At 38.2% G+C, this 57671-nt stretch carries 47 protein-coding genes and 1 tRNA gene (2 of these 48 cut by a window edge); 12 read left to right on the forward strand and 36 right to left on the reverse strand.

Annotation, left to right across the window (positions count from 1 at the left end):
* Both FA047_RS19005 and FA047_RS19010 read right to left on the reverse strand, forming a co-directional pair.
* Positions 1 to 1180, reverse strand: partial view of an alpha/beta fold hydrolase gene (locus FA047_RS19005; RefSeq protein WP_136837679.1) — the 5' portion only. Its footprint begins 137 nt before the window's first position; only the first 1180 of its 1317 coding nucleotides appear in the window; the start codon lies at positions 1178 to 1180; the stop codon falls past the left edge of the window.
* Positions 1181 to 1255: 75 nt separating this feature from the next.
* Positions 1256 to 1924 (reverse strand): GDSL-type esterase/lipase family protein, encoded by a 669-nt coding sequence (locus FA047_RS19010; RefSeq protein ID WP_136837680.1) that lies wholly within the window; start codon positions 1922 to 1924, stop codon positions 1256 to 1258.
* 77 nt (positions 1925 to 2001) lie between these two features.
* Between FA047_RS19010 and FA047_RS19015 the strand changes: the two genes are divergently transcribed.
* The 6 genes from FA047_RS19015 to FA047_RS21030 all read left to right on the forward strand — a co-directional run bounded on the left by FA047_RS19015 (position 2002) and on the right by FA047_RS21030 (position 11267).
* Positions 2002 to 3186: a FecR family protein gene (locus tag FA047_RS19015; protein WP_136837681.1), complete on the forward strand. Its 1185-nt coding sequence runs from the start codon at positions 2002 to 2004 to the stop codon at positions 3184 to 3186.
* Positions 3187 to 3274: 88 nt separating this feature from the next.
* Complete coding sequence (locus tag FA047_RS19020) at positions 3275 to 3841, forward strand: RNA polymerase sigma factor (protein ID WP_136837682.1); 567 nt, start codon at positions 3275 to 3277, stop codon at positions 3839 to 3841.
* Between the two features lie 344 nt (positions 3842 to 4185).
* A complete protein-coding gene (locus FA047_RS19025; protein WP_169304460.1) occupies positions 4186 to 7578 on the forward strand; it encodes a SusC/RagA family TonB-linked outer membrane protein in 3393 nt (1130 codons plus the stop codon).
* 6 nt (positions 7579 to 7584) lie between these two features.
* Positions 7585 to 9063 carry a RagB/SusD family nutrient uptake outer membrane protein gene (locus FA047_RS19030; RefSeq protein WP_136837684.1) on the forward strand — a complete coding sequence of 493 codons (1479 nt, stop codon included), beginning with the start codon at positions 7585 to 7587 and terminating at the stop codon, positions 9061 to 9063.
* 9 nt (positions 9064 to 9072) lie between these two features.
* A complete protein-coding gene (locus FA047_RS19035) occupies positions 9073 to 10041 on the forward strand; it encodes a DUF4465 domain-containing protein (RefSeq protein ID WP_136837685.1) in 969 nt (322 codons plus the stop codon).
* 23 nt (positions 10042 to 10064) lie between these two features.
* Positions 10065 to 11267, forward strand: coding sequence for a TlpA disulfide reductase family protein (locus FA047_RS21030; protein ID WP_136837686.1), 1203 nt, complete (start codon positions 10065 to 10067; stop codon positions 11265 to 11267).
* 54 nt (positions 11268 to 11321) lie between these two features.
* Here the strand turns inward: FA047_RS21030 and FA047_RS19045 are convergent, their stop codons facing one another.
* Entirely contained in the window at positions 11322 to 12242 is a 921-nt protein-coding gene (locus tag FA047_RS19045; protein ID WP_136837687.1) for a DUF6263 family protein, read from the reverse strand.
* A gap of 214 nt (positions 12243 to 12456) precedes the next feature.
* Here FA047_RS19045 and FA047_RS19050 point away from each other — a divergent pair, with 214 nt between their 5' ends.
* From FA047_RS19050 to FA047_RS19060, 4 genes are all read left to right on the forward strand, one after another.
* Positions 12457 to 12927 (forward strand): hypothetical protein, encoded by a 471-nt coding sequence (locus FA047_RS19050; protein ID WP_136837688.1) that lies wholly within the window; start codon positions 12457 to 12459, stop codon positions 12925 to 12927.
* A gap of 12 nt (positions 12928 to 12939) precedes the next feature.
* Entirely contained in the window at positions 12940 to 13140 is a 201-nt protein-coding gene (locus tag FA047_RS19055; protein WP_136837689.1) for a helix-turn-helix transcriptional regulator, read from the forward strand.
* A gap of 400 nt (positions 13141 to 13540) precedes the next feature.
* Positions 13541 to 13672 carry a hypothetical protein gene (locus FA047_RS21035; protein WP_262710001.1) on the forward strand — a complete coding sequence of 44 codons (132 nt, stop codon included), beginning with the start codon at positions 13541 to 13543 and terminating at the stop codon, positions 13670 to 13672.
* A 160-nt stretch (positions 13673 to 13832) separates the two neighbouring features.
* Complete coding sequence (locus FA047_RS19060; protein WP_136837690.1) at positions 13833 to 15434, forward strand: M60 family metallopeptidase; 1602 nt, start codon at positions 13833 to 13835, stop codon at positions 15432 to 15434.
* A gap of 131 nt (positions 15435 to 15565) precedes the next feature.
* Here FA047_RS19060 and FA047_RS19065 read toward each other — a convergent pair whose 3' ends face one another.
* The 5 genes from FA047_RS19065 to FA047_RS19085 form a co-directional block, all read right to left on the reverse strand.
* Positions 15566 to 15817 (reverse strand): LacI family DNA-binding transcriptional regulator, encoded by a 252-nt coding sequence (locus tag FA047_RS19065; protein WP_136837691.1) that lies wholly within the window; start codon positions 15815 to 15817, stop codon positions 15566 to 15568.
* Between the two features lie 48 nt (positions 15818 to 15865).
* Positions 15866 to 17932 carry a glycoside hydrolase family protein gene (locus FA047_RS19070; RefSeq protein ID WP_136837692.1) on the reverse strand — a complete coding sequence of 689 codons (2067 nt, stop codon included), beginning with the start codon at positions 17930 to 17932 and terminating at the stop codon, positions 15866 to 15868.
* 41 nt (positions 17933 to 17973) lie between these two features.
* Complete coding sequence (locus tag FA047_RS19075) at positions 17974 to 19101, reverse strand: GntR family transcriptional regulator (RefSeq protein WP_205943356.1); 1128 nt, start codon at positions 19099 to 19101, stop codon at positions 17974 to 17976.
* 443 nt (positions 19102 to 19544) lie between these two features.
* Complete coding sequence (locus tag FA047_RS21145; RefSeq protein WP_136837790.1) at positions 19545 to 19829, reverse strand: ISAs1 family transposase; 285 nt, start codon at positions 19827 to 19829, stop codon at positions 19545 to 19547.
* A gap of 104 nt (positions 19830 to 19933) precedes the next feature.
* A tRNA-Ala gene (locus FA047_RS19085) sits at positions 19934 to 20007 on the reverse strand.
* Between the two features lie 655 nt (positions 20008 to 20662).
* Here FA047_RS19085 and FA047_RS19090 point away from each other — a divergent pair.
* Positions 20663 to 21094: a hypothetical protein gene (locus tag FA047_RS19090; RefSeq protein WP_136837693.1), complete on the forward strand. Its 432-nt coding sequence runs from the start codon at positions 20663 to 20665 to the stop codon at positions 21092 to 21094.
* Positions 21095 to 21149: 55 nt separating this feature from the next.
* Here the strand turns inward: FA047_RS19090 and FA047_RS19095 are convergent, their stop codons facing one another.
* The 11 genes from FA047_RS19095 to surE form a co-directional block, all read right to left on the reverse strand.
* Positions 21150 to 22136 carry a DUF5007 domain-containing protein gene (locus FA047_RS19095; protein ID WP_136837694.1) on the reverse strand — a complete coding sequence of 329 codons (987 nt, stop codon included), beginning with the start codon at positions 22134 to 22136 and terminating at the stop codon, positions 21150 to 21152.
* 41 nt (positions 22137 to 22177) lie between these two features.
* Positions 22178 to 22867: a fasciclin domain-containing protein gene (locus FA047_RS19100; RefSeq protein WP_136837695.1), complete on the reverse strand. Its 690-nt coding sequence runs from the start codon at positions 22865 to 22867 to the stop codon at positions 22178 to 22180.
* Positions 22868 to 22894: 27 nt separating this feature from the next.
* Complete coding sequence (locus FA047_RS19105; protein WP_136837696.1) at positions 22895 to 24415, reverse strand: RagB/SusD family nutrient uptake outer membrane protein; 1521 nt, start codon at positions 24413 to 24415, stop codon at positions 22895 to 22897.
* Between the two features lie 24 nt (positions 24416 to 24439).
* Positions 24440 to 27901, reverse strand: a complete 3462-nt coding sequence (locus FA047_RS19110; RefSeq protein ID WP_169304461.1) for a SusC/RagA family TonB-linked outer membrane protein — start codon at positions 27899 to 27901, stop codon at positions 24440 to 24442.
* A gap of 212 nt (positions 27902 to 28113) precedes the next feature.
* Positions 28114 to 29259 (reverse strand): FecR family protein, encoded by a 1146-nt coding sequence (locus FA047_RS19115; RefSeq protein ID WP_136837698.1) that lies wholly within the window; start codon positions 29257 to 29259, stop codon positions 28114 to 28116.
* A 94-nt stretch (positions 29260 to 29353) separates the two neighbouring features.
* Entirely contained in the window at positions 29354 to 29932 is a 579-nt protein-coding gene (locus tag FA047_RS19120) for an RNA polymerase sigma factor (protein WP_136837699.1), read from the reverse strand.
* Positions 29933 to 30079: 147 nt separating this feature from the next.
* Entirely contained in the window at positions 30080 to 31495 is a 1416-nt protein-coding gene (locus FA047_RS19125) for a glycoside hydrolase family 125 protein (protein WP_136837700.1), read from the reverse strand.
* Positions 31496 to 31499: 4 nt separating this feature from the next.
* The gene (locus FA047_RS19130) at positions 31500 to 33764 is read right to left on the reverse strand and encodes a GH92 family glycosyl hydrolase (RefSeq protein WP_136837701.1); all 2265 of its coding nucleotides are present in this window, start codon (positions 33762 to 33764) and stop codon (positions 31500 to 31502) included.
* 178 nt (positions 33765 to 33942) lie between these two features.
* Positions 33943 to 35058, reverse strand: coding sequence for a lipid-A-disaccharide synthase (lpxB, locus tag FA047_RS19135; RefSeq protein WP_136837702.1), 1116 nt, complete (start codon positions 35056 to 35058; stop codon positions 33943 to 33945).
* The gene (locus FA047_RS19140) at positions 35055 to 35312 is read right to left on the reverse strand and encodes a stationary phase survival protein SurE (RefSeq protein WP_136837703.1); all 258 of its coding nucleotides are present in this window, start codon (positions 35310 to 35312) and stop codon (positions 35055 to 35057) included. Before FA047_RS19140 ends, lpxB begins: the two co-directional genes overlap by 4 nt.
* A gap of 17 nt (positions 35313 to 35329) precedes the next feature.
* Positions 35330 to 36178 (reverse strand): 5'/3'-nucleotidase SurE, encoded by an 849-nt coding sequence (gene surE, locus FA047_RS19145; protein WP_136837704.1) that lies wholly within the window; start codon positions 36176 to 36178, stop codon positions 35330 to 35332.
* Positions 36179 to 36420: 242 nt separating this feature from the next.
* Between surE and FA047_RS19150 the strand changes: the two genes are divergently transcribed.
* Positions 36421 to 39354, forward strand: a complete 2934-nt coding sequence (locus FA047_RS19150) for a M16 family metallopeptidase (RefSeq protein ID WP_136837705.1) — start codon at positions 36421 to 36423, stop codon at positions 39352 to 39354.
* 54 nt (positions 39355 to 39408) lie between these two features.
* On the opposite strand, the gene FA047_RS19155 is transcribed toward FA047_RS19150, so the two are convergent.
* The 17 genes from FA047_RS19155 to FA047_RS19235 form a co-directional block, all read right to left on the reverse strand.
* Positions 39409 to 39804 carry a hypothetical protein gene (locus FA047_RS19155; RefSeq protein ID WP_136837706.1) on the reverse strand — a complete coding sequence of 132 codons (396 nt, stop codon included), beginning with the start codon at positions 39802 to 39804 and terminating at the stop codon, positions 39409 to 39411.
* 195 nt (positions 39805 to 39999) lie between these two features.
* The gene (locus tag FA047_RS19160) at positions 40000 to 41100 is read right to left on the reverse strand and encodes a helix-turn-helix domain-containing protein (protein WP_136837707.1); all 1101 of its coding nucleotides are present in this window, start codon (positions 41098 to 41100) and stop codon (positions 40000 to 40002) included.
* 145 nt (positions 41101 to 41245) lie between these two features.
* On the reverse strand, positions 41246 to 43150 hold the full coding sequence (locus FA047_RS19165; protein ID WP_136837708.1) for a polysaccharide biosynthesis protein: 1905 nt from the start codon (positions 43148 to 43150) through the stop codon (positions 41246 to 41248).
* Between the two features lie 26 nt (positions 43151 to 43176).
* On the reverse strand, positions 43177 to 44220 hold the full coding sequence (locus tag FA047_RS19170; protein WP_136837709.1) for a GNAT family N-acetyltransferase: 1044 nt from the start codon (positions 44218 to 44220) through the stop codon (positions 43177 to 43179).
* A complete protein-coding gene (locus FA047_RS19175; RefSeq protein ID WP_136837710.1) occupies positions 44217 to 44726 on the reverse strand; it encodes a GNAT family N-acetyltransferase in 510 nt (169 codons plus the stop codon). The genes FA047_RS19170 and FA047_RS19175 overlap by 4 nt, the downstream gene beginning before the upstream one ends.
* Positions 44723 to 45673 carry a hypothetical protein gene (locus tag FA047_RS19180; protein WP_225872797.1) on the reverse strand — a complete coding sequence of 317 codons (951 nt, stop codon included), beginning with the start codon at positions 45671 to 45673 and terminating at the stop codon, positions 44723 to 44725. The genes FA047_RS19175 and FA047_RS19180 overlap by 4 nt, the downstream gene beginning before the upstream one ends.
* A gap of 29 nt (positions 45674 to 45702) precedes the next feature.
* Positions 45703 to 46506 (reverse strand): phytanoyl-CoA dioxygenase family protein, encoded by an 804-nt coding sequence (locus FA047_RS19185; RefSeq protein ID WP_136837712.1) that lies wholly within the window; start codon positions 46504 to 46506, stop codon positions 45703 to 45705.
* A gap of 42 nt (positions 46507 to 46548) precedes the next feature.
* The gene (locus FA047_RS19190) at positions 46549 to 47604 is read right to left on the reverse strand and encodes a GNAT family N-acetyltransferase (protein WP_136837713.1); all 1056 of its coding nucleotides are present in this window, start codon (positions 47602 to 47604) and stop codon (positions 46549 to 46551) included.
* 25 nt (positions 47605 to 47629) lie between these two features.
* Positions 47630 to 48781 (reverse strand): glycosyltransferase family 4 protein, encoded by a 1152-nt coding sequence (locus FA047_RS19195; RefSeq protein WP_136837714.1) that lies wholly within the window; start codon positions 48779 to 48781, stop codon positions 47630 to 47632.
* A 116-nt stretch (positions 48782 to 48897) separates the two neighbouring features.
* Positions 48898 to 50205 (reverse strand): pectate lyase family protein, encoded by a 1308-nt coding sequence (locus FA047_RS19200; RefSeq protein WP_225872798.1) that lies wholly within the window; start codon positions 50203 to 50205, stop codon positions 48898 to 48900.
* 547 nt (positions 50206 to 50752) lie between these two features.
* Complete coding sequence (locus FA047_RS19205; RefSeq protein ID WP_136837716.1) at positions 50753 to 51847, reverse strand: NAD-dependent epimerase; 1095 nt, start codon at positions 51845 to 51847, stop codon at positions 50753 to 50755.
* A gap of 43 nt (positions 51848 to 51890) precedes the next feature.
* Positions 51891 to 53726: an asparagine synthase (glutamine-hydrolyzing) gene (asnB, locus tag FA047_RS19210; RefSeq protein WP_136837717.1), complete on the reverse strand. Its 1836-nt coding sequence runs from the start codon at positions 53724 to 53726 to the stop codon at positions 51891 to 51893.
* A 12-nt stretch (positions 53727 to 53738) separates the two neighbouring features.
* Entirely contained in the window at positions 53739 to 54809 is a 1071-nt protein-coding gene (locus FA047_RS19215) for a glycosyltransferase (protein WP_136837718.1), read from the reverse strand.
* A gap of 2 nt (positions 54810 to 54811) precedes the next feature.
* The gene (locus tag FA047_RS19220; RefSeq protein WP_136837719.1) at positions 54812 to 55870 is read right to left on the reverse strand and encodes an ATP-grasp domain-containing protein; all 1059 of its coding nucleotides are present in this window, start codon (positions 55868 to 55870) and stop codon (positions 54812 to 54814) included.
* Positions 55845 to 56411 carry a hypothetical protein gene (locus tag FA047_RS19225; protein ID WP_136837720.1) on the reverse strand — a complete coding sequence of 189 codons (567 nt, stop codon included), beginning with the start codon at positions 56409 to 56411 and terminating at the stop codon, positions 55845 to 55847. The genes FA047_RS19220 and FA047_RS19225 overlap by 26 nt, the downstream gene beginning before the upstream one ends.
* A complete protein-coding gene (locus FA047_RS19230; RefSeq protein WP_136837721.1) occupies positions 56395 to 57600 on the reverse strand; it encodes a pyridoxal phosphate-dependent aminotransferase in 1206 nt (401 codons plus the stop codon). Before FA047_RS19230 ends, FA047_RS19225 begins: the two co-directional genes overlap by 17 nt.
* Positions 57584 to 57671: the 3' portion of a glycosyltransferase family 4 protein gene (locus FA047_RS19235; RefSeq protein WP_169304462.1), read on the reverse strand. The gene runs 1100 nt beyond the window's last position; 88 of the gene's 1188 nt are visible here — the last part of the coding sequence; its start codon lies off the right edge, out of view; the stop codon is at positions 57584 to 57586. Before FA047_RS19235 ends, FA047_RS19230 begins: the two co-directional genes overlap by 17 nt.

A 57671-nucleotide genomic window follows, 5' to 3' on the forward strand; every position in this document is an offset into this window, starting at 1 on the left:
TAACATTCTTTTTGGTACCCAATGCGGCTTTCCAAATGTTGTAATCAGTCGCGGTTACCTGGTAGTCGTTTTCGCCATGAGCAATAAAAACTTTTTGCTTACTGATTTTTTTCGCCGCTTCAACCTGGTTGTTGACATTTAAATCAATCCAATAAGCAGCAGGTAATCCCGCTACGATAGAATCAGGCTTCATAGTGCCCAGTTTGGTCAGCTTGCCTTTTTCATACTCAGCAACTATGGTATCCAGCTGCTTTTTACCAGCTGCTGTTGTATCATTCATTAATGAAAAAAGAAACTTGTTCTGTTCAACAATCATATCTGACAATTTCCTGGCAGGAGCAGCAACCATGATGATGCCTTTTAAATCCGGCGCAAGCAATGGCATTCTTGGCGCAAGCATTCCACCAAGGCTATGTCCCAGTACGTAAATTTGCTTTTTATCTGCTCCGGGAATCGTACGAGCAAGAGCTATCGCCGCCAATGCATCATCCATCACCTCTTCTTTAACGGTAAAAGCCCCAATAAACTCTCCTGGATAAATCATCGTCCTTTTTACATAACGGATACTCGCTATGCCTTTTGCTGCCAGGCCTAATGCTAAATCTTTCAGTGGTTTATTTGGGCCATACGTAGCATCCATATCGCTTGGACCGGAACCATGCACCAACACTACTATAGGATAGTTTGCAGCCTTTTTAGGAGTGGTTAGTAAACCTACAAGGTTATGACCAGGTGCTTTCACGTATACCTCTTCTTCTTTATATAAAGTGGTATCTGCATAAGCCGGCAGTACATAACCCTCAACGGGCGATTTGGGCTGGAGGAAAAAACCCACCATTTTTTCTGCTTTGTTGAATGCCAGTAAAAAAGGCTGGGAATCATTTGTAAATTTGACATCAATCACCACCGCAAATAACTCACCCTCAGTTTTACTGCTGGATACAGAACCTGATTCATATTTACCCAGCTTTTCACCCAGTTTCTCCCAGATTTCCTTAATCTTAGCTTCAGGAACTTTGGCCTGAAAAGTACTGTCGAAAAATCCATATGCCTCGGTATATTTCTCTTCAGACAAAAGCTTAAAGAAGTCCTGTGACTTACCCAATAAGTTCAGGACACTTTGCGAAAATGCAGAAGTTGTAATTAATAGTGCAAAAAATAAAAGGCATACTCTTTTCATGAATATTGTGTTAGCTTATGGTGGATTATTTGAGTTGATTATTAAGGTTTAAGAAACCAAAGTTAGTATAAAAATTTACTTGGGAAAGTTATTGTTAATCAGATACGGAGTCAAGAACTTTTGCCAGATTTTATAACCTTCGGCTTTCATATGCAGATTATCCTGCAGAAAAATATCCTTGTATACCATACCATCTTTATCCAGCATAGGATTCCACATGTCTACAAATTGCGTCTTCCTTGATTTCTTGCTATAGGCCTTTAATGCTTTATTAAACTCCTCATATTTATTTTTCAGGTGCCATCTCGCCACGCTTGGCTTGGCCCCGATAAACACCACCGGGACTCCTGGCAAAGCTGCCCTGATCTTTTCTCTCAACTGTTTCGCCTGCTCAAGGATCACATCAGTCGCAATACCTGCGGCGATGTCATTGTCTCCCCCATAAATAAATATCTTAGCAGGTTTGTAAGGAGTAATTGCACGATCTGTATAATACAGCAGGTCTTCAAATTTAGAACCGCCAAACCCCCTGTTGATCACATATGCCTTAGGAAAATAGCTTTGCATATCCGGCCACATCCTCAGCGTGGAACTTCCCACAAACAGATTACTGCCGGACTTTGCACCTTCAAGAGCATCCTTTTGATCAAAGCTGCCTATCTCCTTTTCAAATGTCTTGGGGTTATACTCCTGAGCAAACACCGACGTGGCCAAAAAAAACAGCAAGCAAAAATATTTCATCATATTCTTTTATTTTTCTACTACCTGGACATCACTAAACCGACTTAATTATAAACCACGAATTACATGGTTTAAAGATTATGACCAAATATAGTGCAAAACAATTATTAGAACGATATATAGAAGGTACCTGTTCGGCCGAGGAAAAGGCTATAGTGGAAAGCTGGCACCTTAAAGAATTGGAGCGTAAAAATTTTGAACCCGACCCCAACCAGCTCGAACAGGCCCATGAAAATATATGGAGATCCATCAATTCAAGGTCTAAAGATAATTTTCCCAGGCCTATATTGAAGCGTCTGCCATATCGCTACGCGGCAGCTGTGATAGTGACCATTGCGCTATCTGCAGCCTTATTTTTCTTCATTCAAAAGAATACAGGTTATGCCACTGTTAAAGAGTTGTTGGTAAAAAGCGGAAAAGATTTTATTCCAGGAGGAAACAAAGCTATACTTACTTTGGCAGATGGCTCCAAAATTTCACTTACCGATGCTGCAACAGGAAAGCTGATCAACCAGTCGGGCATTTCTATTACAAAAACTAAAGACGGACAGGTAATTTATAAAATAGATTCAAAGGAAGCAGCAGACGTAAAATTAAAGCAGCCAATATACAATACCATAACAACCCCTAAGGGCGGACAATTTCAGATTGACCTGCCGGACGGCTCTAAAATCTGGCTCAATGCTGAATCTTCTTTGAAATATCCGATGGTCTTTAAAGGTGACATACGGAAAGTTGAATTGACGGGAGAAGCCTATTTTGAAGTAGCGAAAGCCGGACAACCTTTTATTGTAGCAAGCAATGGCCAGGAAGTAGAAGTATTGGGTACACATTTTAATATCAACAGCTATGCTGATGAAGGGAATACGAAGACGACGTTATTAGAGGGATCTGTTAGCGTAGCGGGCCTCGGCTCCCCACAAATCGTAAATCGTAATTCTAACATCGTAATTCTTCAGCCTAACCAGCAGGCAATTCTGAATACAAACAACATTATCAAAGTGCAGGAAGCTGATATTGAAAATGCAATGGCCTGGAAAAATAATCTCTTCATTTTTAAAGGAGAAAGCATTGAAAGCATTACCAGAAAGTTATCCAGATGGTATGATGTTGAATTCAGCTTTGAAGGCAATGCTTCCAACCTTTCCTATGTAGGTATTGTGTCGCGTTCAAAAAACATATCAAGCGTACTCAGCATTATGGAGGGAGCAGGAAATGTTCATTTTAAAATTGATGGAAGGAGGATTACCATCATCACTAAATAAGCTTGTTCATCACAAGTTATGATCAGGGCCGACCTACGTTTCGTTATTCGTTGTGAATTAATTGTTATATTCGCATAGGATAATAGTAATGTCGGTTTATAGCACACTTCCGGACAATGAATTACTTCAATTGACCAGATCTGAGGATCGGAGGGCATTTAGTGAAATCTATAATCGTTACGGCACCTTGCTCTATGTTTATGCACTTAAGCTCACCAATGACAAAGACGATGCAGATGACATTGTGCAGGAAGTTTTTTTATCACTCCTGACCAGGAATGATCTGGAAGTAAAAAAAACGCTATCTTCTTATTTATATTCAGCTGTACGGTATAAGATATTTGATCTTTTTGCACATAAGAAAGTCAGGACCAGCTATGCAGATTCTTTACAGCATTTCATTGACGATGGAGAATACATCACAGATAATTATGTGAGAGAAAGGGAACTTGCCAGGTTAATAGAAAAAGAGATCTGTCTGCTCCCCAAAAAAATGCGTGAGGTATTTGAATCCAGCAGAAAAGCCAATCTTTCACAAAAACAAATCGCTGAAAAATTCAACATTTCAGAAAAAACAGTGAAGAAACAAATCAACAATTCAATTAAAATATTGAGACTCAAACTGGGTAAACTGATTATTTTCACTTTTATTTAAAATAGTTCATTTTTTCCTACTACCTGGATATTTCTGAGCCGACATATTATAAAGCCACTTACTTTTTGTGCTTTATGAACCACCATGATTTACAACCTATATTCAACTATAACTAAACATATGAAAGGAGAACCAAAATTATGACCTAAGGGCTACTCGTAATTGTAACTCCAAAAAAAACCAGATACCGTTTAGAGCCGATATCTGGAAAAGGCTGGGGTACATCAAATATTATTGCGGAAACAACAAAATCAACAACCCAAAACCCAAACAAATGTATGAAATTTTACCATTTATTTAGGTCTGAGCTACTTGCATACAGACCTGACCAAATACTGCGTATTATGAAATTAACTGCCATCATAATAACCACTTTTCTTTTACAGGTTAGCGCAGCTGGTTTTGCTCAAAAGATTACATTAAAAGAAAGTAATGCTTCTCTTGAAAAGATCGTAGTTCAAATCAGAAAACAAAGCGGATATGATTTTATAGTAGATGCTAAATCACTGAGAGCTGCAAAACCGGTTAGTATTAACGTAAAAAATGTAAGCCTTGAAGAGGCATTGAACATCTGCTTTTCCAATCAACCGCTTTCCTATAGCTTAGAAGAAATGACAGTTGTTATTAAGGACAAACCGAAGTCGATAATTCAACGCATTTCAGAGTACATCAATGCTGTAGATTTAAGAGGAAGAGTCGTAGATGAAAAAGGAGCTCCGATAGCCGGAGTTAATGTCACCGAAAAAGGAACCAGCAACAAGGCCTCAACAGCGACTAACGGAGAATTTATTCTTAGAAACGTAAAAGAAAATGCCATTTTAGTCTACTCATATATCGGCTACAAGTCTAAAGAGGTACGAAGTGGAGGAAATGCATTCATTACGATCGTTCTGGAACAGGAAGTAACCAGCCTGGAGGAAATGGTGGTCGTAGCCTATGGTACAGCCAAGGCCAAAGATGTTACCGGATCGGTAGCTCGTCTTGGAGAAAAAGAGGTTAAAAACGCGCCTATGGGTGCTACTATACAAAGTTTAATTCAGGGACGTGCCTCAGGTGTCAACGTAGTTGTTCAATCGGCCTCTCCTACCTCACCAATTAGCGTTGTGATCCGTGGTGCTTCTTCGCTCTCCGGGAATAACCAACCGCTATGGGTAATTGACGGTGTGCCTGATTATTCAACATCTACCTCCGGAGACATCCAAAATTCACTGTATAACCTGAACCTGAATGACGTGGAAAGCATAGACATCCTTAAAGATGCTTCTGCGACTGCACTTTATGGTTCACGTGCAGCTAACGGAGTGGTATTGGTTACCACAAAAAAAGGGATTGCCGGACAAAAACCAACGATAGAACTATCGAGCCGCTTAGGCTACATGCAACAGGACTTTAATGGCTATAAGTACATGGAAGCTCCTGAATATATACGTTTTGCTGATGCCGCAGCACGTGAAGAAGCATACAGAAGAGGGGCTTTTGATTATTTCACCCGTCTATACCTGGATGAGCAGGCTTTCTTCAACTTAAATACCAGTGAATTCGACAGGTCCTCATTTAAAATACTTCCGGGTGCTTACTATGAAGGAAATACGAACTGGCTCAAGGAAATGACACAAAATCCGCTGACGCAACAGTACGACCTCTCTCTGAGGGGCGGAACGGATAACATCTCTTATTATGTTTCACTAAACAATACCAATAACGAAGGTATCGTAAAGACCGGAAACAGTGAGGTTTTTGGGGGCAGAATAAACCTGGAAGCAAGAATCAGAACAGGTCTTAAATTTGGATTGAACCTGAGCGGATCATCCAGAAAAACGAACGATAAAGATTACATGCTCACAGTATTGAAACAGATTCGTCCTGATATCCCGCCTTACAATGCCGATGGCTCGCTTTTTACCAGAGATGCCTATACTGAGAATCCCTACACTACCCTGTTAAATACTGTAACTGCGAATGGCCAGATCTTTAATGGCACCGGATTTCTTGAATATTCGATCATTAATGGTCTGGTTTTAAAAACCGCCTATACTACAAATTACAACAATTCGCAGGACCTGGAATACAGGAGAAAAGGAAGCACATTCAATACCACCGGAAGCAGGACCTGGAGCAACCCAAAGATCACGACCAACGTGTGGGAAAACACACTTACTTATGCCAAAACATTCGGCAAACACGATGTGACGGGACTTGCCGGATATTCTATGGAGAAAAACAGCGCACTCGCTTACAGCATGAACGCGACTAACTTTCCTGACGATGATATACTGAATGACTTTACCTCAGGAGCAACCCGGGGCGCCATGACAGAAACATTTTCTGAAAATGCCCTGATCTCACAGTTCGCAAGAGCGTATTATAAGTACAACAACCGTTACATCATCTCAGGTACCATCAGAAGAGACGGATCTTCCCGGTTTGGACCAGATAAAAGATGGGGTACTTTCCCTTCTGGTGCTGTGGCCTGGCTGATCACAGAAGAGAATTTCATGAAAGGCGCAGGAATCAGTAAAATTGTCAACTACCTGAAACTGCGTGCTTCAATCGGAAAAGCCGGATCTCAAAATTTGGGCAACTACGACTGGATCACTCGTGTAGGATCAGCAAGGTATAATGAGAATCCTGCCATTGCGCCAAGTTCTATAGGAAACGATGGCTTGCAGTGGGAACAAACTACGATGAAAGATTTCGGACTTGATTTCGGCATGTGGGGAGACCGCATCAGAGGTACTTTTGGTTTATACGAAAAGAAAACCGATCAGATCATCTATAATTTACCATTGCCTCCAAGTTCATCTTTGTCGACCATCAATTCAAACGTAGCTTCGATGAAGAACAATGGTGTGGAGTTCGACATCAAAGTAGATGTGGTAAAAAGACAGGACTTTACTGTAACCGCAGATCTAAACATGTCCAATAACATCAACAGGGTGATGAAGATCAATGGAATTACCAAACAACTCAACTTCCCAAGTACTCAAACAGTATACATGACTGTAAAGGAAGGTGAAAGAACTGGTCACTGGTATGGCTTCCAAACTGCCAACAGGCTGTTTGCCACTCCTGAGGAGATCATTGCGCTACAAGGCACAACAGCAGCCGGTGCCAAAAGATTCTACCGTACTTCAACTGAAAACGTAGGTGACCTTTATTTCATAGATCAGAATGGCGACGGACAGATCACCAATGACGATAAGGTTAACCTGGGTAGTTCTGACCCTAAACTTTACGGAGGTTTTGGTTTAACTGTTTATTACAAAAACTTCATGGTGAACGGTACGTTTACTTATTCTTACGGAAACCAACGCTTATGGAAACAACCAATGGACGATGTGGGTTATGTGGGTAATTACAACCATAGCAATTTAATTGCAGGCAGAAGCGCTACCCTGCTTAGTCCCTATGAAGCAGATATTCCGAGGATGACCCATTATGGTGACGGAGCAAATTCTACGTTCTCAGATTTCTTTTTGTATGATGCGTCGTACATTAGGTTAAACGCTCTAAACATCAATTACAGGCTGCCAGAGCACATTTTCAAAAACAAACTGATCCAGGGCGTAAACTTCACTTTCCAGGCAACCAACCTGTTTACCATTACAAAATATCCTGGGTTTGATCCACAGGGAAACTGGTCGAGCAGCGCCATAGGAACTGGAATGGGTGTAGATAACAGTTACTATCCATCGGCCAAAATCTACAATCTGGGAGTTAGGTTTACTTTTAAATAGAAAATCATGAAAAAGATATTTTATACATTACTCATATTCGCAGGTATAACCTCCTTTTCCTGCAAAAACTATCTGGACATACAGCCCATCCATTCGCTTACTGATGCAAATGCGATCAAAGATCTGGCTACGGCCAAAGCATCACTTGGCGGGGTATATGCCTCTTTTCAAAATGATGACTGGGCAGGTGCATTGTATTGCGGACTCGCTTCTAAAGCCGGGTTTGTACGGTTCAATGTGGTAGATTACGACATGTCGTACAACCAGTTAACGGCAAGCAGCAGCTGGACCACCTTTTACAAAAGCTTAAACGCCGCAAATTTTGCGATTGCAGGAATTGGGAAACTATCTGATGCTGCGGTAAGTCAGGCCGATAGGACTGTCCTTATTGCAGAAGGAAGATGTTTAAGGGCATGGATCAATGCCAATCTGCTTTGGAATTACACACATTGGTGGGCAGATGATGCCGATGTCTATGGTCTGCTTTATCGCGATGAGGTCGTAAGCCTTTCTAACATGCGAAAAGCGCGCATTACAGTTGGTGAAAGCTACCAGAAAATCTATGACGATCTGGATTTCGCTATCGCAAACCTGGGTGATCTGACGACTCCGCGCTATGTATCTAAACAGTTTGCCAAAGCGTTAAAAGCCAAATTGCTATTGTACAGAGGTGGCTATCGCAATACCCGTACTGATCTGGATGCTGCACTGGTTTTGGTAAATGATGTACTGACGAATCATCCGGCGACTTTCAGCATGGAGGCCAACCTTGCCGACGTGTATGCCAACTCATGGGATTCTAAAGAGAATCTGTTTGTGAAATACCTGGAAAATGACGGAACGAGAACTACTAAAGGTGGCTATTATTATACTTATTACCTTTCTCAGATCGGCGGCAATACGCTTCCACTACCTGTTGGCGGTACGCTGACTGCGGGTTTGGTCTATGGCTTAGACTGGTTTAGCAATGATCCGCGCTGGCCGGTAGTGACCGGACCGGTGAGAGCAGCAGAGACCTGGGACAATGTGAATCGCTTTACCTTCAAAAAAGTAGCCCGACTGGGCAGTTATGCAGGTAAGCTGGCCAATCCAATTGATGAAAAATACGCGGCCTATTATTTCAGATATCCTGAGTTGTACCTGATGAAAGCAGAGCTGCTAGCCAGGACAGGTGCCACTCCGGCACAGGCCATCGCCCCTATCAATGAAATGCGCAGTAAAAGGGTTACTCCTGTATTGCCTGCATTGAATCCGGCAAGCCAAACTGAAGTGATGGATATGATCTTCAAAGAAATATTCACAGAAACATTCCTTGAAAACGGAAGCGAATTCTATGCTGCCGTACGCTTTATGAAAGATGGTAAACCATGGATCGTAACCATCAAAAATGGAACTGCATTGCAAGAAAACAAAATGTGCAGACCCATTCCTGATGCAGAGATCGTGAACAACACATTAATGGAACAAAATCCTGAGTTAAAATAGATTATAGCTATGAAACATAAACTGATCATCATGCTGGCTGTTATCTGCAGCATTGCGCTCTTCTCTTGCGAAAAAGAGAATAAAATACTGATACCGTACCCGGAAGACATTACTTTTGAAGACCAGACTTTAGGAACTTTTACGTTCAATATTCCCAATGCCCCATTTAAATCAGGGACTGAGAAAACAGGTATTGTAACCATGAATGCAAAAAACAACGGAGATGGTACCTTTTCAGGGTTTGCTATTTCCAATAAGAACTGGAGATCATTTCCATGGAGCCTGAGCCCCGACTTCCCCCCAGCTGGCGGGCTCACTCCTGCGAAAATCAAGTCTGCAATAGATTCATGTATTTTTAGTGTATATACGACTACCACCAATCAAACCAATAATTTTCTGGTGGCTTCTGTAAAAGATGAAGATGCTTCGTTTACCATAGATAAGCCTACTGTGGTAGAACACATATTGGTAGCCAACACTACCTACAATTATCTTTTAGAAACTTACGGATCTATCTATTCCGGTACTTTAGATGCCAATACCCAGGCCTATACCATTGGCGGGACTAAGGTTAAAAACATCAACATTGCCAATCCTTCTACACTGATGTACGGAAGGTTTACATTACCAGGTCCGGGCGGACAAAATGTAATCAGTTTAGCCGGAGATGAGGTGTTGGCGAGAAGAGCTTCAGGCAATGCGACACTTGCAAAAGGATTCGTTAAGCTTACTGTAAAAGGTTACAACGGAACGGCCGCAACAGGAAGTGTAGATTACTGGCTGGCTATACGTCCAAATGTAGACCCTGCAAACCCGACATTTAATTATGTCGCCGTAAACTGGTCTAAGGTAGACCTCACAGCACTGGGTGTAGTAAACAAGGTGGTGTTCAGTCTTTCATCATCTTATAAAGATGGCGCAGGGAACATGCTGGTTCCGCCTTACTTTTGTTTAGACGGCATAAGACTTAGAAAATAAAGATTTCATTAAATTATATACAGATGAAAAAGATTGCATTATTTTATTCATTGATCATCATGATCACCTATCAGGCGCAGAGCCAGACCAAAGGGAATTATACCCTGAATGTTACTGTCCCAAAATCTGCCGATGGCAGAAAGGTATACCTGAAGTCGGAAGAAACTCCTGGGAAAGCTCTGGACAGCACAACAGTAAAAAACGGTGCTTTTAGTTTTACAGGTTCTGTACCTTATCCGCAGTTTTTTACTTTGGTGTTTAACAAGCTGGAAAAGCAAAGATTTGCATCTACCATCCCGGTGTTTGTAGAGAACAAAAAAATCAATGTATCGGCGGGTCTAGACAGCAATGCTACTGAACTTGAAGCTTTGTATACGGGAGGTTTTCCTTATGAAAAAATCAACGTAACTGGCTCCCCTGCTCATGACCTGTTCATGAAATATTCAGCTGGATACGAGCCTTTAAAAGCGCTCAACAGCAAAGCATTTGATGCCTACATCGCTTACCTGAATCCGGGAAAAGATAAAGAGAAAGGGCCTATATCAGAAGGAATTAAACTGGTAGAAAACATTGATGTTGCCAAAGCAAACCTGCTGACTTATGTGAAAAGCTTTATCAAGAACAACAACACAAGTCCGGTTGCACTTTATGTTGCTAAAAAGAACATTGGTTCGCTTAGTGCAAAAGAAATCGATGAGGCTTTGGCCTCTCTTTCTCCGGCGTTAAAATCTTCAGTTGGGGGCCAGAGCCTATTGGAGAAAGCAGCTGTAATTAAAAAAACAGCAGTAGGATCTAAGTTTGTGGATTTTGCTTTCAATGATAAGGATGGCAAGCCGGTTAAACTTTCCGATCACGTAGGAAAAGGAAAATATACACTGCTTGAGTTCTGGGCTTCCTGGTGCGGCCCTTGCAGAGCAGACATCCCACACTTAAAAGAGGCCTATGCACTTTATCACCCGGCAGGATTTGAAGTAATCAGCATTTCTATGGACGATGATAAGGATAAATGGCTTAAGGCAATCAATGAAGAAAACATGACCTGGTTACAGGTATCAGACCTGAAAGCCTTTAAAGGTGACTTTTCTAAAATTTATAACTTCAATGGAATCCCTACCTGCGTATTGGTTGGCCCTGATGGCGAAATCATTACCCGGAATATGAGGGGTCTGTGGATGGATAAAAAGCTGATTGACCTTTATGGCAATAAGTTTGGCGCCAAGTTCTAGCGCTTAAAAAACAAACAGGCTGTCCGAAAAAGTACGTTTCGGACAGTCTGTTTTTTAATTACCAGTTATGGTAGTAGTAGATTTGATCTCCATTGGAATGTTAAGACCATCCGGCAACTGCTCACTTTTTTTGACCTGAGCGCTACCTTTAATTTGCTGATTGAATGAGGCACTGGCCACCCAACCCGTTGCTTTATCCACATTAATTGTTGAAGTGTATGTCCCATTCATATCCATCATCATTGGAAATCCATTTTGAATAACTTCCTTGTCTTTAGCGGTAGAGCTCATTTTTGCATCTCCGCTGATCACATATTGAGTAGCAGTTACATCATTCAACTTATAAATTGAATTCACAAGAAACGGCATGCCCGCCTCTAATTGCGTAGAGATATTCCAGGTTTCTCCTTTTGCCACTGCTTTATCGGGAAAAATAGCCGACAACATTTCCATATTGCCCTTAAATGCTTTATCTCCGTAAGACTGATTGATCTGCGATTTGATCTGTTCTTTTTGCTCTTGACTGATGTTGGGAAATCCGTTTAAGATATTATCAAACAATGTTCCGACGTTTTTCACTTCAAGGATCTTCCCCGTCCTTGTCATCTTTACCTGGAAAGGCTTATTCTTCATTTTGGAAAGTATGGTCGACATGATATCGGTCGTATCTTTCTTTTCAGAATCGAAGCTCATCCCGCCTCCTGGCATCTCCATTTTCATAGAAAGGCCTGTATAACTTACATCCATGTTGTAAACATCATTTTCAATGGATACCACATTATATTTTACTTTGCCATTGACTGTCATGTTGATATTCATTGCCTGTCCACTTACCGTCTGATTGATTGACATCACGGCGCTGGTAGTTTGTAAATAGTCCTTTCCCTTTACAAGATTAAAAGCAAGTTTATGGGTTTGTGCATCCGATGAATAGCACAAAACAAATGCGAAAAGAAAACCTAGTAAGTTTTTCATAAAGCGTTAATTGATTTTTTAAATAGATTGGTTGTTAAAATTGGTTCAAACTTACAGGAAACGTCCATCATATCAAAATATATCCACCGGGCATTTTTGGAGGCCATATTTCTCTTATCAAAAAACTAAATGTAAAATAAACATTACATTTAGTAGATTTTACTTGACATTAATGTCGGAAATACTTTACATTTGATCAAACAAAATTGACAATATGAAAAATAATCTTCTTCTTCCAAGCCGTTATAAGATAATTGGCTGGATTACCTTCCTGGTTTTTGCCATACTTGGCTACTTTACACTATACAATGATTTCGAGATCCCGGGTTTTGCTATACACGCTTCAATTCAAACTGATAGTGGATTCGGGCAGCTATTTTCAGGGGGGCCTTTTAATAACAATTTCACCAATGAGCTTGCCATCCTTGGGACTGTGTCCGGTTTGTTAATGGTCTGCCTTGCCCGTCACAAAAATGAGGATGAGTACATTGCTCAACTTAGGTTAAAAGCATGGCAATGGTCGGTACTGATCAGCTATATATTGTTCATCATCATTAATTTTGCTTTCTATGGTATGGCGTACTACATGATAGTATTTTATAACTCTTATACGATATTAATTATTTTTATCGCTAAGTTCCATTACAGCATGTACAAATTAAATAAGCAAACTGAAACTAATTAAAACCTCAGAGACATGAAAAATACAATTAGGATCCAGCGCGCTATAAAAAACATTACCCAGGCAGAACTGGCAGAACTTATCGGTGTATCGAGGCAGACTATCAATACCATCGAATCCAGTAAATACGTTCCATCTACAGTACTTGCTTTAAAAATGGCAAGGGTATTCGGGATATCTGTTGATCAGATATTCGAATTAGAGGAAGGGGATTAAATTTTATAAAAGAAGCTGTCCGAAAAGATAATTTATTTTTGCCGCCATCTTTTCGAACAGCTTCTCATAAACACTAGTTATTTAGCTGCTTTAATTTCTTCCAGCAGCACCATGAGTTCCCTCACTTTATCTTTCGAATAACCGGTTTCAATCCCAATAAGCTTACTAAAAGGATATTTTCACTCTGCTTTCATTCTGTGTTTGATATCCTTTTGTCTCTACAAAAGCGCTGCACAACCCTTGCATAGGGGCTGATCAAGGGTTGCAAGGGCGATACCCCTTTCAATGATTACGCAGGGGCTTAGTTTCTGTTTCGTTTATATTGCAGTGTTACGACCAGACACCGAAAACATCACAAAGGCAGCCCGATTACTTCTATAAGTTATCTCAAACTGAATTTATGCCATTGGTAGCACGCATCATCTCGTTTTCTGCCAATAAGGAAGAAAACGGAAAATGGATAAAAGAACATGAACAACAGTTGAAAGACTTTTCAAAATGGATGTCAACTGAGTCCATCCAGCGCTCTTAGTTTCAAAAGAATCTGCCACCAGTCTACTGTCTGCCTGCTACCATGCGTACAGTAGACTGGTGCTACCCTGCAAATCATTTAGTCTCCAGAATATTACACAGAGGCCATTTAGATCACGTTTTATTACCTTATTTTTAGGCTGATAACACAAAAAGAAATTATGAAAAAAAACTTTTACTTACTACTCTTATTTACCGCATGGTTAGGACATGCAAATGCACAGACTGCCAGCGAATTAAAACAAGCATATCAAGAGCTGAATGTATTTGAAGACCCTCTGGCTACTCAATTGAAAAAAGGCTTAAAGAAAGCTGATCTTAAAAAGATAAATGATGAGAAAATCAGGACTGCTGCAGAACAAATGTATGCCGGTCAATACGATAAAAACTACAGGTTAGCCACTTATAAGGCAATCCTATCCCCTACTGCTTTGGGCGAACAACTGTCTATCGGTGACGGCTATAGTAAATATGAAAACATTACCGGCATCTATCTGCCTATTGGAAAGCATGTTGTTTTAGTAGACGGTATACAACCTGGAAAAGACATAAAACTAATGGTACCCAACTGGGACAGAAGAGCTCCTGAAGGTACAGACCCCACAAAAGATCCTAAGGGATGGGGCATTATAAAACAGGATTTTGAGCTTAGAAATGGAGTTAATATCATTGACGTAAAAGAATTTGGCGGATTGGCATATATCGGTTACTATTCGGATAAGCCTGCAGAGGAAAATCCGATCAAAGTTCACTTTTTAGGTTCAGCTGTAAACGGATATTTTGACATCGCTAAAAATAATGACAAAGACTGGAACAACTTAGTAGACCATGCGGTATATCCTGTCGTGGATGCTATCGGAAAACATATTCAGATCGCTTATCCGGTGGAGGCCATTAAAAAGTACGCTTATGGAAAGGGTGTAGAACTGATTAGCAACTACGATTCTCTAGTGTATCGTCAGCACCGTATTTTAGGTCTGATCAAATACAACAAGGTACCTAAGAACCGAGTACTCGCAAGGGTAAATTATAACTATTACATGTTTAGAGATGGAGATGGTGTGGCTTATATGGGTGCGAAACAGGGCTATGCGATGGGCATGGTTGTAGATCCGGCGAGTGTAATTAAAGATGACCCATGCTGGGGCTTTAGTCATGAGGTGGGTCACGTACACCAAACGAGACCTTACCTGAGCTGGGGTGGCTTAGGAGAAGTAAGTAATAACATTTTCTCTTTATATGTGACCACATCTTTTGGCAACCGAAGCAGGCTTTCTGAACAGAAGGGTTATGCTAAGGCACGTGAGAGTATTTATGGAAAAGGCAAAAGCTATCTGCAGGATCCTGATGTATTCAGCAGATTGGTTCCGTTCTGGCAATTGCAATTGTATTTCACTGGCAAAGGCAACAATCCCGGATTTTACCCTGATCTTTTTGAAGCTTTCCGCAAGCAGGCTGCAGCGGCAAATGTAAACAGAGGCGGAGCTAGAAGAGGTCCTCGTCGTGGAGATTTTGGGTTGAATGCACAAAACCCGGCCGTACATCAGCTTAATTTTGTAAAAACGGTATGTGAAATTGGAAAAGTTGACCTTACTTCGTTCTTTGAAAACTATGGTTTCTTTTACGTAGGAGAATTTAAATATGATGACTACGGGAACTACACTTATACCATGACACAGGATATGGTAAATGAATGTAAAGCGGCGATCAGCAAAATGAGTCTTCCTAAACCTGTAGTAGATCTTTCTACTTTAGAGGATTAAGGCAAAAGAATATTTTTGTAAAAAGCCCTTCATTTCTGAAGGGCTTTTTATTTTAGATTCAAGTTTAAGTGGCCACTTTGCTAGCTCAAAATGCTACGCTGCAAATTGCAGATTTTTAAAGGGAGAAAATATTAGGAGGTTCCGGTACTGAACCTAAAATTTATATCGGCAACAACAAGACCAATCGCATGCGTCTTTTGAGTCTTTAAACTTCTGGCAATTTGATTTGTCTGGTAGTTAAATTTTTGTGCAGCTTTTATGATGCGTTCAGCTGTAGATTTATTGGCCTGCTTTTCCACTGCCTGACCATTGAGTACATAAGATACCAATGCCGTCGAAACGCCAACATATTCTGCAATGTCTTTAAGGTTTATCTTTTTCATCTATTTGGTTAGTATAAAAAGCAAGTCAATATATGTATTTAGATTTTCTTAATTTTTAAGTGCCGCTATTTTGACATTTTTGATTCCGGTTTGATCCGCTCTGAACAGGAGTTTTTCAACCTTTAAGTCCGGGCGGAAAGCAATCATAGTACGCTGACCTGCAATTTCAGTGTCGATCTGTGAGCCGCCAAACTTATCTTCATATTTGACAATCATCCGAACAGTAAACGGTTTATCTGTATCGGCCAAATTTTCAATAGCGTAATTACTCGCACCGGTTGGAGAACCTCCTTCACGTAATGATTTCTCCGCAGCTGAGAAATGCTGAAGTTGTCCTTTTCCATATTGTGCTTTTTTCGCTTTTGGGCTAATCTGGACTTCACAAGCATGGTTTTCACCGTCTGCACCCAGAAAAAGTGCGCCTAGTTTTCCAGTCAAATATGTACCCGGCTCTACATCAAATGTGAGCAGGAAAGAAGAAGATCCTGTGGCAAAGGAAGAAGTCTCTTTAATTTCTTTCGCCAATGATTTTTCTTTTTGGATCGCAGGAATTATTTCCTCCATCCATTTTGTTCCAATTCTACCGTCAGGGGATTGTACCATTTCATGAATAGTCAATGATCCGCCCCATCCAGCCATAGGAATCCAGCCCGCCAACAAGAAACGACCATCGTTTATTTCTGTCACAGCTGGCACGTTCATTCCATTGTAAAAGTCTAACCCGGCTTTAACACCATCTACAAATTTATCTTCGGATGCCTTTGCCGGCTTTGACCAAAAGCCGGTAAAGCCACCGATAACATAATCAAAATTTCCCCAACGGAAAAAGAATGTGCAATCGCCTCCCGGAGGAAAATCAGGATTGATAGAGCGCCAACCTCCTTTGATGGAATCTGATCCCCAGGTTCCCTTCGCTCCATAGTTCGCTAACATGCGTAAGCGTCCTTCGGGGTCGGTATAAACACTTGGGTTTTCACAAGGATGAAACAATATTTTTGTTTTCTTGAAATTACTGATCCCATCTTCACTGATGGAATAAGTAGATCCGGCTGGATAGCCAGGAATAGTATCATAGCGAAAGGAGCCCGTAACGCCGTGTTTATTGTAGTAATCCCACTGTAAGGGCAATGTGGTTTGTTCCTTAGGATAGATTCTTGTAGTGTGCAAGCCGTAACTAATACTGAGTTTATTGTCAAAGATAAAAGGGGTGCCGGTTCCGAATGTTTCCCACTGTTCCTCTATCGGGGTCGCAGCATCATGTTCAGTCCAGGTTTTGAAGTCAGTTGTGGAGAGGTGTTCAAAGTAATGTGCTCCTTTTCCAAATTTGCTGGCATGCCCCCTGCGATCAAATAAATAAAATACATGATAACGTCCTTTATGATAGAAAGTAGCGACATCACCCACCCAGGTGTTATGCCCCGACGGCGTCCAATACTGAATCTCAGCCGAAGTGCGTGGTGTCTGCAATGCTACTTTTTGTGGCTCAATTCCCGGGAAGAAGATTTCTGCCTTAGATACAATTGAAGGATCTATTTCCCAGGTGCTTTGTTTTCCCCATTTTGGATAGCCTAAGGCGAAGTCGTTGTCAAGAAGCTCATTGTCTACATACAAAGTCCACCTAACCCCTGAAAAATGAAGCACCACTTCATGTTCTCCCTGTGGGTTTTTCAACATCGCCAGAGGAATACCTATAAGCATATCCCGCGGACCTTTAGCTTCCGTAGGGGAATGAAGTCGAAGGGCCGCTTCCAGTACAGGAATAGACCCATCAGGCATTGGAAAAGCAGGATAGTTTTGTTGTTTCCGATCCTTCGCATCATTTTTAAAAGTCTTTACAGTCAGTACATTTGGAATTTGAAGAAGATTCTTGATGGAGTTTTCCTCTTTTAGATTAACCAACATTTTGATGGTAAAACTGCTGCTGTCAGAAGGCACCACAAAAGTTCCTTTCGTATTTTTTGGCGAAAGTGTGCTTAGTGCTGAACCTTCCGAAAAATGCCATGGTGAGGAATGCAACACAAGCTTAACAGCCTCTCGTTTCGGTGCGCAGCCATGAAAGAGCAGACTGCCGATGACCATCATTACCAAAGAAGTATTGATTAATTTCTTTTTCATTTATTTATCATTAAAGTGTAACAGTTGATCTAGTGAGAATTCTATCGTTGAAACTGACTGGACTCGCGAATGACGATTTCTCCGGATAAATTTACTGTAATCGGAATATGACTATTGTCTTTTAGCCTGCGCATCATCAGTTCAATGCTGATGTTGGCAATTTCCTCACAGGGTTGCCTCAAAGATGTTAATGAATGTTTGAGGTGTTTAGAATACTTCATGTCATCATATCCGCAAACTAAGACGTCTGAAGATATTTCCACTCCCTGAGCATCCAGCGATGACATTAAAACGGCAGCAGTGGAGTCATTTGCACAGATAATACCGGTCTTCCCTGGAGTTATCTTCATTTTCTTAACAAAGTCCAAATCCTCAGGATTGCCGCAAAACAAATTATTAGTCGTAAAGGAATGTCCCTGCTTTTGAACCAAGTCGCGAACTCCGGAAATACGTAAATCAATAGAACTCGCAGAATCGGGGCGATAGAAAAAATGCAGTTCTTCACATCCCTGATCAAGTAGGTGTTTAGCCATCACAGAACCGGCATTGAAATTATCAATGGATACCACATCGAATGTACGGCGGTCCGGAGAAATCCGGATATTCCGGTCTATTAGAATTAACGGGATGTTGGCTTCTTGTATTGCCTCGCAAATCTTCAGGTTCAACTCATCTGCATCCGGCACTCTTTCCAAAGGCGAGAAGAAGATTCCATCTACTCTTTTGTTGATATAGCTTTCACAACAGCTTTCGATCAGCGATTCCCGGATTTCAGCACTGCCTGCTGTTGCGCCCTCCCATAGACAATTAAAACTTCCTGTTTCCGATCGGCCTAACAGCTGATCGTTAATAATGGAGAATATCTCCGATTCACCAGCTCCTGGCAACAGCAGGCCGAAAGTGTGGTTAGTATTTGCATGTTGATGGGTGACAACTGTTCCAAGCCCTTTGGTTTTCAGGACAAGACCTTCGTCTTGTAGCTGATTGTATACTTTCGCAATAGTGGGTCTAGAAACAAGATATTTTTGAGCCAGTGTTAGTTCGGCAGGCAGCATTGAGCCTGCAGGGAATCTATCCTTATGAATTTGATCTTTTAATGTATCGTAAATTGTTTTGCTGCTAATTTTACCCTTCATATCTGTAGGCAATTTATAATGGGTAGTTTTCAAATGTAATATTTATATTTAAAATACATTACATTAATGTAGATAAAAAAACTAAAATGCATTTCACAACTCATGTATAGATTAAAAAAACCTCACAAACATGACGTTTATCCCATTAAAACTAACTATACCTAAGCCATTATTTACATTCAGAGACAATATTGAAATCCTAAAATTGTTATCATCAACATCATTACAACACATAACATATTCTTTATTAGTGATTTATATTTTTTTAATTTGTTTTAAAATCTTATTTCCTGACTTGTATTTTTCAAATCTTATCATGAATCGATTTAAATGTAAACATAATGTAAACAAAAAACACACATTCAAGCTTGTTCGTGTTAAGTAAATTCATACAGTTGCTGACAGTATACTAGTTATAATATGCAATACAAAAGTATAAATATGCACTTTGTACTTAAGGAGGCAGGGCAAACGCATTAAAATTTCATGAGTACAAGCAAACAATTGAGATCTAAAGCGGCAATGTTCATTTTCCTCCTTATACTGATATTCTTTGTTTGATCATTTTTGAGAATATTTAGCGCTACTTTATTAGCTAAAGGGAAGTTTTGTACTGCATTTTTATTTCTTTTTCTGTCAGCGTCTTCCTGAAAATCAACATCTAACGCCCAATGTAGCTTATTTTCTATTTCCCAATGTCTTCTGATATTCTGCTGATAAAATGAAGCATTATCTGGTTTGCTTCCAATATAATATCGTATTTATCTAATGAAACTAAAAAAATGATGAAAAAAAATGTTCGACCTATGTTCGACCTAAAACAAAAAGTCTTTTAGCTTTATAGCTAAAAGACTGATTATCAGGGTGGAGAATAGCGGAGTCGAACCGCTGACCTCTTGCCTGCCAGGCAAGCGCTCTAGCCAGCTGAGCTAATCCCCCGTTTTGGCTATAGGATGGCAAAAGTAACTAATTTTATAAGCCCTGCAAATTAAATGTGTAAATAGTGTGTATTTGCACATTCAATTATAAATCTCTATCTTGACGTATAGTAATAACCTATGAAAGCTTGGAAACAGTCGATCGGCACAATTGATATCTTATATTGGATAGGTATCATTATCGCTATTATATTCTTTAGCTAATGTCTCCAGCTCCATACTGATTAAAGCAGCTAGACTAGAGCCTCCTTAACCTTATCCCAGTTTAATTTGATGATAGGTATTTTGAAGCCGTCAACTAGTAGAAGATATCCACCATCTTTACGTACCCAACTTTTAATAAAGAATGTGTTTATTCGATGTGATGATGACTCCTTATGAAATTGGCAAAGACGATCGAACTGCCCTGGGCTTCATTGGGTTTCCATCGTAGCTGGATATTACCTAGTTATTGCCTATTACATACCTCTTTTGCTAATAAGTACCGTTTTGCGAACCATGTAATACTCATGTACGAGCAAGGTACACAGCAGCTATAAAGGTGTCAGTATAAAGTATAAAAAGGAAAGTCGTTTAAAACAGCACGTTTATATTGCATTAAGACTCATTTAAAGAGATAAATAGACTACCTTTAACAGCTTATAGCAAAATTAATTATGGATTATGAAGAGTATTACAATTCGCTTTTAGGTGAATTGACAAGGGCGACAGTAGTGTTAAAGGAATATAGTGACTTAGAAGATTTTTTCGCGAATTCTTCCAGGAATAAAGTGACTTACGAAGCTTATGTTTTAAGCTCAATGCCAATAGGTATTTCAGATATTGTTTACATCATCACATCTGGAAATATCTCGTTAAAATTTGATACCATACTGCACAACACACTTAAGAACAACAACCGTCTAGCCTTTACGAAAGGTGTGCTTAATTTGTTCAAAAATGAAAAGACAAAAATTCTGAGTATTTTTAAATCACTGGTGGAAATTTCAAATGAAATGCAACTGAGAGATCTTTTAAATGACATCGGTGACTCCCTAAACAAAAATGAATACAGGTTGACAAGACTGAAAGAATTAATGAGAAAATAAAAAAAGGCTACCAATTGGTAGCCTTTTCTCTTATTGATTTATTTGTTGTGTTTTATTAGCGGCGTGTTACTCCTGGTATCTTAACCGTAACTTCATAAGTTCCAGGGACAAAAACCCTGAAAGAAAAACGAGCGTTACAAGAATACTGGCCATCAGGCAAGGCAGGATCATCAAAATGAACAAACTGTGTTGGAATACGATAGTAGTAATTGAATCCGTTACCCAATGAAGTCAATGGAAAAGGAACCGTCCCGTAGATGAACTCCATTCTATCAGCGAAATTAGTTACGCTCAAACTATAAAGATCCATAGTTTGCAAAAAACCTGTAGATGTACCTCCCACTGGTCTACGGCCTATTTCTCCTGCTGCTGCATTAAATGGGACCCCATTTTTGTCTGTAAGACGAACTATGATTTTATCAGGGGAATCAGATAGTTTTTTTACCGTGGTTATCGTTGGCGAGAGCACTTTTGTAGTGGTTTCTGCCCCAACTTTCATTGCAACCTGACTACCAGCGGCCGGTATTTCGAAAGGTGCTGCCGGATTTAGGTTAAATTTACCAATTTTCGGATACACTTTACTACCAGCCGAATTAGAAACTTCAAGATCAAAATCATATTGTCCTAAAGGAATATTCAACGTAGCAAAATTAGCCTCAAGCTGACCGCTAAACTCATTGATGGAAATTGGATATACTAGAGAGTCTTTACGTTTGGCATCTATTTTTTCTAAAGTATTGTCAACTTTCGGATCATATAAACCTGTCCATACTTTAATAGAATACTTCTTTGCAAAGATATCGTCGACATTCTTGCCAGTAGCACGATCATAAACATGAAGTAACTTCACCTTTATTGGCATAGCTGAACCGTCAAGTGTCAGTGCAGTACTTACTTTCACAATTCCCTGTGGCACAAGAATCGGAGTCTCTTCATAACGGATATTAGGACTTAGAAACCCATCTGGAACCTTTTTACAAGCTATAGCAATTGCAGATACAGTAAGTACAAGTGCGAGTGCTTTTATAATTAATTTTTTCATTTTTAATACTTTTTATACGTGAATAAATATTAAATACTCAGTTACCGTGCAAAAAACAGTCGATGACTATTGGAAAGTACATGAACTATTCCTGTAGTAGATTCAACTCCAGACGTTTGTACTAAAGTACGTGCGCCAGTAGTATTAGGAATTTCTTTTGCTACGAATGGCTCTGCTAAAGGTTTATACAAGTAGGTATAGTACATTACCTGAGGTAAAACGGTACTGTTTGAATTGTATCCTAAGTTAACATCATCTGTGGATTCGTAAGAAACAACAGCTTGAGCATTAGTTTTTTGCGTGCTGTAAATCTTTCCGTTTTCTGTAGACTGGGCGAAGCTTACTACAGAAGGCAACATATAAATGTTAAGAGAATCAGTAAAACGAGGCAATTCATATTTAATGATTGAATCCACCGTCCATTTTTTGAACGGATCTACCTTTTGCACCAATATACTTCTGTATTCACAATAAGATCTGATTGCATAGTCAGTCGGGGCAAAGAATGTCATCCCCTGTTTATTTATCTGATCTTTAATTCCAGCTTTATCTACTATTAATAGCAGAGTATCAAACAGCCCTCTGTTGTTGCTCTTAAGAAAGTCGTAAGTGGACATATTGACTTTTGTATTGTGTATAGTACCCCCTACGAAATAGTCGTTCTTTTTACAGGCGGAGAAAAACAGTCCCGCGATTATCAGAACAAATAATATGCTATATATTTTTTTCATTTTATTCAATTTTAGATTCTCACCCTGTTAATTATTATTCCACCACTCATTCTGAGTTAGCAATTCATCCTGCTTAAGCAATGTCCTCATATCTAATGGCCAGAAGTAGCCTTTCTTCGCTATGCGATCATTAGAATATTGAGTAGGGAATCTTTCTTGTATCTGCTTTTGCTTTGTATCAGGATATTCTATTCTGATTAAATCGAACATATTGACACCTTCACCAATTAACTCACGAATTCTTTCATTCATTAGTTCAGTAAGGAAATTAGGTTCATTAACTTGAGGCGCTGGTAGCGGGGGTTGCACTATAGGATAAGTATTGCGACCAGCTCTAACTCTAATTACATTTAAATCAGACAAGGCATCACCTAATTTATTATTCATATATCTTGCTTCGGCACGTAATAAATAGACATCAGCTAAACGAATTAAAACAAGATTATTGCTAACGACATAAGTATTTGCTGCGTTAGGATCATAATAATTTACGTTGGTATACTTTGTAAGCATTCTATTTGTACCGCCTCCCTGTGCCTGCTCGGTAACTGCGTCATACCTATCATCTGTATGGTCTGCATCAAAGATATCTGTCAAAAGATCCGGATTAAGCAAGAAGGTACTATTTGCGTTCTTGTTATTGATATATGGAGAAGTAAGGAACCTTCCGAAAAATGAAGAATTGGCTTCGTTGTTGACCGCATCGAATTTCATGTTCAATTCAAAGATGCTTTCCTGAGAATTGCCCATCCAGATATTCTTATAGTCAGCCATGGCTTCTAAACTTACCGGGCTGTTATTAATCACGCTATCACAGTATTTTTCTGCGTTAACATAATCTTTTTGCCATGCATAAATTTGGGCAGTTAACGCGAGCACTGAAACCTTGTTAGCGCGTGTTTTATTAGCTAAATTGTCCAGCATAGAAGTAGCCGATTTCAAGTCGCTTAAACAGTAAGCAAGGGTTTCGCTTTCAGGACTTCTAGGCACTGGAGGCACATTTGTAGGATCTTTAATCGTTTCCTTTGTCAAGATCACATCACCCCATACCCTCTGAAGATAGAAATAAAGGTAAGCTCTTAAAAATTTAGCTTCGCCAATCATTCGTTTTTTCTGCGCCGCTCCTCCTGAATATTTGCTATCTGGAATCCCTGGAGCTTTTTCAACGATTTGATGGCATTGCGTAATTATTGCATAAAACCTGCTCCAGTTCTTTACGGATCCCTCTAAATAAGGAGCATAGTTAAAATTAAAGCCCCCAGTCTCTACAAATGTATTGTAGTTCCAAAAATCACCGCCGAGTTTGATATTATTTGCCGCTATATCTCCGAAAATAAAATAGCTGTTATCTGCTCTGAAGGCATCACGCAACATACTATACGCTCCTGACAAGGCTTTGTTAACATTGGCCCCGTCTACCCAGAATACCTCATCATAGGTAGCGTTCTCGGGAGCAAGATTTATCTGCTTTTTACATGATGGGAATACCATGGCTAGTGCCAATACAGCTATTCCTATGATCCATGTTTGTTTTATAATTTTTTTCATCACTTTCTCTGTTAAAGATTCGATCTAAAATGTTACTTCTAATCCTAATGTTACTTTCCTAGGCAATGGATATGAACCTCCCGAGTATTCACCCTGAGGCGAAACTAACTCAGCGTCTGGAACACTTGAAGACTGGAATGTTAAGATGTTATCCATGATTCCATATACTCTAGCTCCTTTAATACCTAATTTACTTACCCATCTTGGCTCAAGTTGGTAACCAACAGTAATGGTCTTAATCTTGAAGTAATCGCCTTTTTCATTCCACATGGTACTGAAAGGCAAGAATTGATAAAAATTAGCTGAGTAAGGACTCAACGATGGAAATCCTGCATTGTAATTAGGATCTAATGCTTTTGTTGGCGTCCAATAATCCACCTCACTTAAGTCAGGCAGGCGGCTGTTTGCAAAGTTTGCGATACCTCCAAAGTTAAATACATTGGCATACTGATTAGATTTAAAGGTATTGATGATATCACGTTTGAAAGTAAATATACCTAAAACACCTAAAGAGAATCTTTTCCAGGTGAACTCATTGTATAAACCACCTGTAAAGCGTGGATTTGGGTCTCCGGTTTGCACTAAATCCCCGTCCTGTGCTCCTTTATCTTCATCACTCCATACATCATAATCTCCGTTGACGTCTTTCCAATTCGGATAGCCTGCCAGACCTGGGTAATTTCCTTTGAAGTAAGTAATCTGTTTACCCGTAATTGGATTAACAGGAATGTCCTGTAACCTGTTATAAACTCCCTCGTACAACATCTGTGACCAGCCATAAATAGGACCACCCACCGTAAACAACAAGTTCTGGTTGTAATCTCTTGAACTCATAGAGAAACTACGGTTGCCATACGGTAATGATGCAATCCTATTTCTATTGTAACTGATATTCAAATTGGTAGTCCATTTTAACGGACTCTCGTTTCCTAAGTTTCTTGTTTGAATGGAAAGATCCATACCTTCATTCAAAATCTTCATAGGTACGTTATATGACAACTTGGTGTAACCTGTATAGAATGGGAAATCAAACTGGAAAATTGGATTTTTTGTCTCTTTACGGTAAACATCTGCTGTTATATTTACACGATTACCAAACAATGAGACATCTGCGCCAATATTGGTCTGGCTTGATTTATTCCATGTTAAGTTTGGTAGCGTAAGTGGCTTTGTAAACGAAGGCATTGCGATTGACTCTCCATCATAAGTAGTTTGCGGGGTAGCCCAAACGTTAAATGGCGCATAGAAATCGCTTGGCTGAGTACCAGACAAACCGTAGCTACCTCTGATTTTTAAATTAGAAAGCCATTTAACATCTTTTAAGAAAGATTCATCTGAAGCAATCCAACCCAACGATACAGCTGGAAAAGTTCCCCACTTACTGTCTTTACCGAATCTAGAAGAAGCGTCGGTACGATAAGAAGCATTGAATAAGTAACGTCCAAGGTAGTCATATGAAAATTGCCCTGTGAAGGAAAGCATGGCAGATTTTCTCAGATCAGAAGATCCAAAAATATTCTGTTGCGTTACACCTTGAACTACTTGTATATCATCTGTTGGGATATTTGTACCATAAGCATAGGTTCGTTTTACATTATTGTAATCGTACGATTGGATACCCACTAAACCGAAATTATGTTTACCGTCGGCAAATGACTTGTTGTAAGTTAAGATGTTTGCTAAATAATAGGAATTATTGATATTATGGTCACTTTCTGCAAATGACACTCCATTCGCGTCTAATTCTTTTGGCTGAAAACGATCGCGGTTATCTAAGATTGCACTAGCTGATGCCTGTAATGAATATTTGAATCCTTTAACGATATCAACATCTGTTTGTGAATACAAACTAATCTGATCAGTCTGGTTATCATCCCTCAACTTATCGTACTGACCATAATAAAAATCATAGTCAGACTCACCTAATCTCACAAAAGACGCAGGCATAGAACTTGCACTGATTGGCACGATCTGATTGATCCCTCTTCCCAATCCTCTTTTCCTATTCATTCTGGCAGCAGAAACAATTAAATTTGTTTTAGCTCTTGATGATAATTTAAAATCAAAATTACCGCGCAAACTATAACGGCTAAAACCTGTATTTCTTACGATTCCGTCTTCATCATAATAATTTAATGACAATCTGTAGTTCATAATGTCTGAACCTGCTGAGATATTCACATCGTAGTTACTTACTTGTCCGGATTTATAGAACAAATCCTGCCAGTCTGTAGCATTGTTATAGCTTGGATTTAAACTATCAGTCAACATTTGAGGAATATTTGCCAATTGGTTATAAGTTCCGTACTCCTGCAACAAACCCATTTTCTGACGACGCTCTTCTGCTCCGGCAACTGTACGTTGTAGTTCAGGACGCTGCGTTAAACCTGTGTAATACGATAAACGTACAACTGGTTTTCCATCCAATCCTTTTTTTGTTTTGATAACGATAACACCGTTTGCACCACGTGAACCCCAAACTGCAGTAGCTGCAGCGTCTTTTTGGATTACGATACTTTCGATATCATTTACGTTGATACCTGCAATCGCATTACTTCCTGTGGCGTTAGAGCCTGCAAGATCCGCGATTGACAATGGTATACCATCTATAATATATAATGGAGAACTCATGGTATTGGCCAGGTCGATCTCGCTATTAATGTCGGTAGAAATGGTTGTATTACCCCTTACAGTAAAAGTATTCCTTGCTCCCGGCTCACCAGTAAAGCTCTGGATGTTTACACCAGCTACCCTTCCTTGTAACAAGGACTCGAAACTAGGTGCAGGTAAATTCTCAATCTGTTTTCCGCTGATAATCTGTACGGCACTGGTCGTTTTACGAACCGATTGTGTTTGGTAACCAATGATCACCGCTTCTTTCAGGTTATTCTGAGTCGGCTGTAGTTTGACACTAAAATTTTTCTGAGCGCCAACTTTGATGGTCTGTGCATCATAACCTATATAAGAAACAACTATAGATGATTCTGTGCTTGCCACAGTGATTGAAAAATCACCATTGGCTTGTGTTTGGACTACATTGCCCTGCACGCCAACTTCTCTTACAGATGCTCCTGGTAATGGTTGTCCGGCTTCATCAACTACCTTTCCGGTAATGACAACTGCGGCAAACTCAACCGCAGTTTGAAAGCTGGAAAGTAAGGACTTCCTTTTTTCCTGTACAATGATGGTCTTGGTATCCAATGAATACTCAAAAGGTTGATTTGCAAAGCACAACTTTAACGTTTGCTCCAATGTAGCATCTGTAACATTTATGTTAACAGGCTTTGCTTTTTTGATGTCGGTAGAATTAAATATAAGGTCGTAACCTGTTTGCCTTGTGATTGATTTTAATACTCTCTCCAGAGAAATATTCTTTTCAGACAAGGTGACCTTGTTTTGTGCTAAGGTTGACGCACTTACTTGTAAGATGGTCAACATAATTAATACTGCTGAAAGTTTCATGGTCAGTAAAATTTTCTTCTTCATATAGGTGGCCCTACACGAATTAAAATCGTATATTTTCATACATTTGAAAAGTTTGGGTCAATGAAAATGAAAACAGATTCCACGCCGTTTCATATTCATATTTGGTTGATAGTTTTGTTTACTGCAATATATTAGAACCAATAATCCACACTTCATAACCGGTGGCGCAGCAAACGCTGCCGGTTTTTTAGTAAGATTATGCTAAGTAAATGTTATGGCATAGCTATAATCCTCCTTCCCTGAACTTCAAAGTTTATTTTTCTTGTTAGTTGTAATATCCTTAATACGTCATAAAGGTTTTTAGATCTTGATATCTTTCCGCCTAATTTAATGTCGCGAAGTTTTTCATCGCAGACAAATTGTACATCATACCATCTCGCAAGTTTATTCAATAAAATACCTGCTTCTTCATTTTCAAAAACAAAGTCTCCATTCTTCCAGGCCACTACAGTCTCAACATCTACAGCTTTAACCTGAAACTTATTTTCTTTAAGTACCGCTTGCTCACCTGGCTTAATGAAGTTGCCCTTGTCGTTATTTAATAACCCCACCTTCACACTACCTTCTAAAAGCGTAGTGAGTACCTCTTTTTCATCACTATAAGCATTGACGTTAAAATGGGTTCCAAATACCTCGATTTGTTGCTTATCTGTAATTACTTTAAAAGGTTTAGTCTTGTCTTTTGCGATTTCAAAATAAGCTTGCCCCGATAATTCTACCTTGCGCTCTTTAGCCACAAATTTTGTAGGATATCTTAACGACGACGCTGCGTCAAGCCAAACTTCACTACCATCCGGCAAAGTGATTTGATATTTACCACCCTTTGGTGTCTCAATTGTATTGTATGATATTCCTGCTTTTTTTGTTTTGTCAGTTTCTGTAACTGTATAGTGCAAGTGACCGTCCGCTGTTTTTTCAATTTTGATACCGGACTGATTTGCAATCTGCCCATTCGCTTTATCATCCAGATCAATCTTAGTTCCATCGGCAAGTATAAGGATGGCTTTATCTGTCCCAGGAATGATCTGTTTAGCCTTAGAGAGACTATTAAGGTTATCTTTAGACTTCTGAGGTTTTCCACCATTAAAAGTAAAATACAACATGGCTGAAAGGGTAAACACAATTAAAGCAGCCACTGCTAGCTTTGACCATAAGATAATTCTTTTAGATCCGCCAGCCGACTTCTCGAGAGCACTCCATATTTCCAATATATCAGACTCAGTCTCCGCCTCAGAAAGTGTTTTAACCGTTGTAGCCCTGTATTTTAAATACCAACTTTCTACCAAAGCCTTTTCTGCCTCAGTGCATTCTCCTGATTCGTATTTCTTTAGTAAATATTTTACTTCTACTTCCTGCATGTTTTTCTTGATCCCGCTAATTATATACTAGACAGGTGAAGCACCCTCTAGGCCCAGATGAAATTAAAAATATTTTAAAAAAAATTTAGAAAATTTAATTGTAGAACAAAAAAATGAGAAAAAACAAGGAGCCTAGTTTTACTCTTAAAATTTTTAAAGCGTTATTAACCTGGTTTTTAACTGTTTTTTCCGAAAGATCGAGCTTCTGAGCGATTTCCCTGTGGGAGAGATTTGCCTTACGGCTTAATTCAAAAACTTCACGCATTTTATCAGGCAAATTTGAAATTTCCTTTTCAATCAGGTTTGCAAGTTCGCGTTCTCGAACAAGGTGGTCTGTAATCGCTTCTTCTTTTCCGGCAAAATCCTGGAGGGAAACTATATAATCTGAGGCCACTTTTTTATGAGATATCGCATTCAATACCCGGTTTCGGATTGCAGAATACAAGTAACCTGAAAGTGTGGTACTGATAAAAATGTTGGTTCGTTTAGACCATAATACAGCAAAAAGCTCTTGGACTGCATCCTTAGCTTCCTCCCTATCATGCAGCTTAGAGAATGCATGTCTATACAATACACCCGTATACCTTTTGTAGATTTCAGTATAGGCCATTCTATCCCCCACCTTCAATAAAGAAGTAAGTTCCCAGTCTGAAAATGTATTGTAATCTGACATTTTAAGTATTCCCTTATACGAATGTAACGTTTATTTCACATAGATTTCATAATGTATCATTATTTTTAGCTCACAAAAAACCTCCTTTACAACTGTGTTTAAGTCGTAAAGGAGGTATATTAATTAGTATCGTCTAAATAATCAGTTTCAGGACAGTAAATGTGGCCTTTCTTTATAGACTTTCCATAAAAATTCTCCAAAAATTGTATTTGCCCATGCAAACCAGGATCTGGTAAAATCTTTAGGGCTATCTTTATGAAATGACTCATGCATAAATCCTGTACCTGCATGACAACCTTGCAATGTTTGCAAACATTGCTTAATCTCAGCATCACTACTGCTGGTCAGTCCACGCATTACCACGGCAATCGGCCATATCCTGTCGATACCAGTATGCGGACTTCCAATTCCTTTCCCTGCTTTTCCTTCAAAGAAAAACGGATTTTCTAATGAAAGGATCAATTTACGGGTATTTATATATACCGGGTCGTTTGGCTTTACCGCACCCAGATAAGGCAGAGCCAGCAAACTTGGCACATTGGCGTCGTCCATAATATTGAAACTTCCATATCCATTAACTTCAAATGCATATACTTTTCCAAACTGAGGATGGGTTACAATCGCATATTTTTGCAAAGCATTTTCTACTTCTACGGCCAGGGCACGGCATTCCGCTACTAATGCTGCATCTTTGTGAACAGCCTGAAGTATCTCCGCAGCCTGTTTCAGACTGACTACTGCAAAAAAATTTGAAGGCACCAAAAAGTTATATATAGTTGCGTCATCACTGGGACGGAAGGAAGAACAGATCAAACCTACAGGCTTCACGGGATACCCATAGCCACTCAGAGGAACACCGTCTGTCGCCCAGGCAGTTTTACGCTGAAAATGATAAGGTCCTTGACCATTTTTTCTTTGCTGCTCTTTAAATGTTTTTACGATCAAAGCTATTGCATCTCTCCATTTTGCATCAAAAGGCGTCGTATCACCAGTAATTTTCCAGTATTGATAACTTAAACGAATAGGGTAACATAAAGAATCTATCTCCCATTTGCGTTCGTGAATACCAGGCTTCATATCCGTAATATCTGTCTTCCACTCGCCTTCTTTGGTTTCATCACCATAAAATGCATTAGCATAGGGATCTTTGTGAATACATTTCACCTGGTGATTGATTACACCTGCAATTAAATCATGCAACTGCTTATCGCCTTTTACTAAAGGTAAATAGGGCGTGACCTGTGCTGTACTGTCGCGCAGCCACATAGCGTCTATATCACCTGTAATTACATAGGTATCGGGTTTACCATTTTTTTCCGTATAGGTTACAGTGGTGTCCAACGTGTTTGGAAAACAATTTTCAAACAACCATCCAAGCTCCTTATTTTTAACATTCTTCTGGAATTCGGCAATGGCACTTTCTACTGCTTTGCTTTGAAAATGTCTTTTTGAGGCTGGCACCCTCACTACAGGGAAATCGGGTGCTGCTGCAAAAGATAGTTTATTAGCCATCAATCCTGCAGCTAAAAGTCCTGTGTTTTGTAAAAAGATTCGTCTCTTCATAATGCTATTTGGTTAAAGAAAAAGGTCTGTCTTCAATACCAGTACCTCTTTGTAAATTAGGTTTATTACTCATTTCAAATTTCAAAATACCACCATTAACGATATCGCTATGAGTGATAAAATTCTTTGTATATGTCTTACCATTTAAGGTTGCTGCACTAATGTAATAGTTTTCCCTGCTATTGTTGGGTGCCTCTATGATAAACTTTTTGTTGTTTTCCAACGAAATGGTAATCTTGCTAAACATTGGGCTTCCAATTACATATTGGTCGGTTCCAGGGCAAACACTATAAAATCCTAGTGCGCTCAGCACATACCAGGATGAAGTCTGTCCTTGATCCTCATCACCTGGATAACCATTTTCTGTAGCATCATATAATTTATACATTACTTCTCTGGCCCGGTATTGGGACTTCCAGGGCTGCCCGGCATAATTGTATAAATAAATCATATGCTGAATAGGTTGATTGCCATGCGCATACTGGCCCATATTTGCCATTACCATTTCTGTCATTTCATGTATAAGCCCTCCATATGTACCAACTTTCACTTTGTTGGGAACGGAAAATACGGAATCCAGTTTAGCAGTGAAGTTCTGCTCTCCATGCATCAGTTCTATCAGACCTTTTGGATCTTGAAATACAGACCATTGATAGTGCCAGGCATTCCCCTCTGTAAAAGGCCCGCCCCATTCTATCGGGTCAAAATTTGGAACCCAGCTACCATCTTTCTGTCTGCCTCGCATAAAACGACTTGAGCTATCATATACATTTTTGTAGTTGTACATCTGCTTACCAAAGATGTCTGCATAGAAACCATTATTAGTCATCTTTGCAAGATTATATCCACAAAAATCATCATAGGCGTATTCCAGTGTTTTAGCTGTCGCCTCCCTGTATTCGGGATAAGGCACATATCCCAACTGATAATATTCTTTCCAGCCATGCCTTCCATTTGCCGGACCCCATGGACCTTTATTTGTTGCTTCATGCAGGTATGCTTTCAATGCCTCTTTTGGATCAAAGGTTCTAATTCCCTTAGCCCAGGCATCTGCGAGCACTGAAATGGCATGATTACCAATCATACTTCCTCCTTCACCCGGAAAAGACCAGGAAGGCAACCAGCCACATTGCTCATAGGCCGCCAATAAAGCCTGCATATAACGCCCGTGCATTGTTGGCTGCATGATGGTATTTAGTGGAAATTGTGCGCGAAAAGTATCCCAGAAACCTGTATCAGTAAACATGAAACCATCATGAATCTTACCATCATAAGGACTGAAATAGTATGGTTGCCCTTCTTTATTGTATTCAAAAAATTGTCTGGAGAATAAGCTTGCGCGGAAATAGCATGAGTAAAAAGTCGCCTTATCTGCTTCGGTTCCGCCCTCGACAAGTATTTTACCCAGATGTGCATTCCATATTTTTGCTGCTGCAGACTTCGATTGCTCCAAAGTTTTGTGATTGCCCAACTCAGTCTTGAGATTCAATGCAGCTTGCTCCTGACTAATGTATGAAGATGCTGTTTTAACCTGAATAGTTTCTCCTTTTCTAAATTCCAGGTATGCACCTTTACCTTTACCTTCAGCATTCGTTTGATCACTTAGAATGCTATTATTGGTATTGTCCCAAATGCCATGTGCGATAAATGGTTTGTCAAATACAATTTCAAAATAACTTTTTAGATTGTCGGTAAGTCCTCTCCCGTTATGCACGTAACCCGTAATTTTCCTTTCCTTTGTATTTATAGACACCCCACTCATCCCCGTATACCCATCAAGTACAAGAAAACTACGTTCGCCTTTAGGGAAAGTAAAGCGTAAGTGAGCCCCCCGTTCTGAGGGTGAAATCTCAGTGATTACATTATTATCGAGTTTTACTTTATAATAATGAGGCTTGGCAATTTCGTTCTTATGATCAAAGCCTACTTCTCTATCATTTTCATTAACTGTCAGTTTCCCTATTCCGGGCATCAATGAAAAAACGCAATAGTCGTTTGTCCAGGAACTGCATTGATGGGCCTGCTGAAAGCCTCTGATTGTTTTCCTGAAGTACTGGTATTTCCAACCATCCCCATTTCTACCGGTTTGAGGGGTCCAGGTATGCATTCCAAAAGGCAAAGCCGTGGTAGGATAAGTATTGCCTCTTGTAAGTTCATGTTTAGAATTGGTTCCTTGTAAAGTATTTACATATTGAACAAGATCTTTTTCCTGTGCAAGTGCCGTACTCATCAAAAAGGAAAGCAAAATCGGGATTAATTTAAGTTTCATTCGTTTGTGTGGTTACTCCTTATTTACCTAAATATAAGGATTAGGTTTGTTATAAAACGTTTTAGTATACCAATAATATGAAATTAAAATAACTTATAAAAACAGAAAGGTGATTGTATTTTAAACAATCACCTTTTTCCACTAATAGGGAACAATCTTATTTATCGTAGTGTACGAATCAGTTGGAATCTTCTCCGAGATAGGATACTATTAAGTTGGCAGTCCTTTCGGAAGCACCTGCGGCACCCATCTTCTCTGATAAGAGTTGATAATCGGCTAACATTTTGGCTCTGTCCGGACCATCGAGGATCGACTTTAAGTGTGAGCTAATATTTTGCGTATTGCAATCTTCTTGAATTAACTCCTTTACAACCTCATGATCCATAATCAAATTTACCAATGAGATAAACCGAATTTTGACCAGCATCCTTGCAATAGCTACTGAAATCTTCCCGCCACGATATACAACAACCTGAGGAACATGAAATAGGGCTGTTTCTAAAGTCGCGGTTCCTGACGCAACAACTGCGACCTTTGCGATGTTTAATAGATTGTAAGTTTGGCCGAAAACCAGGGTAACATCACTTGATTTAATAAACTGCTGGTAGTAACTTTCATTAAAACTCGGCGCCGCAGCCACCACAAAATGATAATCCGGAAATGCATTTCTTATGCTGAGCATATCTGGCAACAAGCGTTCAATCTCCTGTTTACGGCTTCCGGGAAGTAAAGCCACTACTTCCTTATTCTTTAAATTGTATCTTTCTTTGAATGAAGGATCAGGTTCAAATAATGCAATCTCATCTAATAAAGGATTTCCAACGTAGTCAACATCCATCCCCCATTCTTTATAGAAGTCGACCTCAAATGGCAAAATGCAAAATAAACGATCTACAACTCTTTTTATCTTCAAAACTCGCTTTTGATTCCATGCCCAGACCTTTGGTGAGATGTAATAACACACCTTTATACCATTCTCCTTTGCAAATTCTGCAATTTTAAGATTGAAGCCAGGAAAATCGATAAGGATCAATACATCGGGCCGATATGCAAGTATATCCACTTTGCAGGTTTTTAAATTCTTTAATATGGTCGGCAGATTAAGAATTACCTCTGTAAAACCCATAAAAGCCATTTCTGCATAATGTTTTTTTAGAACACCTCCTTCAGCAAGCATTTTATCTCCACCATAATACTGAAATTCAGCATTGTGATCCTTCGTTTTTAATGCTTTCATCAGATTTGCACCATGTAAATCTCCAGACGCCTCTCCTGCAACAAGATAGTATCTCATAATTGATTGATCTTATAAAAAAAGAAAATGAAAGCCCATAAGAAAGTCGCACTGATGATTCCGCGACCAAGCTGATCTTTATCCTGGTTAAAAAAATAATGCATGAAAAAGGCATTTACCGCAATACAACCAATTAATAATAGATCGGCTTTAGCTAAGAAAGCATACTTATTCATGAAGTACCAAACAACGGCCACTAATACTCCGGGAATTACAATCCCTATTCCCAAACCGATCCAAACGGAATTCTTCATATCAAACTTATTAAGCGCTATCCCAATGAAGAACCACCTGGGGTTAGGTGTTTATTGATTTTGGAAACAGGCTTCTGTTCCATTCCCTCAACATCAAATGTCCAGGTATTTAAAACTGGAATTGCGTGATGTGCTGTCAAGTCAAATTGTACCGGAACGACAGATACAAAGCCATTTTCCAATGCCCATACATCTGTATCCTCGCCCTTGTCATAGTTCTGAAAAACCCCGGTAAGCCAATAGTAAGGACGTTCGTAAGGATCTTTGCGTTCGTCAAATTCCTCTGCCCATTTTGCATTGGCCTGCCTACATATTTTTATTCCTTTTAGTCCATCTCCATTAGGAAAATTAACATTAAGTAAAGTCGCTTGTGGTAATCCGTGCTCTAAAACCTGTGAAGCAATAGATTTAATGAATTTTTTACAATGACTGAAGTCTGCTTGTTGAGAGAAATCATCCAGCGAAAATCCAATAGACGGAATTCCTTCAATGGCTCCTTCAACTGCTGCAGACATTGTTCCCGAATAAATGACATTAATAGAGTTATTTAATCCGTGATTAATACCCGAAACACATAAATCAGGTTTCTTACCCTTAAATATCTTATTTACGGCCAATTTTACACAGTCGACCGGTGTACCGGAACACTTATACATTTCAACAGCTGGATATAAATCTACACGATCAAAACGTAAAGGCTTTCCAATAGTAATGGCGTGTCCCATACCCGACTGAGGACCATCTGGTGCGACAACAACGACATTGCCTAATTCTTTCATTACATCAATCAGGTTTTTAATTCCCGGTGCAGTAATGCCATCATCATTTACAACTAGAATATTTGGTTTTGAATATTGTTTCTTCATCTGTATAGTTCTTTAGTAGTGTAACTATCATGACTTCATAAGCCGCTATGTCTCCTGCATTTTTAAACAAAAAAGTTAAAGAAACGCATACTGTGCAGTTTAAAAAACCATGACAGTTTCATATCTGTAAAAATACAAGAATTCAGTTAGAATTTTCTGCTTTCCGACTATATTTGACAGTAACTTATTGAACTTTAAACTGTCATATATCTATAACAGCTTAATAACATAAAAAACTTATAATGAAAAGCAAATTTTTACTCCTGGCCTGTTTTCTAATTACAGGATCAGGCTTGATGGCTCAAAACACATATCAGTGGAAAACAGCCACATCAGCTGGTTACTCTTACAAATATGTAACCAATGATCCGACAAAATTAAGGTTTTACACTTTGAAAAATGGCTTAACGGTAGTTCTTTCACAAAATGTTAAAGAACCAATTATTGAATTCCGATTGGCTGTTCGAGCCGGCAGTAATACTGATCCACGGACAGCTACGGGACTGGCCCATTATCTTGAACATCTACTATTTAAAGGCACAGATAAGTTCGGCACCATGGATTTTACTAAAGAAAAACCATTGCTTGACAAAATAGATGCGTTGTATGAAAAATACAATAAAGCAACAGATCCAATCAAAAGAAAGGAAATATATTCCGAAATAGATAAAACATCAGGGTTGGCGTCTAATTATTCTATAGCGAATGAATATGATAAAATGATGAAAGCCATCGGGGGACAATCTACCAACGCCCATACATGGTATGAAGAAACCGTTTACAATGAGGATTTCCCATCAAATGCTACGGATAAATTCCTTGCCCTACAGGCTGAACGGTTTCGAAATCCGATCTTTCGAATTTTCCATACAGAGCTTGAAGCTGTTTATGAAGAAAAAAACCGTGGCTTAGATGAGGACTCCTGGAAAATCAATGAAAAAACTTCTGCACTTTTATTCCCAACGCATAACTATGGCCAGCAGACTACGATAGGAACTATCGAACATCTGAAGAACCCGTCATTGATTGACATAAGAAAATATTACAACAAGTATTATGTGCCCAATAATATGATCATTGCTATGGCGGGAGACTTAAATCCCGATGAAATGATTAAAAAGGTCGACAAATCATTCTCTTATATGCAACCTAAACCTGTAGAATTGTACAATCCCACTCCTGAAAGGCCTTTGACACAAATTCAAAAAGTGGACATTTATGGCCCCAGCGCAGAGAGTGTAAACGTAGCCTACAGGGGATATGCAGAAAACAGCAGACAAAGTATGCTCCTTGACCTCATATCAAGCATCTTAAATAATGGAAAAGCGGGTTTGTTCGACATTAATTTAAACAAACAGCAAAAGGTATTGCGGGCCAGTGCAAGCTACCAACAGATGAAAGATTATGGTATTTTTGAATTGACTGCACAGCCTAAGCAAGGGCAGTCATTGCAGGAAGCTCAGCAATTGCTGATGGATCAATTAGAGATCCTAAAGAAAGGAGAATTTGATGAAAGCCTGATAAAGGCAACGGTTGCCAATAGTAAATTGGGATTGCTGCAGGCTTTCGATAGTAATGGCTATCGTGTGGAGAGTATTACAAATGAATTTATATTGAATCGCGGCACAAAATGGGACAAATCATTGAGTGGGCCGGATGAGATGGCAAAGATCACTAAACAACAGATCGTAAGTTTTGCCAAAGAGTTTTTTATAGATAATTATGTAATTGCGTATAAACACAAGGGAGAAGATAAGACCATTGTCAAGGTCGAAAAACCAATCATCACTCCGATAAATACAAATGCATCTTCAACATCTGACTTTACTAAGGCTCTTCTATCAGCACCTAGTAAGCCTATCGCGCCTAAATTTCTGGACTATAAAAAAGACCTCAACCTCGGTAAAACAGGTATAGCTGATGTGATCACTATACAAAACACAGAAAATAGCATTTTCCGTTTGTCTTACCGGTTTGATATAGGTTCATGGAACTACAAGCTACAACCATATGCAGCACAATACCTTGCATTTTTAGGCACAGATAAATATACTGCTGAAGAAATCAGTAAGGAGTTTTACAATATTGCCTGCAATTATAGCTTCAATGTAGGGACAGAAACTACTACGATTAACATCAGCGGGCTGCAGGAAAATTTTGAAAAAGCCATGTCTCTAGTAGAACATATTTTCGCCAATTGCAAACCCAATGAGAAAGCGCTCGAAGAACTTAAGAGTCGCATTCTTAAATCAAGAGAGAATAATAAATTAAATAAAAACGCCATCCTTGGAGGCCTGATGGCTTATGCTCAATTCGGATCAGATAACCCTGTAAACTTTACTTTAAGTAATGAGGAGATTAAGAATATTACCTCAGAGCAATTATTAGATATTCTGCACCATGTTAACAACTATAAGCATACAGTTACTTATTACGGACCTAAAACACTAGCCGAACTTAGTGCAAGCATAAGTAAATTGCATACATTACCTAAAGAGTTTGAAATAGCCGCTCCAACAAAAAAATTCAATTATACCAATACCACAACGAATAATGTATATTTTGCCGACTATGACATGGTTCAATCTGAAATACGCTGGGTAAGGAATGGAGGTCTCTACAATCCGGACCTCGCTTCAAAAATCACCTTATTTAATAGCTATTTTGGTGGAGGAATGGGTTCTATTGTCTTTCAGACTATCCGCGAATCTAAAGCTCTTGCGTACTCAACTTTCGCAGTTTATTCTTCTCCAGACAGCAAAACTAAAGACTATGCAATGATTGCTTATGTAGGCAGTCAGGCAGACAAAATGAATGATGCAGTCAAAGGAATGAATGAGTTGTTAAATGACCTGCCTGAATCTGATAAATCGTTTGAAGCGTCGAAATATAATGCTTTAAATGCTATTGAAACCAGTCGAATCACTAAGGACGATATTATTCAGCGTTATTTTTCAGACAAAAAATTAGGATTGGATCAGGATTCCAGAATTAAGGAATATAATGGTTTAAAACCCCTGACTTTTGCTGACATAAAATCCTTTCACTTGAGTAATGTGGCAAATAAACCATACAATTATTGCATAGTGGCATCAGAGAAGAGCGTAAAGCCTGATGAATTGCAAAAATTCGGCAATGTAAAAAAATTAACTTTAGAAAATATCTTTGGATATTAAACAAAAAAAAGGCCTGATGTTTTAAGCATCAGGCCTTTTTTTCGAAACTATTTATCACCACTCTTGTTCATTGGGTCTGTTCATTCGACCAAAATCTTCACTTCTGGTGGTTTGTAAAAGACGTTTATAATCTTCCAATAGTGCTATGTATTTTTCCATCCAGTAATATATCGATTCCTGAGAAATATGCTGATGGCCTCCTCGCGTATTTAAATCGTTTTCTGCAAGCTTAATTCCTGAATTATAAAACTCTTCCTCAAATTCTTTTGAAAAATCGTAGTTAATTACCTGGCCGATGGCACAAATTACATCCAGGTGCAATTTTTTTTGTTGAAACCAATTATACAATGTTCTTCTGTTTACCTTCATCCGCCTTGATAATTCGCTGATGTTAATGTTTTGACGACGAACCGCATGTTCAACTATTTCTCCAGCATTGATTACTTCCATAGCTTTGCAACTAAAAATTAATACACTATTGATAAAAAAAATGTTAAACGCTAGGGACGTTCTTTTAGATACTAATTTAAAATCAGGAAAGAGCTAACACATTAGGTAGATGCGGAACCTTTAGTAAAACTAATTATTAAAAGGAAACTAATAAACCTACTGATGCTCAAAATTTTGCTGTAGGTGCTCAGAAGTTTATATAGAATAAACAATCAGACCACCAAGATCTCCTGCTTCAGTATACCATTGTCTGATAATGCACTTAAGCACCCGATTGTCCGCAACCCCATGAATATAGTATTCACCGCCACAAAGGGTAATACCACCATTGAGATATTTGGTTCTAACCTTTTCCATATCATCTGCCGTACCTGGAAAAAAATTAAAAATGCTTTGCCCGATTAATTCAACATTTGTAAACCTAAAATCAAAAGCCCATTGCTTTGAGACAACCAAATAATTCATATGTTTGTCTAGCATAGCAACAGCCAGTGGAAACTGCGTTATTAGAATTTTATTCTTTTCATTGATGTCCTTAGCAAAATCAGAATTAAACTTTTCTACTGTACGGTCATTAATATACCTCTTAAAACAAGAAGTAAAATTTGCCGGATTAGAAAATCCCAGCATCATGGAAATTTGCTTTTTACTACACCCTGTTTTCTCAATATACTGTTCAGCAAATTCCATTTGAAGTTTGCGATAATACAAATAAGGACTTGTATGAAACGCGTGCTTAAAGTCACGCATCAATTTTGAAACAGATATGAAGTGCAAATCAGCTAATTGTTCGATGGACGGGAAATTCGATAAAATTTGAGATTTTAGATATCCTGCAACCTCATAAATCTTATTATTTTGAATGATCATGTTCTGAACACTCTTGGATTCACCATTCAAATATGGAATTCTCAACTCCGTATCTTGGTTCTGCGCTGTGAACTGCTTAAAGTTTGTAATATGAGCAAAAAAACCAACTACTTGACCATCCTCTATATCCGGATAATAAGTAGCTATGATACTGTATCGCTCACCAGATTGCAAGTAAATTTCTGATTCATAGTTTTGTGAATGACCATTTAAAACACTTTTGATATATGGATAATGCAGGTCATAGGCTATGCCTAACAGCGTTTTCAGGTCTGTTTTCCCTATTAGTTCTTCAGAAGGCTTGTCGATTAGTTTGAAGAATTCTTTATTTGCAAACCTGCAAATTAAATTCTTATCCCAATAAGATAGCAAGTTAACCTTATCGGTTTCTAGTACACTTGAAAACATATTAAATCTGGATGCCATTTTCAAAAAGTTATACTATCCATGCAATATTGAGATTTACATTTCAACAATATAACTAAAAATATTAAAAATCAAGTACGAATTAAAGTACAACATACAACTGCAATAAAATTTATGTAAAACTTAACCCAATTAACCCAGAGTGTCAGCACACGACATCTAATTCATTATAATGAGAATTATTGCTTACATAATCGGGAATAATCTCCTTCATTTTCTTAACTACAGCTCTTTCATCACTTACGCAGTTGATGGCCAATAGTTCCTCTATTAACCGATGCACATACACATAGGGATAGTATATTACCTTGGATATTTTAATTTTCTCATTATAAGTTGGGACGACGAGTTCTGTTTGATTTAATAGCTCTTCATAAAGTTTTTCGCCAGGCCTTAAACCTGTAAATGCAATCTTTATATCCGTATGTGGCGTAAAACCGGCCAACTTAATCATGTTCAGCGCAAGATCAACTATTTTAACTGGCTCTCCCATATCGAAAATAAAGATCTCCCCCCCTTTGCCCATAATCGATGCTTCCAGCACTAATTGCACAGCCTCCGGTATCGTCATGAAGTACCGTGTGATTTCAGGGTGCGTTACCGTAACCGGACCTCCACTTTCTATTTGAGATTTAAATCTGGGCACCACCGAGCCATTAGAGCCGAGAACATTACCGAATCGAGTTGTAATGAATATTGTATGATTTACAAAATCTGTTTGATAATTGTGCAAAGCTTGAATATACATTTCTGCAATTCTTTTAGATGCGCCCATCACGTTGGTGGGCCTCACAGCCTTATCCGTTGATATCATCACAAATTTCTCCACATTGCACTCAATAGAAAGATCTGCGAGATGCTTTGTTCCTAACACATTTGTAAAAACTGCTTCAGAAGGATTATTTTCCATCATGGGCACGTGCTTAAGCGCCGCAGCATGAAAAACAACCTGGGGTCTATAAGTTTCAAAAAGACTTTTTAAGCGATCGTAATTTCTAATATTAGCCATGAATACTTTACATTGAACAGAAGGGAAATGATCTTCTACTTCTAATTGCATTTCATGCAGGGGGCTTTCTGCCTGGTCACATAAAACGACTAACTCAGGGTTGCATTTTAGCACTTGCCTTACAATCTCAGAACCGATAGAACCAGCAGCTCCTGTTACCAATATTCTTTTCCCTCTAAGTTCACTGAGGATATTTTCTGAATCAAGCAATATAGGTTCTCTCTGCAGCAGATCTTCTATTTTAAGATCTGGAAGCTGGCTCAATCTCAATTTGCCTTTTAACCAGTGATTGGAGGCTGGAACAGAAATTACACGAATTCCGCACTCCAGACATTTTTCTATTGCTTTTTTTCTCCCCTCTATATCCAGACAATCTTCCATTACAATCATTTTTTCAACTGAGCACTTTGATTTGAGCAACGGAATAGACGATGAGTGATATACTTTTTTCTGTTCAATATGTTTATTGATCCGGTCTCTGTTGTCATCAATAAAGCCAAGAATGTTAAAATTTCTTTCAGGAGATGAGTCCAACCCTTGCTTTATGAGCAAAGAAGCCGCATCTGCACCATAGATCAACAACACTTCCTTAGTATTATTTTGAAGTTCCTCCAACTGATGAAATAATAATTTCACTCCAATCCTCAAAACAATTAATATAGTTGCAGAAATAAAAAAGTTAATGACCAGCATAGCAGCGAACCAGCGCCAACCAAGCCCCAGATAAGAACTGGCTCCAAAAAATGTAACCACGCCAAATAAAGCATCGGCCAGCAACACAGCTTTAAATACCCTAAACACGTCCTCTATATTGGAATATCTGATTATTCCTGTATGGATACGCATAGCAATGAATACCAGCATTGTAACCAAATTGTATGCAAAAAGATATAGCAATAAATCACTGTCAAAAAACCAATCATATTTAGCATTGTTAACAATCATTAGGGACATCACAAGAGCAAAAGTCACTATTAACTGATCAATTAATAGGATGAGCCATCTTGAATAGACTTTTTTACAAAAAAGAATCTGTTTCATAACATTGGCAATTAAAGAGGAAATGTTTATACTTTTTGAGGCTGACTACGGTATAAGGGAAAAAAATCTATAGTTGATTCTTTGTCAATTCCAGTCTCGGATAAAATAGCATTGTATCTATCCCGGCTAACAATAAAGCGCCAGCTTTGGTAATTAAATGTTAAATGAGAAAAACTCTTTTTCCATTCATAAAGGGAATCTTCTTTAAAACTCAGTCCTCCACCAAGATTGTAATACTTCATTCCAAGTTCACGTCCTAAAAGGGTAATCTCATCAATCAGAAGTTTAGCGGGAGAATCTGAAAGATATTCTTTCCTTGTACCTAGCAAATGCGCCTGTATAATTTGATTAGTTAATACGATAATTGCCCCACAAATCGGGTATCCAGTATCATCATATACAAATAACAACCTTGCATCATACTCATCTGATTTAAGCAGTTGGGTAAAATACTCTTCATTAAACATATAATAATCTGATGCGCCCAGGCGAATCATATTTGAGGTATAAATAGCTAAAAATGTTTGAATATCTTCTGAAGCCGACGCCTCTTTGACATAATACCCCCTCTTTCTCAATTGTTTGATTTTTCTATGCGCCCTTTCCTGATACTGCTTTCTCTGTTCATCAAGTGAAATCGTAAGATCCAAAGCAACCACTTTTCCATTTTCTACTACGCCCTCAAAATTTTCCATCAATGGTTCCTGGTTAAAGAAGGGATGTAGTCTTGAAAAAACAGATACTATTCCTTGTTCCTGAAAAAATTCAAGCAACGCATTCTTGAAATCTAAGATGAATTCTAAGCTCAACGCCGCAAATTCCCGGCTGGATATAGGCCCGCTGTATCCATATACGGAACTCATGTCAAAGAAATCAGAGCAGGGAATTCTTCTTTTCAATAATGGGAATGCGATAAAATCCAATCCTTTCTCATACACGAACAATAATGCATCTCCTTCTGCGGAATGTAAGACGTGATAGGTCCAGGTATGGTAAAAATCAAAATTTACCGACCTTTCGACATACGCCATCCATGTGTCTTTTTGAGTTAAAGTAATTACATGTTTCATACTAAATAATTTGAGTGGTTATTTAAATAATTTTCTCTTATAACACGCATCACGTTGCGCTGATTTTCAATCTCTACTTCTACAAATCCATGCTTTTTATAAATGGCTATTGCCGCAAGATTTTCTTTATCTACCTGAAGAATTACGTGTTCTAAGCCCAATTCGAGGAAGGCAAAGTCCATCATCAATCGCGTTGCCTCTTTCCCTATTCCTCTACCCCAATATTCAGATTCACCTATGAAAAGATGAAATTCCGCACTTCTCCTTGTGATTTTAAGTAACTGAACATTTCCAATGTACTTTCCCGTTTCAATTAAGCAAATCGCAAAACGTTTTTGATCTGTTTTTTTAAGCACATCAGTTATCCACTTCTGTTCAATATCTTTTGTAATCGGCACATCAGGCACAAAACCGGTAAACTTCCAGATTTCAGGATTATTGCGCCACTGACATGACACATTTGCATCTTCCAATACAAGCGGCCTTAGAAATACAGTTGAACTCATAATAATTGTTTTAATACATTAAGGATTCGTTTCATATCTGCATGCGTATACCGATGATCTATTGGAAGTGCGAGCAAATGTGTAGTAAGATAATTTTCATACATTTTCTTTGTAGTCCAGTCTAATACATTAGGCCAATAAGTAGCTACATAAATTCTCTTCTCTAACAATTTCTTTCTGACCAGAGTAGATGATATCAATAATGGATACGCCATGGGTCCATTTACAGATGATGCATCAAATGCGTAATCATTATAATTCACCAGAAAATCGTGGAGATACATAAAATTCGAGTTTCTGCGATACTTACATTCTTTATAATCAATACCTGATAAAATCCGATGGGAAAGCGCGGACATTTTCTTGATAGGATTATTCGAAAGCACAATATTATTTTCAATATAGTCCTGGTAACCGTTTTCAATACCAACATCTATATTTTTTATCAGGTGAGAAAAACGATCACAGGACAAATCTCTTTCCAGCTTTAATCGTACCAGACTGTCTGTATTTAAATACGCTCCATCCGGAACACCAAAAAACTTCCTGCATGAGTAAAATGTATCGAGCCCATCAACAGGCTCAGAAAAAAAAGCTTGAGAATTATCTACAATTAAATTTTTGAACTGTTTACTCAGCCTCAAAATAGTATCTTGTTTAAGCCCAAAATAGTTGGTATACAAAAAACATTCTGTAGGCCCAACTTCAAAATCAAGCACCGGATCCATTTTTTCGTTAATTGTATAGAATTGATATTGAATACCAAGTTTTCTTAAGGGTTCCAATAAAACCTCGCAGGTAAAATAAGGCAGGTAGATCGACGTATAACGTTTCACTTTTAAAATGTATTCAAATGCATTACGTCCAGTATTTAGCTTTAATAATAAAGGATAATAATCTTGACCTTTTTCCAATTGCAATTCCAGGTAACCTCCTAGTGGCTTCATTTTACTTGAGTAAATTTGTTTCATGTCTACTATCCTTGTCCAGGTTGATACATTCTTCTTTCAACAGGCTGATAATATTCCTCGAGATCAGCCGGAACCCTCGAATTGTAACCAAGAACCTGCCTTAAATCTTTACTTAAGCCCTCTCCAAATTCGTAACCCAACATGCGTGGATAGTCTAGTTGCTGCTTAAAAAACGGCTTGGTAAAAGCCATTGTAAGTGCCCTTCTCGGGAAATCTGTATTATTTTTACCCGCAGCATGCCATAGGTTGGCATCAAACAAAACAACACTTCCCTTTTTTGCTAATGCACGATCTGCGTGCCCATAGAAATAGACATTATCGGGTTTCACATCTCCTAAATGGGACTTAGAAAGCATATATGTTGCTCCGTTGTCCAAGGTGAAATCATCCAGGATAACCATCATCTGAACCATCAATTTTAAATCACCCGTAAAACTTCTAATATCTCTATGAACATTCTGAACATACGGTTGCGCATTTTTCAAATTAATTACTGCGCCCATTGAATTGAGAATGTAGTTTCCTCCTAAGAAATGCTTCATTTGTTCATCGCAACATTGCTGTTCCAGGAACCTCAGTGAAAAATTCTCAGACTCTACAAGATGATGGAGTGTTCCATCCATATTGCCAGCAATCCCATTCGCTACCTGAATCTGTCTCCTAACGTTGTATGCGGACACCAAATCATGGTTAATTTGTTCAACAATATCAGCCGGCAGCGCATTTTCATAAATTATCCAACCGTATTCCCGCATGGTTTGGTCAAACAAAACCAAATCTGATTTAGAATAATCAAATTTATTTTTCATCACTTAATTTATTAGATTTTTAAAATCTGCTTAAGATTAAAGCTATACAGATTTGATAACCTCTTTAGCTGTGCTTCTTCGATAAGCAGGGAAGAAATTCGGAGAAGAATCTACGCCACCTTTAACTTGAAAAGTAAGTTCATTATAAACGTGTTGATTATTAACGTAACACCAAATGCAATCCTGCTTTCTCTGTTCCGAAAAATAGCTTTTAAACTGAAATAAACTATCTTCTTTTCCACCAACCCCGCCACCTAAATGAAAGATTCCCGCATCGGTTGATCTACCCATACAACTGATTTCATCAGTAAGCAGTTTACTCGGAGAATCTCCTAGATATTCAGTTGCGGTCGCAGAGAGGTGATTTCTTATGATATGCTCAGATAAGAAAATAATCGCTCCAGATGTGATTTCAATTCCTTTATAGATAAGAATTAATTTCGCAGAAAATTCAGTGGAATTAAGTAGTCCTTCAAAATAATCTTCCGTGAAATAATAATTGGAAGAAGCATGCAGCCTGCTCATATTCTCATTGTACATGTCGGTAAATATTCCGATTTCTGTTTTATCGGAAGCTTCCTTGATCACCAAGCCTGCATGACGTAAATGCCTGATCTGACGAGCCAATCTGGGATGATAATTTGCAATTTGTTCATCTACAGACCGCTTAAGGTCCATGTAAATTGTATTTCCATTATCCCGAACTCCTCCAATAGGTCCTAAAAGGACTTGTTGGTTGAGGAAAGGATGTAGACGTGAAAAAACACATACACACTTTTCTTCGTTCATAAAGTCAATAAATTCTGACTTAAACCTTTCAACGGTTAATGCATCAAGCTGTGAAAGGTCTACATTAGAAACAGGTCCTGCATAACCGTATACGGAAGTTAGGTCAAAATAATTTGTATCTGGAATGCCTCTTTTGATCAGCGGTAGCGCGACAAAAACATGTGCCAACTCAAATACAAAGAGTAACGGTTCTCCTTCTGTATTTAAAGAATGGTAATGCCAGGTGTGGTAAGCTTCGTACATAAGTGCTCTTTCGATATAACGAATCCACTCCATTTTATTCCTAACTATGCGACTGCGATAAGACATGTGTTTTTCGTTAAGTTGAACTATACTATATACTTCCCTCCAGTATTTGAACCATTTGCTTGTTTACTTTATTCACATCAAATTTTTCTTCAGCGTACTTTCTGCCATTTACACCAAACCGGATGATATCGTCAACGTGTCTGACATAGTATTCCATTTTGGCGGTTAATTCGTTCACATTCTTAATTGACACCAAAAAACCATTGATGGCCTTTATTGAAGGATTAACAGTCTCTTTGCAGCCAACTGAATTACTCGTTATTACGGCCCTGCCCATTGCCATGCCTTCCAGAATACACCTTGGCACACCCTCGCCATAATAAGAAGGCAGCACTACAATCGATGAATCGGTAATGTAAGGTCTAACGTCCTGCACTAGCCCCAAATATTCTATAGTCCCATCTGATTTTATTTTGGAATATAATTCATTATTAATAGCATCGATATTGTCATCATAAGGACCAATTAATCTAAATCTAACCTCTGGAAACTTCTGCTTTAAGATTTTGGCAGACTCATAATACTCTTTAATCCCCTTAGCATTAATTAAACGGGCGATCATCAAAAAGCTAATTACTTTCAGATCAGGCTTAGAGTAATCATAATGGGAAAGATCAACACCAGATCCATTAACAACATATGCCCTGTTTTTAGCTGTGAGGATTTTTGCTGAAACCAGTGTATGATAGTCATCTTTATTCTGAAAAATCACTCTCAGATTATTGCTTGCTTTCAAACTAAATTTCAGAAGTATCCTTGTTATTTTTTGAATTAAAGTTCTCTTTTTATCAAGATCCAAAAAGTTATAACCCAACCCGGTCAGCATAGGTGTAATACATTTTATGCCACAAAATTTCGCTACAATAACACCGTAGATTACAGGTTTAAAAGTATAGGGAAAAAATATGTCGGGCTGGATCTTCGATAATAAACTACGAAGGTTTGAAATGTATTTTAAATCTGATAGGATAGAAACATTGCTGGGCTTAAGTTCATTTTCATAAACAGTAACACCCATCTCGTCTAATTTATGCCTTATCCTTGATTGATCAATTTTCGGAGTATAAATACTCACATCATGATTTCTAATCAGCTCTTCAATTAGTTTGCCCCGGAAGTCGAGCAGTGAGCGCGAGGAATCACAGGAGATCAGGATCTTCTTTCTATTAATTTCCATTAGTATAAAATTCTTAGTTACGAATTTGGAAAGACCAGCCTGGTCTATATGAGGCCAGACTGGTCAGCAACTTTTAATACTGAAGGTCAGAAAGTCAATCCTGCAAAAGGAGCCTATTATATGCTCAGTGTAGCACCCGCACCTGCTGATACAACAGCTGGCACATTAGCCGCAGGAATTAGCACAGATTTATACTCATATGATGGTACCCAATCTGATGCCGATGTTGATATTCTGTTTGCTCCAGAACCTTTATAAATATTTGTATTCGCTCCGCTAACATAGCCAGGCTTAGCATTGTATTCTGTATAGATAGGAACTGACTGGTTTTCAAAGTAGTTGTTATCAGTACGAACCGTAGCTCCCATTGTTACTCCAATACCATAACCGCTTCCATTAGATAGGTAGTTGTTAAAGCAATGCATATAACCAAATCTGGTACTTGGCTGACGTTCTGAAACATTGTAAAAATAATTATTATAAACAGTAGTACGCAGGTGACCAGTATCATCTGTATTTTGATCCCCAAAACCGATTAACATTGGAATGTGACTATCATGTAGTCTATTCCATGATAGAGAAATATAATCTGCTCTTTTCCCTACATCCAACAATCCGTCATAATAATCCCAACCATGATTTCGGTCAGAAGAAAGATCACAATGGTCAACCCAAATATGATGTGCTCCTTCTTTTATAATGATGTTAGAATAAGTAACTACATTTTTAATAGTCATATTCTGGATAATGATATTACTTGTGCCGTAAATCATCAGACTAACACCCTCCATGCTCGAACCACTAAGTCCCAATATCGTTTTATTAGATTTTACGTTGATGAAGCCCGTACCGGTAATTTTTCCTGATACTTTTATAATCAGTGGAGAATTTGATTCAGTAGCTGATTTCAGTTGCGCAAGTGTCGTCGCAATTATAGTATTTCCACCCAGACCACCTGTTGTCTTCCCGTCTACAGAGGCATACCCTATAATTGCAGAACTGGATGACGATGGTGGAGTCACAGGTACAACAGGATCCGCAACCTGAGGGGGTTTTACAACACTAGAAGTTCCATCTATAGTGTAGGTATAGGTTCTTCCGTTTGTCCTTGGATCACTATTATCTGATGTTGAAAAATACAAACTACCAGACCAGTGACTAAATCGACCTTTACCCAAAGTCCTTATATCCGAATGCAATGAATGGGCAGGACCAATTTCAACTCCATTTTCAAATATTTTAACTGTTGATGCTGTTGGCTGCGATTGGGTATCACTTGAAGTCCCCAAATCAGCGTAGACTTTATAAGAAAATCCTTCATCTTTTGCTGCTTTAGTTACTGTCAAAGTCCGCGATGATCCAGACGCAGCAACTGCACTAATTTCAGATTCAATTGCATTGGAAGAGCTGTTAATTTTTGCCACATCCGAATCTTTTTTGCATTTACTAAAAGTTAATAAAACCAGAAGTAACAGAAGGCTCATGGGCAAGTGATTTGTTAATTTGTTTTTTCTTTCCATATTATTTTTTTAAAGTATACAATGGTAACGCTTAAAAAGCAAGCATTATACACTCTAAAAATTATGGAAACATACTGATTTTCAGTAAAGAAAGACTCTAAACAAAGGGCGACCGTAATTAGGTGATCTGAAACATTTAATCGTTTATGTTTGATATTTTTTCAGCATTAACAAGAATTTACAAAACATTAATCAAAGAAAACAAAGATGATCCTGGTGAAACAAATAAGAAAAAAATTTTCATCAATAAGTTTTGACAGAAAATGAAAAAAAGATTATTTTTTACTTAAAAAAAAAAAATGAAGGTCGAGAAAAGATGTTACAACACATATACATTTGTAATTTTTACGTCATAAACCAGAGTTAATTTATGACAATTGGTAAAATTGTCGTGGTTTTCTTCTGAAATATCAATATTTTTCAGTATCGTTCTATATAGGAAATACCATGGTTAGGAGATTAAAACCAGCTCCTTCATTTTATTAAGAATTCCTGAATCTGTATAAAAATTCTTATACCAGGAAACAAAGTTTCTAACTCCCTCTTCTACTGAAACTTTAGGATCATAATTCATGAGTTGCCTCATATCTGATATATCAGCCCACGTTTCGGTCACATCTCCACTCTGAAGTGGCAAGTAATTTTTCTGAGCTACGCTATCCGTATTCTTTTCAATTTCCGTGATGAAATCCATAAGCCCAACAGACTGCCCTCTACCTATATTAAAGATGCGATATGGTGCGTTTGATGTCGCAGGCTTTGGTTTAAGCGCATTCCATTTTGCATCACGTTTGGCTGGAGCATCTATCACCCGGACAATACCATCAACAATATCATCTATATATGTAAAATCACGCTTCATCTTACCTTCGTTGAATACATCAATTGGCTTATTTTCCAAGATGCCTTTAGTAAAAATAAATAAAGCCATATCTGGTCGGCCCCATGGACCATAAACTGTAAAAAACCGCAATCCTGTCGTAGGCAGACCAAATAAATGACTGTATGCATGCGCCATTAATTCATTGCTTTTTTTAGATGCAGCATAAAGTGAAACAGGATGGTCTACATGATGATCAGTTGAGAATGGCATATGCTCATTCAACCCGTATACACTTGATGAACTTGCATATACCAGGTGCTTAATATTGTGTACCCTGCAACATTCCAGAATGTTCAGAAAACCTATAATATTGGAGTCAAGATAAGCCTTAGGATTCGTCAAACTATATCTCACGCCAGCTTGCGCTGCCAGATTACAAACTGCATCAAAATGACAATCTTTAAATACCTTTTTTAACTTACCATGATCAGTGATGTCAAGCTTGATAAATTTATACTTTGCATACCTGGTACTTTGCACCATTTCCCCATAGTGTATACTATCCTCAGGAATACCTGTTTCCGCAAGCCTCCGATACTTTAAATTAATATCATAATAGTCATTGATACAATCAATGCCTATCACTTCATCTCCTCTTTCAAGCAGATATTTCGCCAAATGAAAACCAATAAACCCAGCTGTACCGGTAACTAATACTTTCATAATATATAAGTTTAAAGTGTTAAATCGGATAAGAAAGCCGACGCTATAAATTCTTATACCAAACTTCAAGGCCAAAAACGCAAAACAGTATTTTGGCTCTTTTTTCTACTGATATTCTAACCTTATTAGTAATCAATTCTTCAATAAATTTCCTCTTGATTATACTCGGGTATAAAGCATCTGAAGCAAGAAGATAAACATCCATAATTTCCTTGAGCTCGCCGTCCACCCATTTGCTCAAGGGGATTTCAAATCCCCTCTTAGGCTGAGTGATCAATTCGGCAGGTAGGTATCTCTTTGAGAGATCTCTTAAAATTGCCTTAGTCCGTATCCCTTTTATTTTGAAATCATCAGCAAGTCCTGGTGCAAATTCCAATACTTCTTTGGAAAGAAATGGACTACGCCCCTCGAGTGAATGGGCCATGGTAGCAATGTCCATTTTTGGAAGTAATCTTCCAAACAGCATGGATTCAAAGTCCATCAGCAACAACTTCTTTAAAGATGAAATGGGATAACTGTTAAGCCTATTCAAGTCTTCCGTAATACCTTTCATTAAGGGCTTCACTAAAAACTGATCTTCATATCCGACAAACAGGTCTGAAGAAGCCGAACAATACATCTTAACGATATCTGAGTAGCTCGCAAACTTTAGCAACCGGTATATATAAGTGTAATTACTTTGCTTTTTATGAGCTACGGGTAAAATCCCGGTGAGTATTTTTGAACTGATCTTTGTAAAATGTCCTGTATTAAAGAAATCTATATTTTTAAAGGGTACATATCGCCTATAACCACCGAAAAGTTCATCAGCACCATCACCATTTAGCACTACCGTGATGTGCTTCTTCGCTTCTTTTGCTACATAATAACTTGGAATCGCAGAATTATCTGAATTTGGCTCTCCATGATTAACAAGTATTTTTTCTACATCGTCTTTAAGATTTGAAAAATCAATCTCGACAACCGTATGACTTGTATTGTATTTGTCTGCTACTTTTTGCGCCAATGCAGATTCATCAAATGCACCTTCCATTTTTACAGTAAATGTTTTCAGCTTAGGTGAACATTGTGCTCCCATTGCTGTTACCAATCCACTGTCAATACCCCCACTTAAAAAAGAACCTACATCCAGGTCACTACTTTCAATCCTGCGTTTCACCGACGTTAGTAACAATTCGTCCAGACATTCAATCGAATCTTCATACCCCAGTTCTTTTTCTGCCATATAATGATCTTCCATTCTAAACCACGCTGTCTTATCAGCTACCCCGGTAAGCGTATCAATTTTCAAAAAATGGCCATTCTCGAGCTCCTCAACAAACAAATAAGGAGTAGACTTACGGTAGTGATGTCCAAGATACAAGTAGTCGGAAAGCGAAGCATGATCTACTTCTGGGCGAACCACCTGATATAAAGCATTGAGCTCTGAAGAAAATACGTATGACCCTCCTCTAGCATAGATATACAAAGGTTTTTTACCAGCTCTGTCTCTTGCAAGATATACTCTCCTATTGTGCGTATCATAAATGGCAAAAGCAAACATTCCATCAAACTCATTCAGCATCTTCATACCCATTAATTCAAACATCATCAAAATGGTTAATGTGTCCGAATTAGAATTGGCTTTTAGACCATACTTGATCCGCAGATCCATATGATTGTAAATCTCTCCATTGAATACAATAACTAATCCATTATATTCCATTGGCTGCTGTCCGGAAATGCTCAAATCCTGAATAGCTAGCCTCGTATGGTAAAGTTTTACATTATTTACATTTATTTGTCCTTGCTGATCTGGCCCACGATGCCACAAACCTTCAAAAATGCGTTCATCAGGTACCTTTACGCTGTAATTAATTGCTCCGAATATTCCACACATAGTTTCTGATTTTTAACTGGTAAGCTGCTCAATCAATTGCATCCATTCATTCATTACTTTCTCTTCGCCAAAACTCTTTTCTATATGCATTTTGCCTTTCGCACCCAATTTATTTCTCTCAAGAGGATGCATATCCATTATCTTCAGCATATTTGCAGCCATTGAGTATTCATTTTGCCGCTCACATAGAAAACCACACCCAGCCTGTTGTACCAACTCACGGTTGCCGTCAATATCTGTCACCACGACTGGCCGACCGTAAGCCATTGCTTCGAGGATGGCGTTAGGCATTCCTTCAGAAAAAGAAGAAAGTACAAATGCATCTGATCGCTCTAAATAATAAGATGCATTCGGTTTAAACCCCAGAATACGTACATGCTCACTAATCCCCATTTCTTTTATAATTTCATAAGGCCATATTTCACTATTTAATTCGCCTATAATATCTAATCTGAACTTTCTTTCTTTAATCAAGGTAACGGCTTTAAATAAAGTGAGATAATCTTTATTCCATCTGAAATGTGCAACACACACCCATGTAAACAGATTCTCTTCTTCTCGCACTTCATTTGAGCAGATATTGATAGAAATGCCATTATTAATCACCAATCCATTCTTTAATCCAAAATTCTGAACCTCAAAATTATTTTTAGATGCTACAGAATTATAAACTACTGCATCATCAAGTCCTGAAGTAAGTTTAAAAAGCAAATACCACTTTTTAGGAATTACAGATATTCTTATCGTAGAAATCAGTCGAAACTTAAGTCGTAATTTAAGAAGCCGGGCAAATATGATAGCTATAAACATAAATGCGACAATAACATCTGGCCGAAATATTTTAACAGCATTCCACAACATGCTCAAATTAGAAAATGTATTTCTACCCCATTTTCCTAAAAAAACAAGGCTTATACCCGATTTCTCAAGCACACCATTAAATTCATCAATGGGCTTAAGAGAAATAATCAGTACTTTATGACCATTATCCCTTAAGAAAAGCGCAACTTTAAGAAGTTGAGTTTCCGCACCACCCTTACTCATAGATGGTGTCATCAAAATCACTCGTTTACCGGATTTCATATTTACGCTGTTATCAAGTCTTGCAGATACGCCTTAACCTGCTTTTGTTTGATTTTAAAAACAACATCTACATATTTCGCATCCCAAGAGTTAAACAAACTAAAATGTTGTTTATAAAATGCATATGCCTTTTTTGTAATCTTCATCTTCGGATTAGGCTGGTAAAAAGGACTTACTTCCAAATAAATTGGCTCTGTATTTAAGTCGTCATTCTGCCAGGTGATATCAAAAGCACCTGTTGTCAATTTTAAAGATTTAAAAGTTTGGATGATATGCTGTCTCCATTGCTCGGGAAAGAAATCAAAATCAACCTTGCTTCCGTAGCTTGTCGACGTAGGTTTCCACTCTTCCGATTGATTTATCCTCCAGTAATGCAGTACAATATCATCTTTAACCAAAATCACCCTTAAATCTTTTCGCATATTGATCAATTCCTGTACAATGATGTTCTTATTTTCTCTCACGAATTTCTCATTAGAAATCAGATCAGCCAGATCGGACCAGGAAGAAATTTTATACAACCCTTCTGAGGAACACGAATGCTCTGCTTTAATTAAAAAGGGAAAATTAATTCTTGTATTCAAAAGTGCTTCAAAATCATTAAAAATCGTTGTTTTTGGTTCATTTACCTTGGCATCATTAAAAGCGCCATGCATATATGATTTATTCTCCCAAAAAATAGTCTCACTATGCTTAGGAAAAACGGCATTACCCTGAAATTCAAGTTGTTTTGTAACGTGCTGCAGAATGTCGGTATAGTCATCAAACCTGTAAACATTATAATGGCTGCTTATTGAAAAGAAAATCTTCTTATGATGATACTTCCCAATTGATTTTCCATATACAATTTTAAAATTTTTACCTTCTTCCAAAAGGCCGGCTAAAGTGGCCATATCCCAGATAAAGGCATCTGACCCAAAATACTTTAATGACCCACCTGGGATCCAAAGTATAATAACAGCATTTGAATCATAGCTACTCCACAATTTAAGCCATTTCACCGTCACAATAATTCTAAAGACACGTGCTAACCTTTTAAGTACTTTTGTCATTTCCTTCATAAGCTGAGTTAATTAATTCTATTTCATCAATTCCTAAATATTCTATTGGCAATTCCTTTACATCTAAAATCAACTCACCATATAACTTGACCGACCCGTACTCATGGCTATGACTTAAATCGTCTATATAAACCACGTTAATACTTCTATAGAGCAACTCACTGATGTACTCTAATTTATCATCAGGATTTGCTACAAGAATTACCTGATCTCCGGGCAGACCGTTACTTTTTAACCAGTCACATGTAGTCCGAAAATTAAAATAGCTTCTGGCCGAAATAAAAATTACCTTTTCGTTGTTTCTAATTTTATCAATGATGAATTTTCGCATACCCAGGAATATAGAAAGTGAGCGATACCTGTGATTTTCACCGCGGTAAACATAATCTTTCAATGATGGCCAGGTATGAGCAAGTGTATTGTCAATATCAATCAGATAAATTCTGGAGCTTTTTGACACACCTTTGATCAGCTTTCTAAACTTCCTTTTAAAGTACAAGCCGAATACCGAGAATAAAATGACTTTAACCCGTTGTTTCATTGACCAGATCCAAAATCACATTCATTTCAATACAAGCCTTTAGGCTTTGAATGATATAATCATTCTCCATCTTAGATCGGGATGCCAGTCGGATGAACTGCCCTTTCAACCCTATTTTGTCATCGCAGGTTCTAATGTAAATGCCATAGGTAATTAATAGTTTAGATACAAAATCAGTAGATTTAATTCCATCCATCAATTCTATCAGTACAAAATTAGCCATGCTTGGATATACTTTTATACCTGGAAGTTGTTTTAATTCATGAATGAATTCAAGCGTCTCAACGATATATTTGATTCTTACTTTATCATACTTTACAGCAAAATCTTTCTGAGTATATAATCTGAAAAAGTACTCTGCAAAACCATTTGAGTTCCACAAGTACCCACTATCCAATAAAGATTTCACATAAGACTCTTTCATAATTCCATAACCCGCTCTTATTCCTGCAATTCCAAAGTCTTTAGACATACTTTTGAGGACAATAAGGTTTGGGTATTTTTCTACCAAATGAGCCAAAGACACCAATTGATAGTTTTCCGTTTCATAAGCAAAATGAATAAAACTCTCATCAATGATCACATTATCTACAAAAGAAAGCTCATCCAATATTCTTTGTACGTCTTTAATCCTTGTATAAGCCCCGTTTGGATTGTTCGGATTAATTAATACAATCGTATCGGGCCGGTGAAGTTTAACCAGTTCTATATAACTGTCTACATCAAGGCCATAATCATTATCCTTAGAAAGCTCATTATAAACTACCTCTACCCCCTCTTTTACGTATTCATAGTAAGAAGAAAAAGTAGGAATATTGATCATAATTTTTCGACGGGTAAAATTATGTATTACAGCCTGAATGATTTCAATGGCTCCATTTCCTATAAAAATATTTTTTGCATTGATCTGAAGAAACTCTGCCAGAATCTCAGCTATTACACCATTTTGAGACGGATAGCATTCCAAAAGATCCCTGATTTTACCGCTCTTCAAAATCTCTTCATCAAAATACTCCAGAAACAGATCAGTAGCATATGGATTAGAAAGAAAACAGGCATCTACTTTAATCTCCACCTCAGGCAGTTTCTGTCTGAATGTGATAATACTTGGAGAGTGTGAACCAGCCTCATTTTTCAAAATTTCCAGCTTTTTTACAATCTGTAGTTCATCATTAGTAAACTTTATCATTTCTTTTAAATTTTGACGGGTACAACAATAACACAGAAGCATCTTCTTTACGCTCGGCATGACTAAGCATG

Source organism: Pedobacter frigoris, from assembly GCF_005116445.1.
GTDB classification, from domain to species: Bacteria; Bacteroidota; Bacteroidia; order Sphingobacteriales; family Sphingobacteriaceae; genus Pedobacter; species Pedobacter frigoris.

What these genes read in the sequence shown, in the direction of transcription:
- FA047_RS19010 (WP_136837680.1), bottom strand. Translation starts at nt 1,924, where the DNA reads ATGATGAAATATTTTTGCTTGCTGTTTTTTTTGGCCACGTCGGTGTTT.
- FA047_RS19015 (WP_136837681.1), top strand. Translation starts at nt 2,002, where the DNA reads ATGACCAAATATAGTGCAAAACAATTATTAGAACGATATATAGAAGGT.
- FA047_RS19020 (WP_136837682.1), top strand. Translation starts at nt 3,275, where the DNA reads ATGTCGGTTTATAGCACACTTCCGGACAATGAATTACTTCAATTGACC.
- FA047_RS19025 (WP_169304460.1), top strand. Translation starts at nt 4,186, where the DNA reads ATGAAATTAACTGCCATCATAATAACCACTTTTCTTTTACAGGTTAGC.
- FA047_RS19030 (WP_136837684.1), top strand. Translation starts at nt 7,585, where the DNA reads ATGAAAAAGATATTTTATACATTACTCATATTCGCAGGTATAACCTCC.
- FA047_RS19035 (WP_136837685.1), top strand. Translation starts at nt 9,073, where the DNA reads ATGAAACATAAACTGATCATCATGCTGGCTGTTATCTGCAGCATTGCG.
- FA047_RS21030 (WP_136837686.1), top strand. Translation starts at nt 10,065, where the DNA reads ATGAAAAAGATTGCATTATTTTATTCATTGATCATCATGATCACCTAT.
- FA047_RS19045 (WP_136837687.1), bottom strand. Translation starts at nt 12,242, where the DNA reads ATGAAAAACTTACTAGGTTTTCTTTTCGCATTTGTTTTGTGCTATTCA.
- FA047_RS19050 (WP_136837688.1), top strand. Translation starts at nt 12,457, where the DNA reads ATGAAAAATAATCTTCTTCTTCCAAGCCGTTATAAGATAATTGGCTGG.
- FA047_RS19055 (WP_136837689.1), top strand. Translation starts at nt 12,940, where the DNA reads ATGAAAAATACAATTAGGATCCAGCGCGCTATAAAAAACATTACCCAG.
- FA047_RS21035 (WP_262710001.1), top strand. Translation starts at nt 13,541, where the DNA reads ATGCCATTGGTAGCACGCATCATCTCGTTTTCTGCCAATAAGGAAGAA.
- FA047_RS19060 (WP_136837690.1), top strand. Translation starts at nt 13,833, where the DNA reads ATGAAAAAAAACTTTTACTTACTACTCTTATTTACCGCATGGTTAGGA.
- FA047_RS19065 (WP_136837691.1), bottom strand. Translation starts at nt 15,817, where the DNA reads ATGAAAAAGATAAACCTTAAAGACATTGCAGAATATGTTGGCGTTTCG.
- FA047_RS19070 (WP_136837692.1), bottom strand. Translation starts at nt 17,932, where the DNA reads ATGAAAAAGAAATTAATCAATACTTCTTTGGTAATGATGGTCATCGGC.
- FA047_RS19090 (WP_136837693.1), top strand. Translation starts at nt 20,663, where the DNA reads ATGGATTATGAAGAGTATTACAATTCGCTTTTAGGTGAATTGACAAGG.
- FA047_RS19095 (WP_136837694.1), bottom strand. Translation starts at nt 22,136, where the DNA reads ATGAAAAAATTAATTATAAAAGCACTCGCACTTGTACTTACTGTATCT.
- FA047_RS19100 (WP_136837695.1), bottom strand. Translation starts at nt 22,867, where the DNA reads ATGAAAAAAATATATAGCATATTATTTGTTCTGATAATCGCGGGACTG.
- FA047_RS19105 (WP_136837696.1), bottom strand. Translation starts at nt 24,415, where the DNA reads ATGAAAAAAATTATAAAACAAACATGGATCATAGGAATAGCTGTATTG.
- FA047_RS19110 (WP_169304461.1), bottom strand. Translation starts at nt 27,901, where the DNA reads ATGAAGAAGAAAATTTTACTGACCATGAAACTTTCAGCAGTATTAATT.
- FA047_RS19115 (WP_136837698.1), bottom strand. Translation starts at nt 29,259, where the DNA reads ATGCAGGAAGTAGAAGTAAAATATTTACTAAAGAAATACGAATCAGGA.
- FA047_RS19120 (WP_136837699.1), bottom strand. Translation starts at nt 29,932, where the DNA reads ATGTCAGATTACAATACATTTTCAGACTGGGAACTTACTTCTTTATTG.
- FA047_RS19125 (WP_136837700.1), bottom strand. Translation starts at nt 31,495, where the DNA reads ATGAAGAGACGAATCTTTTTACAAAACACAGGACTTTTAGCTGCAGGA.
- FA047_RS19130 (WP_136837701.1), bottom strand. Translation starts at nt 33,764, where the DNA reads ATGAAACTTAAATTAATCCCGATTTTGCTTTCCTTTTTGATGAGTACG.
- lpxB (WP_136837702.1), bottom strand. Translation starts at nt 35,058, where the DNA reads ATGAGATACTATCTTGTTGCAGGAGAGGCGTCTGGAGATTTACATGGT.
- FA047_RS19140 (WP_136837703.1), bottom strand. Translation starts at nt 35,312, where the DNA reads ATGAAGAATTCCGTTTGGATCGGTTTGGGAATAGGGATTGTAATTCCC.
- surE (WP_136837704.1), bottom strand. Translation starts at nt 36,178, where the DNA reads ATGAAGAAACAATATTCAAAACCAAATATTCTAGTTGTAAATGATGAT.
- FA047_RS19150 (WP_136837705.1), top strand. Translation starts at nt 36,421, where the DNA reads ATGAAAAGCAAATTTTTACTCCTGGCCTGTTTTCTAATTACAGGATCA.
- FA047_RS19155 (WP_136837706.1), bottom strand. Translation starts at nt 39,804, where the DNA reads ATGGAAGTAATCAATGCTGGAGAAATAGTTGAACATGCGGTTCGTCGT.
- FA047_RS19160 (WP_136837707.1), bottom strand. Translation starts at nt 41,100, where the DNA reads ATGGCATCCAGATTTAATATGTTTTCAAGTGTACTAGAAACCGATAAG.
- FA047_RS19165 (WP_136837708.1), bottom strand. Translation starts at nt 43,150, where the DNA reads ATGAAACAGATTCTTTTTTGTAAAAAAGTCTATTCAAGATGGCTCATC.
- FA047_RS19170 (WP_136837709.1), bottom strand. Translation starts at nt 44,220, where the DNA reads ATGAAACATGTAATTACTTTAACTCAAAAAGACACATGGATGGCGTAT.
- FA047_RS19175 (WP_136837710.1), bottom strand. Translation starts at nt 44,726, where the DNA reads ATGAGTTCAACTGTATTTCTAAGGCCGCTTGTATTGGAAGATGCAAAT.
- FA047_RS19180 (WP_225872797.1), bottom strand. Translation starts at nt 45,673, where the DNA reads ATGAAGCCACTAGGAGGTTACCTGGAATTGCAATTGGAAAAAGGTCAA.
- FA047_RS19185 (WP_136837712.1), bottom strand. Translation starts at nt 46,506, where the DNA reads ATGAAAAATAAATTTGATTATTCTAAATCAGATTTGGTTTTGTTTGAC.
- FA047_RS19190 (WP_136837713.1), bottom strand. Translation starts at nt 47,604, where the DNA reads ATGTCTTATCGCAGTCGCATAGTTAGGAATAAAATGGAGTGGATTCGT.
- FA047_RS19195 (WP_136837714.1), bottom strand. Translation starts at nt 48,781, where the DNA reads ATGGAAATTAATAGAAAGAAGATCCTGATCTCCTGTGATTCCTCGCGC.
- FA047_RS19205 (WP_136837716.1), bottom strand. Translation starts at nt 51,847, where the DNA reads ATGAAAGTATTAGTTACCGGTACAGCTGGGTTTATTGGTTTTCATTTG.
- asnB (WP_136837717.1), bottom strand. Translation starts at nt 53,726, where the DNA reads ATGTGTGGAATATTCGGAGCAATTAATTACAGCGTAAAGGTACCTGAT.
- FA047_RS19215 (WP_136837718.1), bottom strand. Translation starts at nt 54,809, where the DNA reads ATGAAATCCGGTAAACGAGTGATTTTGATGACACCATCTATGAGTAAG.
- FA047_RS19220 (WP_136837719.1), bottom strand. Translation starts at nt 55,870, where the DNA reads ATGAAGGAAATGACAAAAGTACTTAAAAGGTTAGCACGTGTCTTTAGA.
- FA047_RS19225 (WP_136837720.1), bottom strand. Translation starts at nt 56,411, where the DNA reads ATGAAACAACGGGTTAAAGTCATTTTATTCTCGGTATTCGGCTTGTAC.
- FA047_RS19230 (WP_136837721.1), bottom strand. Translation starts at nt 57,600, where the DNA reads ATGATAAAGTTTACTAATGATGAACTACAGATTGTAAAAAAGCTGGAA.